Below are 56,757 nucleotides of genomic sequence, written 5' to 3' on the forward strand. Positions count from 1 at the left end.
TACCAGACCGTGATCAGTTGTTCACCGCGTCAGGATCGTACCGTGCGCGTTATCGCCGCCGATTACGACAACCAGCAGGATGAATTCTCACTCGACACCCCCATTGTGACCCACCCTTCACAGCAGTGGTCAGACTATGTGCGTGGCGTGGTGAAACATCTGCAAAAGCGTGACAACAGCTTTGGCGGCGCGGATCTGGTGATCAGCGGTAACGTGCCGCAGGGCGCGGGCCTGAGCTCGTCCGCCTCGCTGGAAGTGGCGGTCGGCACCGTGTTTCAGCAGTTGTACCACCTGCCGCTGGACGGCACGCAAATCGCCCTGAACGGCCAGGAAGCGGAAAACCAGTTTGTCGGCTGTAACTGCGGCATTATGGACCAGCTTATCTCGGCGCTGGGTAAAAAAGGCAGCGCGCTGCTGATCGACTGCCGCTCGCTGGGCAGCAGGGCGGTCTCCATGCCGGAGGGCGTTTCCATCGTCATCATTAACAGTAACTTCAAACGCACCCTGGTAGGCAGCGAGTACAACACCCGTCGCGAGCAGTGCGAAACCGGCGCGCGTTTCTTCCAGCAAAAAGCGCTGCGTGATGTGAATATCGATCAGTTCAACGCCGTCGCGCACGAACTGGATCCGGTGGTTGCCCGCCGCGTCCGCCATGTGCTGACCGAGAATGCGCGTACCGTGGAAGCCGCCAGCGCGCTGGAAAAAGGCGACCTGCAGCGTATGGGCGTCCTGATGGCGGAATCCCATGCCTCCATGCGTGATGATTTCGAAATCACCGTACCGCACATCGACACTCTGGTGGAGATCGTGAAAAACACCATCGGCGATAAAGGCGGCGTGCGCATGACCGGCGGCGGATTTGGCGGCTGCGTGGTCGCGCTGGTGCCGGAAGCGCTGGTGCCTGCGGTGAAAGAGGCCGTTGCGGCACAGTACGAAGCTAAAACCGGCATTAAAGAAACCGTCTATGTCTGTAAGCCTTTGGCGGGCGCGGGACTGGCTTAAAAACACGCAGCGAAAGGATTCGTATCTTTTGATACGTACAAGCGTATTCAGGGAGATATGCACTCATCACCTTTGCAGCCTTTCGGGAAATGTTCCCGGAAGGCATTCCTCAGACGGCGTCGGCCCCCGCGTCACACTCAGAGCAGGCGTTAATCCAGACTATTTTGAATTACTCAGCCATTCATCCACGGTGAGTGAAAACAGAAGGCTTGGCGGCGCATCGCTAACATCATAAATGTCTTTGATATAGCGTAGCCCTGCTTTCTCGAGCACCTTGCGCGACGCCAGATGGTTTTGTCTTACGACAGCGGAAATCTCGGTAAACGCGATATTTTCAAATCCATATCTCAGCGCATAGGTTGCAAATTCTGTGGCCAGACCCTTTCCCCATGCGTCAGTCGAGAATCGATAGCCAAGGTTATTAATCATAATATCGTCGTAACTTCGAATGCTCAGCCCGCCAAAACCAATGATTGTTTCAGGACGATCGCGCAGTAATATTGCCCAGTTTCCGAACCCGTGGGTGTGCCAATGGTCGAGCCAGCGAATGAGCACCGCTTTTGCATAGTCAATGTCCGGGTATGGCCCGGCGGGGTTAAATGTGTTCGTCGCTGGATCACCATAAATCCTGAACAGATCGGCGACGTCTGATGCCAGGACAGGACGAAGGGATAAGCGGGATGTTTCAACGTGCACATTAGACTCCTGAGATGTCATTGCAAGTACCCTGACTTAGGGATCTCTGATTTAAGCACACTTTTGCTTTGACGTTATCGCATTGATGCGGACTGGATATGTTCGCAATTCGCGCATAGCAGACCAGACCGCGCTTCGGCCTGTCTGCTTCGTGCCAGGACTTACCCGGCGTATCTGTGGCGCTGCAATCTTATGAGCGCTCACTCTGTTGTTCGGGGCGGTTATTGACGGAATGTCGGGACGAACAGCAGACGATACCGGAGACAATCAGAACCAGGGTGACGATGTGGTAGGTGTGTAGTTCATTGCCCAGAAATACGACGCCCATAATACCGCCGGAGACAGGGATAAGATGGGTGTAAATCTCACTTCGGGTAGTACCAATCAGCGATACGCCTTTATTCCAGAACACATATGACAGCCATGACGGGAAGATAATCAGATAAAGGATACCGATGATAACAGAGGGTGACACACTATAAATAACGCCCCGATACGCCTCTGCAAACGCGGCATGGAGAATAAACATCGGTACGAGTATTAAAGTCCCCAATAGGGAACTGAAAGCGACAAAGGATGTATTTGTTACCGTGGTGTCTTTAAAACGCAGAAATGCGCAGTAAAACGCCCAGCTCAACGCGGAAATAATGGTCAGCACATCTCCCAGACCAAAAGTCTGCATCCGCCCGTTACCGCTGGCACTGGAAAATGCGAGGTACAGCACCCCCACCGTACTGGCCACGACACCCGCAATATTGCGCGCTGAAATGTATTCACGGAAAAGAAAATGGTTAATAAGTAGAACGAGGCAGGGTGTGCTGGAAATATAGATAGCTGCGTTAAGGGAGGTTGTGTACTGAAGGCCTATGTATAAACTGAGCGGGAAACAGACCTGCCCCAGGAAAGAGAGGAGAATGTTTATGCGAATATGCTTTCGCATCGAGGCGAAATCGACGCAGAATCGCTTCCAGTAAAACGAAAGCATCAGCAGGGTTGTCCCTCCCCAGCGGATCAGACTCAGTCCGTAGGGGTCAACGTACTGAACCAGTATATGCCCCACAACATAGTTTCCACCCCAAAAAATGGCGGCCAGCGCCAGCAGTAAGTAAGCCACACATCCACTCCTGTTCAGCATAATCAAAAACCCGGAGCTCCCTCCGGGCCGGTATCATCATCAGAGTTGCATCAATTTCTGCATCAGTTGATCGTAATAGCGCTCCGCGGTCCGCAGCCTCAGTAAACTGCCGAGATAGAACTCCCGGCGGGTCTCAGGGTACTTCCCGGCAATCACATCAATGACGTTATAAAGCCAGTCATCCCCGTGTTTGATATCAATGGTGATATGTTCCGTATAATATTTCACATCGCGATCGATAAGGCCCAGACGCAGACATCCATTTACCAGTTTTTCATACTGGGGCGGATCCAGCACCTCCGTCATAGCCATTACCCCAAGCAGTTTGTAATAGTGGCTGCGGTTAACAGAACCGATCATGAAGGCATTGTGTCCGGCCAGTGCTTCTGCCCCGTACATGTCGATATAATGGTTTTCTGGCAGTTTTATGTCCTGCCGCGCCAGCACATCCTTATAGAGATTGACGTGCGTAAACACATTGTCACCATGCCCTATTTCATCCCACAGGTTTTCACTGATAGTACCGCGGGTTTCCGGCTGGGAGCCAATCAGCGTATAGGCAACCAGATCAAAGAAAATCAGATTAAGTGCGCTGTCGCTTTTGAAGAAATAATAGAGTTGCTCCGTTGAAGCATCCTTTTCCAGAAACTCAAAAAGGGGGTGATGCGAAGCATTATGTGCATGCCACACCGTTTTTAAAAAATCACCATAACGCGGGGCTGAATTCACCTCTTCGGGTAGAGAAAGTTGCCCGAACTCATGTTCCAGCCATTCATTCTCGATGATTTTTTTAATTTCCAGCAACGCCGGGTCGTACTGCCGGGATGCAGGGGCAGAGAGCGGATGAGCCAGAACACTCTGGTAAATAATAAAAAGGGCATGCTGGGCAATTTTCTGATCCGCAACTGCGCCCTGATGATAGGCCCGGTGCGTTATGTCACGCAGTTTTTCGCTATCTGGTGTTTTATTCGTTTCACCATTGATATAGCTGAGCAGGCTCTGCGTGAAACCATACATATCTTCTTTAAAAGCCGGTTCGATCCTACGGATATTAAACATGCTGATTTCCTTTGTTATTAGGCGCACTAATTTTGTGGTTATCAACAAGGTAAATTTTGTGATGCAGATCACATTAAAAAAGCATATATTTTAACAATAAAAGCCTTTTAGGTTGCCGCTTACCTGGTATTGTTTTTCATGAAACATTCAGCGAATAATAATATTCTTGTCACCAGATGGCAGAGCCATTGTTTTATGATGCTTATAATTTATCGCTAAAGACAGAATAAAATAACCGCGTAAAGCTCGAAGGGAATTTCGCAATTTGATGAGCCAAATTTTGATTGTAATTAATGGAAAAATAACAACATCAGCACTACGTCATTCAATTCCGATCGTAAAAGAACGACTATGCTAAATAGACAGATGATTTCCAGCACATCACTTTATGCTGGCCGCTTCGCGCCAAAACGGATATAAAATTTCTGCTGTACAGAATGAAGCAGAAGCCTGCTTTAGCGGCCATCAGCAAATTTCTGTCATCTGCGAAAGTGACTGTTCTATCACCTGAAACGAACCATGTTCTTCAATTTGTTCAGACAATTCAGAGCCGCGCGCATTATCCCTTAACTGGCATTTCCCGGACACGGCCTGAGTTCATGTGGCGCAGGCTCTGTCCTTTAAGTTCCAGAGCCTTATATAGCCTCTTAACACGCTTTCTAATATATCATTGAGACATGCTGTTAAGCTTTTCTTTTAATTTCACCACATGATCATAGTACTCAGTACCTTGCTTAACCTGTTGAAGGTTCCTGTCCAGCATCTGACTGAAAGAACGGCCTTGCTTATTTACTGGATTAGGGTTCGCACCATGCTCAAGTAAGAAATAGACCTTATCAAAATCAGTGCGGAAAAAAGCGTCAACAAGTGGCGTCTCACCCAGGGTATCCCGCGTATTTATATCGGCTCCCCGTTCAATCAAAAGCGCAAGCGTGGCTGTATTTTTTGCACTTAGCGCTGAAAAGATAAGAGGAACATTGAGTAATTTATCCCGGGAATTAGGATCAAGTCCGCCGTCGAGAAGCGCTTTAAGCCATATATCTTTATCACCCATTGCCATCATTTGAGCCGGTGTGCCGCGTGCATTCGGTTGTGCTTGTTGGGGATCCGCACCTGCGCGTACAAGTTCCGTGACAATATCTAACCTTTTTTGAGAATTGCCGTTATACATAACCTCATTCAGAGCAAAAAGCAGCAGTGTAAAATGCTCGTTTCCCGGTGTGTTCAGATCGGTTGTTTTTGACAGACGGATAACAGATTCACTATCTGCCGCCTGGATAGCCTTAGCCAGAACAAGCTTAGGACCGGTGAAATATTTTTCAGGTTCTATCTTTTTCATATCATTGCACGCCGATAACAGCACACACAGAAAAGAAAGCATAATTACGGATACACGTTTTTTCATGCTAACCCCTACTATGCTCATAACAGACCTGACAATTCTCCAGTCTGTCTGCCTCAAGCGAATAAAAAATTTCCTTTTATAAACCTTGTCTGCGTTTCCACTCATCGACCACATCGCCCAGATTTTTGGGGATATCATTGCGGATCCAGGCCATGAAATCACGGTCGAAACGGAAGTTTTCCCCGCACTGTTCCATCATGAAACGACGAACGTTTTGCGTGTTTTTGTAGTGTTTATCTATGGCTGTGGAACGGGTGAGCAATGCGCTATGCCAGTCAATTTTCAACGTCCCAACTCCCGGATTGTCTATTAATTAAAGAGTGGCAGCTTAGCTTTTGGGTTACCATTATGCGTCAGAAACTGCGCAATGGCCTCAACCACCCCGGCCGCCAGGGGAAGCGATGCGTTTGTATAAGCCGCATTATTCTCTTCCCTGTCATCAGAATTCACCGCTTTAAGAACATGGTTTACATCCGGTAAAAGAACAAGGGTTGCTTTCGGGTTGGCAGCCTTAAGCTGTCGGGCATCATATTCCGTTACCTGAAGATCGCGTTGCCCCTGTAATATCAGTACAGGTTTAGTAATACGCGTGATCAAATGAACTGGATTAAAGGAAAAAATGTCTATAAGAAACCCCTGCACTGCCGGATAAAATAAATGTTGCACAGCAGGATGCCTGTTCTGAACATTAACATGTCTACCCTGCTCCAGTTCGTTAATAACAAAAAACGCATCGTCCAGCAGAATTGCATTTTGCGGATTGGCTTTAAGCTGTTCTCTTAATACATCCCCCAGCGGGCGCGAAGGTGTTGCGACCAGCATTAAACCATAGACATCAGGTTCCTGCGCCGCCGCCAATGCCACGATCCCCCCTTCACTGTGCCCGAGAAGCCAGATACAGGGGTTTTCCAGACGCTGTTGCAATACCGTTATCCAGGAACGTACGTCTTCTACATAATCACTGATTGTCACGGCATTGGCGTCCGTTATCGCCGCTGAACTGGCAAACATTCCACGCTTATCCATCCGCAACGTTGCGATACCTTTCAATGCCAGATTTTCCGCCAGAAGCCGATACGTTGACGCATTAACCCCAAGCGGATTATTACCATCGCGGTCAGTCGGCCCTGAACCGGGAATAATCAGAATGATATGTTCTGGCTTCGAACAGGGGCTAAGCAAGGTGCCTTTGAGAGAGCCTTGCGGACCGGGTGCTTCCAGCAATGTTTCATATATGGTGTTATGCATAACCAGGTGAGCCATATAAAGTAAGGGGGTAAAAATGCTAACGGCATTTTTTGTAATGCTTTGAATATAGGAATTAAAATGCAGACAATCCATATAGTTTTACTTTTATATTTGTGGTGATGCAAGATAATCACAAAACAATGTAACCAGAGGAAAAGAGACGTTCTGTTTGAGATACCTGATGAGTTTCTTTTCTTTCACAATCAAGGAGATTAAACTCATTTCACCTTAATCCGAGCACTCAGGTATTTCGTCTTGAATCGCATTGTTAAGCTGGCGTGCCCTGCGCTCTTATTTTCGCTATTTACGCTCTCCGGCTGCTCATTATCCCCGGCGATTCCGGTTTTAGGCGCAGCATTTCCCGGCTGGTTCTTCTGCTTATTAGGCGCCGCGCTGTTACTTATTCCCTGCCATATCCTGATTGTGCGTCAAGGATGGCAATCGCGATTTTCTCCGCTGGTCTTCAGCTATCTGGCGCTGATGTTCCTGTTCGCCACGATTCTGTGGTTCCTGTTCTTCGTAAACTAGACCCCTATGACCAAATCCCGCTCAAGCGTTATCCGCAAAAAATGGCCCCTGCTGGCACTCGTTCTCGCCGCTATCGTGGCGCTGATTATGGTTATCTGGCAGCTACAAACCTCGCCGGAAACCAACGATGCCTACGTTTATGCCGACACCATCGACGTGGTTCCGGAAGTGAGCGGGCGGATCGTCGAAATGCCGATTCGCGACAATCAGCGGGTGAAAAAAGGCGATCTGCTGTTCCGCATCGACCCGCGTCCCTACCAGGCGATGCTTGATGATGCCAAAGCGCGGCTAACCACGCTTGATGCGCAGATTATGCTGACCCAGCGCACCATCAAAGCGCAGGAGTACAACGCGCAGTCGGTCAACGCCGCCGTTGAACGCGCTAAAGCGCTGGTTAAGCAGACCACCTCTTCACGCATACGCCTTGAGCCGCTGGTACCGCAGGGGTTTGCCTCACAAGAAGATCTGGATCAGGCGCGAACGGCCGAAAAAGCGGCGCGCGCCGAACTGGAGGCCACCCTGCTGCAGGCGAAACAGGCTTCCGCGGCCGTGACCGGCGTTGATGCCATGGTGGCGCAGCGCGCGGGGATCCTGGCGCAAATTGCGCTGGCCGAGCTGCATCTCGAATTTACCGAAGTGCGCGCGCCGTTTAACGGCGTGGTGGTGGCGCTGAAGACGACGATCGGCCAGTACGCCTCGGCCCTTAAGCCGGTCTTTACCCTGCTGGATGACGACCACTGGTACGTGGTGGCAAACTTCCGCGAAACCGACTTGCAGAGTGTTCGGCCCGGCGTTCCGGCCAGAATCACCGTAATGACCAACCATGGCCGTACCTTCGAGGGCGTAGTCGACTCGGTCGGCACCGGCGTTCTGCCCGACGGCGGCAGCGTCATTGAAGGCCTGCCGGTCATTCAGAAGAGCATCAATTGGGTCCATGTCTCCCAGCGCTTCCCGGTTAAAATCGCCGTCAAAGATCCCGACCCGAACCTGTTTCGCATGGGCGCTTCCGCCAGCGCCGTTCTCCAGCCGCAATAAGGAGACGGCATGCAAAGCTTGTGGCCGTTTCTGACCCGGGAACTCCGCGATGCGCCGGGGCGGGCGAACTATACCCTGCGCCTGACGCTCAGTTGTGCGGTGCTGATTGTGCTGTTTATGACGCTGCATATTCCCTTCCTCGCCGTAGCGCTGATCGTGGTGTTTTACGTCAGCCAGCCTAACGTCCTGATGATTAAGCTGGTCAGCGTGGTTTTCGTGGTGACCGTCAGCGTCGCCCTGGGCGGCGTACTGCTGATTATCAAGTGGACGTATGACTATCCGCTGATTCGCCTGGTTGCCTCGGTGATCCTGTTCTTCTGTGCGATTTACCTGATGCGGGTCCTCGGCAAGCTGGGGCTGGCATTTTTCGTGGTGGCGCTGGCAGTCATCTACGCCCAGACCTTCCCGTCGATGACCAGCCAGAGCGAAATTCTGGTACGCCTGCTGCTGTGGCTATGGGTGGCGATTAACACCGCCATTCTGGTGACGCTGCTGGTCAACGCCTGTTTCCAACAGGCGTTCCCCGGCTATCAGTTTAAAGCCCGGCTGGTGGTCATGCTGCGCCAGACGGCGCGGATTCTTAGCCAACCGGATAGCGAGGCGACGCAACCCTCCTTTAAAGAGATCGCCGGCCAGTTTAACCAGTTGCAGTCCCTGTACCAGCAAGCCGCCCGCGCCACGCCGGAGATTGCCGCCAGCCCGCAGGCCTGGCAATCGCGGATGGCCGCCGCGCTGCGCTGCTACCATTTGACGGCACTGTTACAGCCGGGCCGCGACCATTCCGATGCGCGCCAGCGGATAGCCCGCGAGCTGAACGCGCTGGCGGATAATCTGCCCAGCCCCACGGCGGCGGATATGGAGCCGTTGATGGTCCCGCGCGATAGCGATAACAGCGCCATTTTGCAGGAGATCGCCGGGGTGCTGGCGCGGCTGGCGCGCGGCGAAACCATCGCGTTACCGCAGGGTGAAGTGGAAAAAGCGCCGCTGCTGCTGCCGGACGCGTGGTCCAATCCGGTCTATCTGCACTTTGCCCTGAAAACGCTGCTGGCGACGCTGCTGTGCTACGTTTTCTATACCGCCGCCGACTGGCAGGGCATCCACACCATTATGCTGAGCTGCGTCATTGTCGCCCAACCGGGTCTGGGCGCTACCATGCAGAAAACGTGGCTGCGCATCGGCGGCGCGCTGCTGGCGACGCTGATTGCGCTGCTCCTGATCGTCTTTGTGCAGCCCTGGACCGACTCGCTGAGCGGCCTGCTGGCGATGACCCTGCCGGTGTTCGCGCTGGCCGCGTGGATTGCGGCAGGCTCAGAGCGCATCGCCTACGCCGGGATCCAGATAGGTTTCACCTTTGCGTTGGCGTTCCTGAGTTGGTTTGGCCCGCTCAGCAACCTTACCGAACTGCGCGACCGGGTTATCGGTATCCTGCTCGGCGTGCTGGTCTCCTCGATTGTACATCTCTATTTATGGCCGGATAGCGAAGCCCCGCAGCTCAAAGCGCGTCTGGCGCAGCTTTATCGCCAGCTGGCGCAGACCCTCTCCTCAAGCGACGATGAGGTTCAACTGGTGCAGCTATTTGCCGCGCTGACCGAGAGCGAAACCTTAATCAACCGGGTAGCCGCCGAGCCGCTGGGAACCTACGCCCACCCGTGGCCGGAAGCCAAAAACTGGCCGGTGCGGGCGACGTTCCATCAGGCGGAAGAGATCCTGCGCCTCAGCGAAGGCTATCGTCTGTACGCCGCGCCGGGGGATACTTTTTTACCCCGCTGCGCCCGGCGGCTTGAAGGCTACGCTGCCGGTATCGACGCGCAGCAAACTGCAATAGAACGCCCTCAGGCGCTTCTCACGGACCCGACGAATCCATTTGGCGCGCCGCTGGTCAATGCGCTGGCCGCCCTGCCGGCGTGGCCATTTGCGTCTTCTGATATTCCGCGACAGGCAATGCAATCATGATTAAAACCTCCACTCTCCCGCGCGCCGCGCGCTCCCCGGTGTTTGCCTTCGCCCTGACGCTGTTAACCGGGTGCGCATTAATTCAGGACGATCCCGGCCAGGTTCCGCTGGTCAATCCGCAGCAGGCCGAGCTGGCGCAGGTGATCCATCTGGCGAATAGCGGCTGGCCGACGGCGCGCTGGTGGGAAGGCTATCAGGATCCGCAGCTAAATATGCTGGTCAATCGCGCGCTGCAGAACTCCCCCACCATGCAGGCGGCGCGGCTGCGTATTTCGCAATCGCAGTCCACGGTCGAGCTTGCGCAGTCGGCAATGGGCGTGCAGGCCACCGCCGTAGCGGCGCAAAACCGTCTGCGGGTCACCAATAAACAGTTCACCTGGCCCTACTCCTTCTCCCTGCCGGTGGATAAAAACGGCCCCTGGTACACTCTGAATACGGTTGGCGTCGGGGCGACGCTGAATATCGATTTATGGGGCGCCGACCGCGCCCGCGTTGCCGCCGCGATTGGCGAAAAGAACGCCCGCCAGGCGGAGACCGCCGGCATCGAGCTGGATCTTGCCAGCAGCGTGGCCCAGCTCTATTTCGCGATGCAGGCAACTTTCCAGAAAATCGCATTACTTAATCAGCTGGAGGCCATCGCCAGGCTCTCGGTGCAGGCGCATGAGCATCGTACCGCGCGCGGCGTGGAGGATAGCGTCGATGTCGCCAACGCCCAGGCGGAGCTGCTGGCGGCGCAGCAGCAGGTGATTACGGCGCAGGGGACGCTGACGCAGTATCGGGAAACGCTGCGGGCGCTGATCGGCGCCGATGCGCATAGCATGCCGGAGATTCATCCCGTGCCGCTGCCGGCGCTGCAGGAGACGCTCCCGGATTCGCTTTCGTTTGAACTGCTGGCCCGTCGCCCGGATCTGCAGGCACTGCGCGGCTACGTCAGCGCTTCGATGAACCAGGTGGACGCGGCAAAAGCGGCGTTTTACCCGCACTTCGATATCAAAGCCTTCTGGGGCTACAACGCGCTGAGCGTTGGCGATCTGTTTAAGTCCTCATTCCAGCAGATCAACCTGCTGCCGGGGCTCTATTTGCCGCTGTTTGACGGCGGGCGCTTAAACGCCGGCCTGAAATCGACGCGTACGGCGAGCAATATTTTGATTAAGCAGTACAACCAGGCGGTGCTGGACGCGGTGCGCGACGTGGCGATTAGCTCCAGCCAGTTGAACGATTTGAACCAGCAGGCCGCGCTGCAGCAGCAGAAGGTCGAGGCGGCGATGATGACTACCCGCAGCGCCAGCGCGCACCATCAGCGCGGACTGGTCAGCTACTATGCGGCGCAGGAGGCGCGTCGTCCGGCCATCGCGCAGCAGCTTTTGCTGCTGGATATCGAGGCCCAGCGGCTCAGCACCGATATCACCTTGATTAAAGCCCTGGGCGGCGATTACCGCGGCCCACAGTCTGCCAGACAGTGAAAAATGGAAACAGAGACGTTCAGCGCGTGTTTTTATGAGCAGGAATTGCCGATTTTTTGGAACCAATGCGCTCATGGCGGTAAATTTGATAAATCATAAAACTAAGAATAAAGGGAAAACCATGCTGATAGAGCAAGCGCCACAGCTTGAAACAGAGCGTCTGATTTTAAAGCAATATATGCTCGAAGATTTCCCGGCGCTATTTTAAGGACTAAATATGCAAATTGAACTCAGTTTTCTTGAAAAAATCGTCAATACAAAGAAGATGCCCTGGCCATCTGACACAGGACACAATCGGCGCTGTGTCCAAAACGAGAATGTTCTACCGTGCTTGCTTTCTCAGGCAAAAGTGGTGTGTAACTTTATCCATATCACATAAAGCAACAAAGCCGGCTCGTTCATAAAAAGTGAATGCCGATGATGGTGCGTTGGTGTTGATAAAATCAAACCAGAGGCCAGCATCTTTAAGTATTTCACTGAGCAAACCGCTGCCAATATGATTTCTTCTCCATGCCGTGTCTACATAGAGATGCCGCAGACGTCCGGTGCCAGTTATTTCCGTAAAGGGATCGATGTTAAGTCCGCACACGCCAACAATTAAATCATCAGCATAAGCCCCAAGCAGTTTTTCTCCGGGCCTGTCAAAGCGGTTCTGTCCGTTTAACCAATTTTCTTCCAGTCGGTGTAGCATGTTAAATCCTTCAGCCATGCTCTTTAATTTTAACTCCGTAAACCCTGGGCTTGCCGGGGTAATGTTTGTGAATTGGATATTCATGAGCCGTTCCAATGATTTCGGTTTGCATAGCTTGGGCAGAATTGACAGCGCGTCCAGGGGAAATCTGCCGTGCCCGGATGTCCCCTGGACGCCAAGAGCGGCCCTAAGGGCATTAAATGAGTATGGATATTTTAAAAAATTCGGGTAACCGACAGGTTGCCCCGGAAACGAAGCTAAAGCGGCGCAACGTTCTCCACTACATGCTGGAAAACGTAGGGATCGGAAAGTAGTTCAAATTCTTCGTCACTCGGGTACGTCACCGCTACGTGATAGCTTTCTCCGGCAAATGCCTTAACCGACTGCAGATCCTGCCAGTAAGTCGCCAGGAAAAAATGCTCCCATTCCCCCTGGGTTTCTCTACGCACAAAAGCGCCTCTGTTCCCAGATATGCTCTTTGAATGTTTTACACCGGTATTCTCAAGGTGTTTCGCAAAAGCTTCAGCATGTTTTAGCGGAACACAACCGTGCCAGGTCCTTACAATCATTAGTGTTTCCTCTTTTCGTGGTAAGAATGTAACCATACCATCGAAAGTCACTTTATGGCGTATTTTCCAATGAGTATGCCTCGTCACTCAAAAGCTCATTATTGGGATAAGCCAGCTTCCCTCTTCTTGTATGTCCGCTCCTCGCTCAAAAAAAGGACGACCAGTTCCGTGACAGGAGCAGAAGTAATAATTTTGCCCATGTCGCCACAGGCTTTTTCACCGGATAATGTAAGAACTCAATAGAGCTTCTGCTCGATATGGTTTCCTGCATCAACCACTCGCCAGATTTTCCATTCGCCATCTTCCTTCCGGGTCCAGACCTGCAAATGCTTATATTTATTATCCTGTATACCCAACCAAACATCCACTCTCTGGCTGCTGCCATCCACAACGCCAGGAGTTGTACGTAAGCGATGGATCCATTCAGTTGCATAATCCTGCGTATAGGTAAAATAATCAGCTTCAAGAAATTCTTGTTCGGGAATCTTGTAGATAGCATCAAGGCGGGCAAGGAGCTTTTTTGATACCCATTTTGTCATTTTTTGTTTATGGGAAGAATTATCTGGTGAGATATTAGTAAAATCGCCCAGATAAAATTGATAGAATTCTGTGACGCTCTTCTGAGCACTAACGGGTGCACTTGCACTGGCAAAAGGCAAGTAAAAAGCCAGAATAAAGGTGAGTATCAGGCGCATCAATTCTTCCTGTAGATAACGTAAGGTGGGTGATTCCTCCGGTAACCATTACCGGGATATAAATCCTTTTGTTTAAAATCGGAATACCACGTTTTCCCATCAAACATGGCCATATGGCCAGCCTGAAGGCGGCTTCCGGGATATGGCTGAATAACAACAACATCGCCCTTTTCAGGATTTGAAGATGAGGGTAAAGCAGTGAATCCGGCCTTGAGCAGTGAATTGCCATAATCTTTTGCGAATTCTGTATTTAGAATATTTATTCCTCCGGCCGCAATAGCCAGGCGCGTATAAACTGCACACTTACTCTTTGAAGTCGGCCCAGCGTGTTTTACAAGGTAATCTACTGCTGCATCTTTATTCCATCCCATAAAAATCCCTCTGAAAACAATAATGACCAATATAATGTAAGATGCTGCAATGCTACATCAGGATAAAAAGCAACAAATAAGAGTTATCTTATTTCCCCTCGTTTACCATCAATATCGTGCTGTGTAGTGGTCTACAAAAATCAGGCTGAGCCAGATAAGTATCATGATGATCGGGATAAGAACTGTCTGGTCATCGCTGCGTAATTTTCATACAGTTTGCAGAAGAATTTTCAGCATCATAAAAAACGGGAGCCCATCGGCACTTCTCATAGTCCGCTCCAGGCTGTGAGTTCAACTGATGGATGCAACACATTGGTTAAAACGCTCTGCGGCTTATTCATCTTCCTCCTATACAAATGGCACGAACGGAAAGATGTCACTCCCCCTCCTCCTGTATATCTTCATCCACACAGAGTCATTAAAAATGGGAGGCATGGAGATGCTCAGAGGAAAAAGAGCGGTTATTACCGGTGGAGGTGGAGGATTTGGCCAGGCGCTGTGCGTGTGGCTGGCCCGAGAGGGTGTCGAAGTGGATTTTTGCGCGCGGCGGGCTGAGGATATTCAAAAAACCTGCAGCATCATCACTGCAGAAAGCGGCATTGCAAAAGGGTATATCTGTGATTTAGCCCGGCCTGAATCCGTTTCTCAGTTTTCTTCACAGCTTTTAACCTCAGACAAGCCCATAGACATTTTAATTCTCAATGCCGCTCAGTGGTTGTCAGGGAGCTTAGACGATCAGCCTGACACAGAAATTATTAATACCGTCAGTTCAGGTCTGACAGGTTCGATCCTGTTGACTCAGGCGTTGCTGCCTGGGTTAAGACGTTCAGACAGTGCTGATATCATCTCAATAATATCTTCATGTGGCGTCCCGAATTTTACGGACTCAATTGCGCATCCCGCTTTTTTCGCCAGCAAACACGGTCTCAGCGGGTTTACAACTAAACTGTCACAGCAGTTGTCAGAAGAAAATATCCGTGTTACCGGGCTGTATCCGCCGGATTTCGAACTTACAGGTTTAGAGACGTCTGTCGATGGTCAATCCAGGATGGGGGAACGTCTGATGAATGGACGATCGGTCTGGGAAACGATTCGTTTCGTGCTGACTCAACCGCGCAGTTGCCATATCAGTAGCATCTACTTTCAAGGTCCAACTCGCGAGGACCTGAGTGGCAGGTCAAACGCCTGAGGCTCAGCTTTTCCCATGACAGCCTTGCCTAATCACGCAGCGAAAAGCTCATTAATAATGATGAATAAAAGTTGTAGCTCAACCCCTGTCACAGGGTTGAGCCACTGCTTATTTATGCGTCGTGCTGAGTCACCGTTTCGGGTTGTTGCAGCAGCGACCGTACCGTCTGATGGCGGTGCCAGTACCAGGCCAGCACTTGCTTGAATCTCTCAATCTCTTTCTTCAGGCCCGGCAGAGGAATTTTGCTGCGTTTTTTGCCGTGGGCGTTCGGCTGCACATGTTGTACGTGCAGGGTATCCCGGCCAAAGTTTCTGAGGACGTTGATATTTTTAACATTATCCCAGTCCAGCAGTTCAGCCGTTTTCGGCAACACAATGCCCTGCCAGGTGATTTCAACCTGCGAACCGTCTTTCAGCGTAAAGGGAACATTCGGGAAATACTTAAGGACCAGCGCGGTCTCTTCCTCTCCCGTGGGCTGATAGCGCCAGGCCAGGCTCTCTTCATGCGTAGACGAGAAATCACGCTCATATTTCTGCCAAAGCTGCTGTTCGATGTTGTCGGCAACGGGCATTAAATCAACCCAACTCTCCGTCGGGAGTTCCGCTGCCACCGCAGCATAGGCGGTTTCTTCGACGGAAAAACCAACGTTACGCATCCTCTCAGTCAGCGGTGGGTGTGAATCAAAGGGATGCGGCACATTATGTTCACGCATGGCACTGATAAAACCGGGCGAATTAACATGTGCAGGCAAACCGGCGGCGATGGTTTTGCGGATCCCCAGTTCACTCTCATGCAGCGCGTTATTGGCAAACAGATCCCTCTCAACTTCATAGCGATAACTCGCATACGCTGAAATTTTGATCAGGGATTCGATGATCGCGGCAGGTGAAATGAGCGCGGAGGCATTGCTATCGGCAACGAACTCACGTTCACGGCTGTTGCGTTGCCATGCCAGTTCAAACAGCATGCGATACAAATACAGCGGATAGTAGACAATGAGCGTGGCCACATTCTCGCTCATCAGGGCAATATAGAGATCGAAACGGTGGAGCTTCGGCCCCAGTAACGCGCCCGATGCCGTGTCGCCTTCATGCAGGTGAGTCAGTTCATGAACCATGACGCCATCAGCCTGCGCAAGCGTCAGTTGGCGCAACAGCGGAATACTGACATAGAGTTTGCGGCCCTTTAGCAGATGGTCATTAACGCGCAGCGGTGCTTCTGTTACGTAGAAATTGGTGTCGATACCAGCAATAACATGGTCCGGCGGGGTTGTTCCTACTCTGGCAGCCAGCGCATCAATCCGTGACCACAGTGCAGGGGCGGCTTCGCGGCTCACGACTTCGCCTTCGATATTCTCCTCAGGCGGGAGCTTTTTAAAGATGCCTTTGATGATGTAGTAGATACCCGCCAGCACCATCAATCCGACTAATATAACCAGTTTTGGATAGTAGGTTTGCGTGAAGAAGGCGGTTCCCCAGAAAGAGAGCCAGACCAGCATAGCCCCTTGAACAATCACTTCAAGTGAACCTGCTAACATCAGGAATGGCCGTGCCAGCATCAGGCTTAACAACTGGCACTTACGGTTTCTAAAGGCCAGCGCGCTGAATAGCACGATCATCAGCAGTACAAAACAGCCGGCAATCAACGTCCAGGATGCAACGTTGTCCATCATGTAGAACTGCCAGAGTTCAGAACCCGGTGCGCAGACCGCCTTTTTATAGTTGAGCAGATCTTCGCTAACCGGGCCGCAAACGCTTGAAGGTGGATTCTCTTGCAGGAACCCGGCAAGTTTCCCGGCATCCTGGTGTTGTTTTTGTGCATCCTCAATAAAGAATTGCGTGTATTCCTGATTGAGTGATCTATTCCCGTACTCAGCAAAACCTAATGTGATCGCTGGTATAAGAAACAGGGTTAACAGTAACCAAAAGAGTACTTTTGTATAACCCATTTTCAATTCCGTTATGCTTTTCAACGTTATTAACTCATCCACTGTTTGTAATGGGGAAAAACTGCTTTCGCGGAAACTACCGGAAGGAGTTTACTGTACAAGTTAAAGAGGAAAGTGCCCTCTTGCTATGCTTACACTATTTTACAAATGGTAGATTCTGATTGTAAACCTACCTTTGTTAGTAATGGAAACGGCAAAGTTATTTTCAGCAGCAATTTAAGTTTGGGATGGGAACAATGGTTGCTGTATTAAATTAAGGCCTCTGAAAAAATCAGGAAAATATCTTGTTTAATCGTGACATTGCTGAGTAAGCGCAGGGATAATTCATGCGATAAACTATATTAACTCCAATAAAAACAACAAGTAATAAATCCCCCTTGATCAACGGCGCCTACTCGTGTGCAATAGGATAATTCGTAATTTGCATTATTATTTTTCATATCAATAAGGATAAGGAGACTCTGCCTTTATGTTCCCACCCATTATTTGTGTGGTTTTGCCCGCATTATCGGGCATAAAAAAGGAATTCGAAATGGAATATGCTATCCCGCCTTGCTGCCTGCTTACTTAGCTTCTACGCTGTAACCCCTGCATTTTCAAAAAAAGGAAATAACACCATGAGGAGCTCACAATGAAGTTAAAGAATATATCTAACCTGTCAGCCGCAATATTCTTTACCGTAACGCTGGGTTGTACAGTTAATTTGGCATCAGCCGCCGAAGTGCAGACGACGGAACAAAAGGCCGCTACGACTGAAACAATCTCTCTTCTGGATGGAAAGCAGGAATTCCAATTACAGGGCTATGAGGTTCAGCCTGTTCCTGGCGGTGCGCCTGGGAAAATGTATGTCAATAAACAGGCTAAACGTGTGCTCATTATTGGCGAAGAAGACATCCCGTTGGCGGCCCGTGCTGCCAGTGAGGATGATTTTCTCACGGGCCTGAAATCCATAAAAGATCAGCAGAAGCAATCCTCTCCCTCTTATAAGGTTGTCAGTGAAAAAACGGAGAACGTGAAGGGATTGAAGGTTTATCACATTGAGGCCACCAGCAATATGGACGGTACTGACGTGTTTCAGGCAACCTTAATTGCTGTCGCCAACAAAAAATTCACCATTATTCAGGTCATTTCGAACCAGAAAGATAAGCCGGGTCACATCGCAGCGGTAAACAATATTCTCGGCAAATGATTTGACAGGCGCGCCCGGGAAGGCCCGGGGGCGTCAGTTCCCCTCCCCCTCTTCCCGGAGGAACAAGGTAACCGAACGTGCACACTCGCAGGCTTTAGCGCATCACCTCGACATCCCCCAACTTTATCACTCACACTTAATCCAAAGACGTAGTCTGCGCGGGCATTGTGCTTTACACTGCGCGCTGCAAAAATTGAGTAGATAAACGATTAATCAGGCGGTAATGGCGATGAACGGAACAATCACAACGTGGTTTAAAGATAAAGGTTTTGGATTTATCAAAGATGAAAACGGCGAAAACCGGTACTTTCATGTGATTAAGGTCGCCAACCCTGATCTTATCAAGAAAGATGCCGCAGTGACCTTCGAACCGACCACCAACAACAAAGGCTTGTCCGCGTATGCGGTCAAAGTTATCCCGGAAAGCAAGTACATTTATATTGCAGGTGAGCGCCTGAAACTCGCCTCGATCAAGTCTTTCGTGGTGTTCAGCGAAGAAGTGCCAGTTGAAACCGGGATCGATAAAGAAAATGCGGTGCTGTCGGTGGGGCTTCTGATGAACAACATCAAGCCGAAATCCGCGCAGAAACCAGGCGAAATGCGCTCGGTAAAAAAACTGGCGATCACCACCTTCCAGGGCACGACATTAATCTTCTCGGAAGATGAAATTGACGTTGAAGCCACGGTAAAAATGCTCAAAGTCTGACATCATCAGGCTGACCCTGTGCCGACCTTGTGCGCGGTCCATTCGCCGCCTGTTGGCACGATTTTCTGCCCTCCTGGATGTTGCCGTATTAATCCGGCAATTTTCCCTCGGGCAGTAAAATAAGACTGCTATTATCTAAACCACATCGGCAGCATCAACTGGCTCAGACCTTAGGGAAAGACTTATGAACAACGAAATACCGCTTAAATTTTATGACATCGTGGATGAGTATTCGTCGGAAAGCGAGAAGCCGGTGAGCGAGTCAGAGCGCGATCCCCTGGCACACTATTTCCAGTTGCTGATCACCCGCTTAATGAATAACGAAGAGATCAGCGAAGAAGCGCAGCAAGAGATGGCCCGCGAAGCCGGTATCAGTGAAAAGCGTATCGATGACGTCGCGAATTTCCTCAATCAATGGGGCAACGAGTAACGCCCCATCAGTCTGTATCGGGAAGGCGGCAGCCTGTGGTGACTGTCCCCCTTCTCGCTTAGCGCCTGCCTGGCGCACTCATGCCAGGCGGATATGACCTCACAGCGTCAACGTCCCTTCCATCGTGATCACACTGCTGCCGCCCACCCGCACAACCGGTGTGCCCTGCGAGGCGTCATACTCTGCCAACAGCAGGCTGGCACGCCCCATATCCACACCCTGCCTTACGCGCAAAGAGAGCGTCGTCTTAGCATTAAGCGACGCCAGCAGCGCCGTCACTGCAGCCGTCGCACTGCCTGTCGCCGGGTCTTCGGTCATCCGCGGCGTAAACATCCGCGCCTGCAAATCACAGTCCTCTTCCTGTGTTGTGTCCAGGGTATAGGCATAAATGGAGACTGCGCCGTCCAGTGGCAGAACAGCCCGGAAACCTTGTAAATTTGGTACGCAGCGGCGTAGCGCGTCGCGGGAGGCGAGCGCCACAATCAGAAATGGCAGCCCCACCGAGGCCACCAGCGGCTGATGCACAGCCGTGCTGATGCAGTCTGCCTCCAGCGACAGACAGGCGGCGACCTGCTCCGGGCGCACTTCAGAACGGCAGGATAACGGCTCCGGCACCCGTAGTTCGGCCCCGCTCACCACGCCGTTGTTTTTGAGCAGACGAACGGGTACCAGACCCGCCGCTTCTTCAAACTGCAATATCTCAGGCAGTGTCTCGCCGTTCGCCGCCGCGTAGCTTGCCAGCACAAAGGCAGTGCCGACATTGGGATGCCCGGCGAAAGGAATTTCCCGCGTGGGGGTAAAAATGCGCACATGCGCCGTGTTTGCCCTGTCGGCGGGCGGCAGTACAAACGTCGTTTCGCTGTAGCCGAACTCGGCGGCAATCTGTTGCATTTGCCCGGTGCTCATCCCCTGTGCATCTAAAACGACGGCGACGGGGTTGCCAACAAACGGGGTATCCGTAAAAACATCTGCGATGACATAACGTCTTTTCATTCTCTGCCCTGAATTCAATGAGGTACTTAACCACGAGTATCACAATTTAGCGGTCAGCACACCTGCCAGTTTCATTAGCATAAAAAATATCATGTATAGTAGACTCAATCGCTGCCTCTTTTTAAAAAAGGAATCAGATATGAAAAACGAGACGAGAAAACCCTTAATCCGTATTTACCATGGTCTGCACTGAAAATGAGCATTTCTCAATTATAAAATATTTCAGGGGATCGCATGCATACATTAGTGAGTTCATCTGTTTCTTTTTTTGAATCTTACATTCAAAAACTACCCCGCTGTAATCATACAAGACGGCAATATTTCTTACTTTTTCTGACCGGTATTATCTGTTTGACAGGCGGTGCGACATGGAGCACGGCATATCTATTTGCTGGCAAACCGTATATCTCCGCATTATGTTTATCTGTTATTCTTGTTGGGTTTTATGCCATTAAGATGGCATTAAGTGGGATCACACAGAAAAACACGCTTATATTTTCTCACATGATATTGATTGTATGCATTTTGATCCCTTTGACAGATTATCCGCTTGACGCCATACCCCGCTCATCCCACTCTTACCTGTTGGTATACGCAGTTGGCGGGGCTTTATTTCTCAGGCATGAGCGGTTCTATGTAAAAACAGTGATGCCCTTTATTGCCTTTGCATTCTATTTGATCTACGCGGTGTCAGATATCTCCTTCACCAGCGAGTTACTTCATCCTCCCGAACACATCATGACCACAGGTGTTTTCATAAACTATTTTACTTCTGTTGCGCTTATTTTTGGGATATTAATCATCTTCCGGGGTGATTACACTAACGAGAAGTATCTCACCTATGCGTTATCGAAAGCGATAAAAACAAACCAACTTTCTGTCTACTATCAGCCACAAATCAATCGCCAGGGAAAAGTGGTTTCAGCAGAAGCCTTACTGCGCTGGAAACATCCCGTCAGAGGGTTTATACCACCAGATTATTTCATCCCGATTGCTGAGGCATCCGGATTAATTTTACCAATCGGCTATTGGATTTTAGAGCGCGTGAGCAATGATATCCACGCGATAAAAGATAAGATAAAAGACATTACTGTTTCTGTAAACATAAGCCCCATACAGTTGATGGATGCTGAATTCCCCGACACATTAGGCAGCATTCTCAATAAAAACAAGCTTAGCTTCAAAAGTATTAAATTTGAAATCACAGAAGGTGCTTTTATTTATGATAAGAAGTACATATTAAATGTCATGAATGATATCGCCCGCAAAGGCGCGTTATGGTCACTTGACGACTTAGGCTCTGGTTACTCTTCATTAAATATCTTAAATGAAATGCCATTCAGTGAAGTAAAAATCGATAAGCATTTATTAAAAGGTATTGACCATAGTTTAAAAAATAGAGTGATTATAGAAAAAATCATCGAGATTGCAAACGATGTTGGTATGAACATCGTCGTCGAGGGTATTGAAACACAAACCATGGCTGACACCGTTTTTAAAATGGGGTGCGATCTGCAACAAGGCTACCTTTATGCAAAGCCGATGCCTTTAGATGAGTTCTTATTATTTTGTGAGCAAAGTAATACACACGTTGCCAGCGATAATCCGGATGTCGCTGATGTTTATTTTCCACCACATCTGGCTGATAATAATGATCAGGCGTGACAGATAATGGCGGCGGTAGCCGCTTCGCCTGACAGAAGCGTTTTATAAGGTAATTTCAGAAAAGAGAGGGAAAAGCACGAAACGCAGGCCAATGCGCTATCAGATCGACTGCGATTAGTGAAGAATCGCTTATGTCCATTGCGTCATCTTTTTATCTGCTGGAACCATACCATCACTTAATCATGATCGCCTCTTTTTAAATTCCCTTAGCAATTCGGCGGTTAAAAGCCAACTTCCTCCTTTTCAATACAGATTGCGAATAATAGCACAAATCGTTCAATAAATTTGTTGCATTAAATTTATGCAACATTCCATCGATCAATCGAATTAACTCCAATAGACATAAACTATCAATAATTTAATTTTTTTAGTTTTTAACGATCAATAGCTAAGCATAATCAGCTTTATGCCGATGTGTATTAAATGCCCTCTGCAGGAGCAGAGAGGCATAACTTCAAATTTAACAAGGAAAGAATAATGAAAAAAGTTAAGACCAACAGTCAAACACAAGGTTTAAGTATCAAAAATAAAATATTACTGGCGTTTAGTGTGATATTGCTTTTGATGGTTTTTATTTCAGCAAACTCTCTATTCAGGCTTAATGAAGCTAAAGATAAAATATCCAAGATCGTAACGGAAGACTATCCGACGACTGCCCTTGGCAATAATGTCATAAGAGAGGTCAATAACGCGACAACGTTATTACTTAACGCAATTATAGAGAAAGAACCAGAGAGAAAAGATCAGCTTTTGCAGGCATTGAATGCTAAAAGTAAAGACGTAACGGCGTTATATGAACAGCTAAAGGAAAAAGCAGACGATGAACCCTCACAATTATTATTAAATAAGATATCTGAATTTCGCTCAGCTTACATTCAGTCACGCGCTTTAGTGATAAAAAATCTTAAAACCGATCCTGAGGCCGCCGTCAGTGAGTACACCACTCACACCCGCGCTTATGAAAGTCAGTATCAGGGGAAAATAATGGAATTTATCGATTTGCAACGTAATGAAATGCAGACATCCTATACGGGTTTTCTCGGTGACTATGCCGTGAGCAAGGCGACCATGATCGTTGTTTCACTGATCTGTTTGGCCCTTGGTATCATCATGGCTATTCTGATTTCACGTGCTATTGTCCGCCCTATCAATCATGCTGTAAGCGCAGCAACCCGTATTGCAGAGGGCGATCTGGGTACCGATATTGTCATCACCTCTAAAGATGAAACGGGAATTCTGACAGGGGCTATTGCCCATATGCAGCAAGAATTACGAAAAATCGTGACGGAAATTCGCAGTGGTGCGGAAAATATCGCGACGGGTGCCTCTCAAATCATGGCTGGCACGCGGGATTTGTCAGCGCGAACGGAGGAACAAGCCAGCTCTGTAGAACAAACCGCCGCGTCAATGGAGCAAATTTCCGTAACGGTGAAAAATACCGGCAGTAATACGGCGAATGCTTCCCTCCTTTCAGAAAATGCCAGCATCACGGCCAAAGATAATGAAAAGTTAATGTCATCTCTCACCCACGAGATCCACAATATCACTAATTCAGCGGACAAAATGTCTGACATTATTAGTCTGATCGACTCTATTGCTTTCCAGACCAATATTCTGGCACTTAACGCAGCGGTCGAAGCCGCCCGCGCAGGTGAACACGGAAAAGGATTTGCGGTCGTTGCCCAGGAAGTTCGCGTTCTCGCGCAAAAAACCGCAAATTCATCAAAAGATATTCGTTCTCTGATTGAAAATTCCATGCAGCAAAGTTCCCGCGGCCTGGATATGGTGCGCCAGGTGAGCGGCAAAATGGATGGTCTGGTGCAAAACGTCGATAGCGTCTCAAATATACTTAAAGAGATCGAACAGGCGAGCCTGGAACAAAGCGAAGGGGTGCACCAAATTAATATCGCCATCGGTCAGATTGATACCACGACCCAGCAAAATGCGGCCCTGGTTGAAGAGTCTGTGGCAGCATCAGAAATGCTTAATGAACAGGCCAGAGTGCTTAAAGATCTGGTCAGTGTATTTAAAATGGCCTGAATGCCCGTATAACATCTGTTATTTATAGTTAATGACCAGACAATCCGGTAATACATTAACATGGTTACCGGATTGTCTTATTTATCGCGAAGGAAACGTGACAGTTGAGCCAGCGCACTGTCAGACGACATCGCGACCTCAGCCCCTTGCTTGCCACTCTTTTTTAAGCAGCGCATAGACAAACGTAGAGTCGTACCGTTCTTCGCCCTGTTCATCTGTGAACGAGACAAACTCCTTAAAGCAGCCTTCCTGTCGCATATGCAGACGGGCACAGAGTTTTTGCGACGGCAGATTATAGTCTTCCACATAGGCATACAGGCGTCGGGCCTCTTTATGTGTAAACAGATAAGTAAACAGCGCGCTCACCGACGCGGTGGCAAATCCCTGCCCTTCATACTGCGGGTTGAAGTGCCAGCCTACACTCCATGTATGCGGATCGGGCTCGCCGCTGTTATCGGCAAAAAGATGTCCCACAAGCGCGTCACTTTCTTTAAGACAGACGGCGAACTGGCTCTCATCGCTGGCGCGTTTGGCCACCTCTTCTTCGGCTTCTGCCAGGGAACGCATTTTCTCATCATAAAAACAGGGCACACGCGGCGATGCCATATACGCAAAAAACGCCGCCGCGTCTTTACGGTGAAAACGCCGAATAATAAGCCCTGGCTTGGTCGTTAAAATCATTTCACTCCCCTGTTCATTATTTTCCCTTTCGCGCCGACTCAATAAGATTGTCGCTCTTCGCGGGTTCCATAAAAAAAGCGGCGCAGAGTCCAGATAAACAGCGCCAGTAACGCAATTGCCCCCAGCACCGCAAAGGCCACGCTGTAGGAGTATTTTGCCGCAATGGTACCCGCAAGGCCCGGACTGAATGCCGCACCAGCCCCCTGCAACAGCATGACAAAGCTCTGCCCGGCGTTGGTATGGCCGCTGCCTTCCAGCAACTTGACGATGTAGCCCGGAACCGCCACACCCAGAAGGCCTGCCGCCACGCCATCCATAATCTGCACCGGTATCATAAAGAGCGGGTCGGCTGAGGTGCAGGCCAGCGCCGCACGCAGCGGCAGCACTATTAATGCCGCCGCAATCAGTAGCGGGTAGCCATATTTTTCCGCTCTGGCCGCCGCGAATAAGGCTACGGGGATCATCACCAGTTGTGAAATGACAACCGTCGCCGCCGCATACACACCCGCGCTTATCTCCCCGCCCGGCGCCGATGCCACGCGCATACTGAGCATCGGCAACAGCGCGGCGTTAGCCAGATGAAAAAGCAGCAGCGTGACCCCGAGGGTGATGACCGCAGGGTGCGTGATAATAACGGACAATTTGGGAAGCGCCGCAGGATCCGCGCTGCCGCTTAATCCACGAGCGACGCGGTTATCTATATCCTCATGGCGAATAGCAAACACCGCCATCGTGGCGCAAATCGCCATACCGGTCATCAAAATGAACACGGCATCTGTGCCAAAGTAGAAGACCAGCACACCCGCCAGTATTGCGGCGCTCATATTTCCGCCGTGGTTAAACGCCTCGTTTCTGCCCATTTGATGGTTAAAGCCGGATGAGCCGGTTAACCCAAGCGTGATGCCAGTCAGCAAAGGGGCAATAAAAGCCGCAGACACGCCCGTGACGAGCTGAGAAAAGCCGACGATATAGAGTGTCGGGAATACCCAGAGCAGCAGCGTCGCGGCGGTGATAAGCAGACCGCAGGTAATAAGAATTGCCCGCTTATGCCGTGACGCATCAGCAACCAGCCCGGAGGGCATCGTGGCAAGCAGCCCTGCCAGACCACCAAGCGTCATCATCCAGCCAATGCTGTCGGTTTGCCAGTGATGTTCAGTGAGGAAGATCCCTAAAAAAGGGCCAAGACCGTCCCTGACATCCGCCATGAAAAAATTCACTAAACACAGTGCCTGTAGCGATCGTAAAGACATGCAACCTCTTCTTACGTGGCAATCCAGCGATGGTCTCGCATTCACAGAACGGGAATATGTGCCGTTGTTTGCACGCGGCCCTTCACGCATTCCATTTTAAAATCAGCAGGTTAAAAACCTGCGTGTCGCGTAATACTCACAAGAAGAGAGAGTAGCGATTTTTCAAGTCAGTAGCATGATACATAAATGTAACAATTGATTCCGCTGGGCTTTTTATGTCAGCGTCTGGTTTAGGGCGCGTAACGTCGCGGGCGCGGGCGCACCTGTTACATCCGCGACAATTATCGTTATAATCACGCAAATTCTTTACCAGGTTAGAAACGACGATGACAAAACTCACCTTACAAGAGCAGATGCTGAAAGCAGGCTTAGTGACCAGCAAGAAGATGGCCAAAGTCCAGAGAACGGCCAAGAAATCACGCGTTCAGGCTCGTGAGGCAAGAGAGGCGGTAGAAGAGAATAAAAAAGCCCAGATCGAGCGCGATAAGCAACTGAGCGAGCAACAAAAGCAGGCGGCATTATCAAAAGAGTATAAAGCGCAGGTGAAGCAGCTTATTGAGATGAACCGGATTGTGATTGCCAAAGGCAATATCGATTTCAACTTCACCGACAATAACCTTATCAAAAAGGTCGTTGTGGATAAGGCAACGCAGACACAACTGATCAATGGCCGTCTCGCCATCGCGCGTCTGGTGACCAACAGCAACGGCGACAGCGAATACGCGATCATCCCCGCCGTCGTTGCGGATAAAATTGCCCAGCGCGATGAGAGTTACATTGTCTTAAACAGCGCGCTAAGCGAAGACGTGCAGGACGAAGACGATCCGTACGCCGATTTCAAAATTCCTGATGATTTGATGTGGTAATCCGCAACGTTTAGTACCGCTTTCCCACCGCACTTATGTAGCGCGCCGGGCATCCTCCCGGCGCCTCATCCGGATCTTTCCTGTTCAGAACGGGCTGGCGTGGCAGGCGTTTATCGGCGCTGCGCTGACCGGATGCACAAAATGCAGTTCGCTGGCGTGCAACATCAGTCGTGGTGTTCGCGCCGTGCCCGGTAGCGTCAGGCCACCATATAGATCGCAGCCCAGAATCGGATGACCCAGGTGCTGGCAGTGAATGCGCAACTGATGGGTGCGCCCGGTCTCCGGGATGAGTGCAACCCGCGTCAGAGGCAGTAACGCCCCGTCTTCCCCTTGCTGATAAAAACGTTCCACGACCCGATAGCGGGAGCGTGCCGGTTTGCCGTGTGCAGCGCAAATCGACATCAGCGGAAAGAGCGCCGGATCTTTGCCGATCGGTGCGTCGATCACTCCGTCGTCATCGGCCAGATGCCCACACAGCAACGCGGTGTAGACCTTGCTTACCGTGCGCTGGCAGAACTGGTGGCAAATCGCGGCATTTATCGCTTTGTTGCGTGCCACCACCATCAACCCGGAGGTGCCGAAATCCAGGCGGTGGACCAGGGTACAGCCGGGGAATATGTTAACCAGCCGGTGATGCACCGAGTCGAGGTTTTGCGGGTTTTTCCCGGAGAGGCTGAGCAGCCCGGCGGGTTTATTGATGAGCACCAGATGTTCGTCCTGCCAGAGGATCTCTATCTCGTCATGGCACGGCGGGGCAATAAAGGTATCGATAATCTCAGACATCAGGCTGCCCGGCAAAAAAGTGAGAGCGGATGATAGCGAATTCTCCGCCGCCTGGCGAATTCGGGCTTTACTGCACCTGTTCGCGCCACAGGGCGATCTCTTCATCAAGCCAGGCGATGAAAAGCGAGATTTCCCGCGCTTTCTCTGCCTGTGGAGAGGTCACCAGCCAGTAGTGCCAGGGATACGGCGCTGTGAACGCCGTTATCTGTACCAGCTCACCCCGCGCGATAGCGTCCCGGACCAGAGAACGGCGTTCCAGCGCAATACCACGTCCCAGCCGCACGGCTTCAAGGACCAGGTTCGAATCGTTGATGCGCAATCCCGCGGGCACAATCTCTTTTTCCAGCCCGGCATTCAGACACCAGCTTTTCCACGACTCCGTCGAAAAGATAATGGCACTCTTCGCCACCTCTTGCGGTGTGGCGGGTAAGTTGCCCTTGTTGTAGCCAGGTGCCGCAACGACAATCAGCTCATCAGAAAAAAGAAAGCGGCTCTCCATGCCTTCCCAGTCGCCCTGCCCCATACGGATAGCAATATCGATGCCCTCCTGTTGCAGGCTGGTGACCGTCAGGCTGGCCTGCAAACGTAATGAAATCAGGGGATATTTTTCGCGAAAGCGCATCAGGCGCGGCAGCAACCAGTGATTGCCAAAAGACGGCACCGTCGCCAGCGTCAGTTCCATCGTGCGCGGCTTTACCTGTACCAGCCGGGTGGCCTCCGAGATGTGGTTCAACGCCTCGCGTATCTGTAGCGCATAGAGCCGCCCCTCTTCGTTAATCTGCACCCCGCGCCCGTGACGGATAAACAGTTTTACGCCAACCAGCGCCTCAAGGATTTTGATTTGCTGGCTGATGGCGGAATGGGTCACGTTCATCTCTTTTGCTGCCAGCGTCACGCTACCCAGGCGTGCAACCGCCTCAAAGCTTCGCAGGCTGGCGATAGGGGGGAAATCCGACATAGTGCTTTCCTCAAACACAGGGGCCACCAGGTTAACGTTACTACCCAACTGGCGTTATTACAGCGGCCACTGATAACCCAGCATGGTGTTATGCCCGTTAATTTTAACGCCGTCTACAGGCTGAGCGATAACCGCGCAAGATGTTAGAAACACTAACACATAAGGTTAGAAACCCGTGATATTCGCCCACGACGATTTACGGTAAGGTCTCTCTGTTTTCGTTACCGGGGCAGGTGTCGCGGTCAATCACTTAATGGCTATTGCTATGTAGGGGCAGGAGTTACGATGAAACTCATTGGCATGATGGACTCGCCTTACGTCAGGCGTGTTGCGGTATCCCTGGAGCTCTATGGCATCGAATTTGAAAGTATGCCGCTGTCAGTTTTTCGCTCATTTGAGGCGTTCGCCCACATTAACCCGGTCGTCAAAGCGCCAACACTGCTGCTGGATAACGGCGTGCAGTTAATGGACTCATCTCTTATTTTGCATTATTTCGAGGCCCAGGCAGGCGCAGACCAGAAATTACTCCCTGCGGAGCCTGGCGCGCTGGCACAGGATCTTCGTCTGCTGGGGGTGGCGCTTGCCGCCTGTGAAAAAGCGGTGCAAAACATTTACGAGCACAATCTCAGACCGGAAGAAAAGCAGCATCAGCCGTGGGTCGCGCGCGTGACCCAGCAATTGTTAGCCGCCTGCCGGGAGTGGGACACGCTGCTGGCAGGCCGCGCTGCCGCCCGGCGCCCCGATCAAGTTACCGTCACCAGCACGGTGGTGTGGACCTTTATTCAATCGATGATCCCGAATATGGTGCTGGCCGACGAGTTTAAAAACATTGCATCACTTGCCCGTTCCTGTGAGGCGTTACCCGCCTTTAAAAAATATCCCTTATGCTAAAACGGGGCGGGTGAATGACATGATTCATTAACCCGCATCCGCCCGTTAAAACGCAGTGATTTTTCTTCGTTTTTTTATGCCGTTATCTATACTCCAGATACCCTGCTCTTATCCGTTAAGGTTTCTTGTGTTAGCAACTATCCTCATCGCGCTTGTCGCCGCGATCCATGTCTACATTCTGGTTCTCGAAATGTTTTTGTGGGATACCAAAACCGGCCGCAAGGCGTTTAACCTGAGCGCCGATTTTGCCCGCGACACCCGCGTGCTGGCCGCCAATCAGGGGCTGTATAACGGCTTTTTAGCCGCCGGTTTACTGTGGGGGTTATGGCTGGGCGATGCCGGGTTTCAGGTCAAGCTTTTCTTCCTGGCATGCGTGTTGATCGCCGGGGTGTTTGGCGCGGCAACCGCCAGCAAGAAAATCCTCTATGTTCAGGCGCTACCGGCGCTTATCGCGATGGTAGCGCTATTGATGCAATAAATGACGAACGAGGGCGGAGATTAATCGTTCCGGGTCTTCTTGTGTTCCAGGTTTCGCGTTTCAAGAAAGCGGACAATCACGACGAAAAAGACGGGAACAAAGAAAACAGCGAGTAACGTTGCACTGATCATCCCGCCAAACACCCCTGTCCCAATGGCATGTTGCGTGCTATCACTTGCCCCTTTGGCAAGCATCAGGGGCACCACGCCCAGTGTGAACGCTAAAGAGGTCATGAGTATCGGGCGCAAACGCTGTCCGGAAGCGATGAGGGTCGCTTCGATGACGTTTTTGCCCTGGTGCATTAATTGTCTCGCAAATTCAATGATCAGAATGGCGTTCTTGGCGGAGAGCCCAATCAGGGTTATCAGACCGACTTTAAAAAAGACGTCGTTCGTCATCTGTGCGACGATGACCGCCAGCACGGCGCCGAGCAGCCCCAGCGGAACAACCAGCATAACCGCGAAGGGAACAGACCAGCTTTCATAAAGCGCGGCAAGCACCATAAATACCACTAGCATCGACAGTACAATGAGCCCCGGAAGCTGCGATGCAGAGGCCTTTTCCTGTAATGAACTGCCTGCCCACTCGCCCGCAAAACCCGACGGTAAGTTTTTTGCAAGTTCCTCCATTGCCGCCATTGCGGTGCCTGTAGATTCACCAGAGGATGCACTTCCGGTAATTCGAATGGCAGGATAACCCTGGTAGCGATTCAATTGCTGCGGCGCGACATGCCAGGCAAGCGTCACAAACGTGGACACTGGCAGCATCTCCCCCTGGCGGTTTTTAACCGATAAATGCAATAGCTGTTCAGGCTGCATACGGAACGGCGCATCAGCCTGAACAATGACCTGCTGAACCCGCCCATTATTGATGTAATCATTGACATAGTTTGACCCCGTTGCGACAGAAAGGGTTTGATTGATTTCATCAAACGAGACCCCCATGGCTTCGGCTTTTTCCCTGTCAATGTTAAGGGCAAGTGTTGATCCCTCCGGCAGGCCATCAATATAGACATCGCTCAAATACGGGTTCTTATTAGCGCGCTGGACGAGATCATCCGCTGCCTTTTTTAGCGCCTGATATCCCTTCCCTCCCCGGTCTTGCACATAATAAGTGAACCCGGATGAGGTCCCCATATCAGAAATAGCCGGAGGAAGCAGACTCATGGTTACCGCGTCGGACACACTCTCCATTCTTGATTGGATATGGTCAGCTTCATCCTGTGCGCTTGTTCCTTCACGGTGTTTCCAGTCCTTGAGTGTGGTGAAAGCCATCGCCGAGTTCTGACCAGAGCCCGAAAAACCAAAGCCGAGGATCATGATGTTGCTTTCAATCGCCGGTTGGCTGGCGATTTCCTCTTCAAATTTTTGAACCACCTTGAGCGTACGCTGCATCGTCGCGTCTGAGGGAAGCTGGATTGACGACATAAAGTAGCCTTGATCTTCATCCGGTAAAAACGACGACGGCAATGAAGAGAGCCCCAAAAAAAGCGCCATGCACAGCGCGGCATAGAGCACCATCATCCGTCCGGTCCGTTTCAGAGCAAATCCGAGGCCGGATGCGTAAAACGCAGTAAGCACATGAAACCGACCGTTGAACCACGCGGAAAACGCGCGGCCTTTGCGGGAGGCATGATGATGGGGCTTTAATATCGTTGCGCAGAGTGCTGGCGTGAGCGTCAGGGCCAGAAAGGCGGACAGTAAAATAGACACTGCCATAGAGATACAGAACTGCCGATAAATAATTCCGACAGACCCTCCGGCAAACGCCATCGGGATAAATACCGCCGTAAGCACCAGGGTAATACCAATGATTGCGGGCGTGATTTCATGCATAGCTTGCCGCGTAGCTTCCTTCGGGGAGAGCCCCTTTTCTTCCATCAGGCGTTCGACGTTCTCGACCACGACAATGGCGTCATCAACGATAATGCCGATAGCCAGCACCATACCAAACATGGTCAGAATGTTGATGGAATAACCGCTTAATAGCATCACCGTAAAGGTGCCCAGCAGCGCCACGGGTGCCACGATGGCAGGAATCAGCGTACAGCGGATTTTATGCAGGAAAAGCAGCATAACGAGGAAGACCAGAACCATCGCTTCAACGAATGTCTCCACCACCTTCATTATGGAAAGTTTAACGAAAGGTGCCGTATCAAAAGGAACCGTAAATTCCATTCCCTCAGGCAGTACACCTGACAGCTCAGCCAGCCGCGCACGGACACCGGACGCCGTGTTGATAGCATTTGCACCGGGCGAAAGCTGGATAGCGGCCGCCGTTGCGGGTACACCGTTTTCACGTATACCAAAGGTATAGCTTTGTAACCCGGATTCAACGCGGGCAATATCGGCCAGTGTCAGACGCGCTCCGGAGACCGCCGATTTAAGGGTGATATTACGAAACGCCTCAACCGAGGTAAGTTGCCCTCTGACGGTGATCGGATAGGTAACGGTCTGACCCGTGACCGCAGGCTCGTCTCCCGTTCTGCCAGGTGAAACAATCACGTTTTGCTGACTCACGGCGGTGAGTACGTCCGTAACAGAGAGCCCGTAACTGTGTAATTTCATGGGATCAAGCCAGATTCGCAGCGCTTTTTCACCGCCAAAGAGCTGGACTTTCCCCACGCCCGGCACACGTCGCAGTTCATCGGTCAAATTTCTGGCGAAATAGTCGCTTAAATCCGCTTCCTGATATTCGCCGGTGGGGGATTTTAAACCCACCATCATCAGAAACCCGGAATTAGCGGCCTCAACGTTAATACCATTTTGCCGCACAGCCTGCGGTAAACGCGGCTCCACAATCTTTATCTGGTTTTGCAGGTCCATCTGGGCGAGTTTAATGTCTGTACCTGGCCTGAACGTTACGGTGATCGAAGCCATGCCGGTGGTATCACTGGACGATTCAAAATAGAGTAAGTTATCCACCCCTGAGATCTCGCGTTCAATAAGCGAAACGACAGAGGTGTTCATGACATCCGGGCTGGCGCCGGGATAACTGAGCGAGATGATAATACCAGGCGGTGCGACCGCCGGATATTGCGCGACGGGCAGTCGGGGGATGGACAATATGCCGGTCAGCACAATGAACAGCGCGACCACCCAGGCCAAAATGGGTCTTTCAATAAAAAAATGCGGCATCAGAAATAATTCCAGTCAACTGACATAACGTTCATAAAAAAATAAAACGGCTCACTAGCCTGCTCCAGGCTACCCGGCGCAAAGTCATCTGCGAAAAATGAATGCCAATGATAAGAAGTTGATATTGACCACGTATGGCAGGTTTATGGAAAGAGTGTGGAGCCAGACATTGTTCTACTTTTATCTCTCACTCCATTATTTCATTGTGAAAAAAGTCCAAATCATCCGCATCAATAAGTACACTGGCGTACCGAAGAAAAAGATGCTCAAAAAACACCCATAATAAAATATAAAATCATCCAGACCCGGCATGATATTGAGAAGTAAATTGAACACCAGAATAGTATAAATAAAGACAACAATGACATAGAACGTTATGACGGCTAGCTCCTTTAATGCCCCCGGTTTCTTCTGGATGATAAAAAAGAAAAAAGCGATAACGACACACGCAAACGCAAGGGGCAATGAGATGACCGCTACATCCGTTTTTTCTTCAATAGCGTGCGCGACAAACAACCACGGAAAGAGTAATATGCATGACACCAGAAAAAATAAAAAAGAGTCCCAAATTACCTTTTGAAAAATACGTTCAATGTCTTTCATACTGTTTTCCCTGACACAATCTGGCACGCATAAATTACGCATAAAGCGCTGGCTTTAGACGTTATAAATCTTGAAATGAATAGCAATCGGCGTCTGGCCGGGTTTCTCCAGATGAAAATGATTGCATCAGATTGTTGATTGTTTATTTCGGGATTGTGTAGCCAGTATGGAGAGGCCCTCACATGCTCTAGATCTTTCGGAAAAAGACATGAAAATGAAACTTTTTCGAACCGTGGTTGTCAGATTGTTCTTAGCAGGGAGTAATATCAGACATGCAAACTTTACGCATATTGTATTCAATAACCTTTAAACAATTACGACATAAGATCTTTTAAGATAGAGTAATTTCTATCATCGGTACTGATGGAAGATAAAATGAACAACGATAACCTGATCATTGTCGCTGAAGACGACGATGAAATTGCCGACATACTAATAAGCTATTTGCAACGCGCGGGTATGAAAACCTTCCGGGCCAGGGATGGTGAGCAGGCAATTAATTTTACTCGCCTGCACAAACCAGACCTCATCTTACTTGATATCCATCTGCCTGTTTATGACGGATGGAATGTTCTTACAACCTTGCGCAAAGAGAGTAACGTACCGGTTATCATGGTGACGGCACTTGATCAGGATATCGATAAACTGATGGGGCTGCGGCTCGGGGCTGACGATTATGTGATAAAACCGTTTAACCCTTCGGAGGTTATTGCACGGGTTGAAGCTGTACTACGCAGAACCAAAGTAAACACAGAGGTTGCAAATACAAGGCCGATAAGAACGCCTTGCCTGACCATTTATCCTGATGATTTTTATGTTGAGATAACCGTCACGGATGAGGTCGTCACGCCGGTGTTGACGACGACGGAATTTAAACTTCTCACCTATCTGGCGCGAAATCCGCGTAAGGTATGCTCACGCGAAGAGTTACTTGATGCCTGCCTGCCAGAAGGTGATTCACTGGACAGAACCGTGGACAGCCACATGAGTAAGCTGCGCAAAAAGCTTGAGAATGCGGGGCTCAAAGGGATCCCGGAGAGTATCAGAGGGCTGGGTTACCGCCTGGGTGAGAATAAATGAAAAAAGACCCTATTCTTAGTCGTCAAATATTGACCTATATGCTGTCGCTCACCTTCATCATTATTGCTATCGCCATCCTGGGCTCTTATTTATTTTATAGTTTCTTAATTTACTATCTGCCGGGGGGTGCCCTGACAGGAAATGAAGATGAGATGACCCTGGTGGACTGGCTGTGGATCATGATTGCTTCGCTGACCAGTCTGGTCGTTTCTCTCTTCTTTACGGTGAAACTCTCTTCAAGAATTTTGACGCCGCTAAATGCGGTAGCGTATAGCCTGAAACAGATTTCACAGGGCAATCTTGACGCAAGGGCAACCTGTACGAGCTCTCAGTTGGGAGAGATGAATAATCTGGTCAATGATTTCAACGAAATGGCAGAAAAACTGCAGACACTGGATATTCAACGCAACTTATGGAATTCGGCCATCGCTCATGAACTTAGAACCCCGGTGACTATTCTGCGAGGACGGCTGCAAGGACTGGTTGACGGTGTGTTCGAGCCCGCGCCCGTACTGTTCCAAAACCTGCTTAAGCAAACCGAAGGCCTGGCGCATTTAATCGAAGATCTGCGGGTTGTTAGTTCTTACGGCGGAGCCGGATATACGCTAACCCTCAGTGAGACCGATCTTGAGGTAACGATTAGCAGTGTGCTGGATAACTTTTCGCCGGAATTTCAGCGCGAAGAGTTTACTATCGCAACCGAACTTGAGCACCAGCGCTGTTTCTGTGACCCTATGCGCATTATGCAATGCCTGACCGTGCTTTTTGATAATGCCTTAAAATACTCATCATCACGATCGCTACGGGTAAAAAATGGCATTGTCGGGAAAGAGAACGTCATCCTCGTTGAAGACAGCGGCCCTGGCATTCCTGAGGAACTCCACAGTCTCTTATTTCAGCCTTTTCAACGTGGAGAATATGCAAGAAAGAGTCACCCTGAGGGGTGTGGCTTAGGATTATCGGTGGTCAGAGCGATCATGCTCGCCCACGGCGGGAATGCAACTTACACCCTGACACCAGAAAATCACTCAATTTTTACACTGTCGTGGCCGGTGAGCCAGGACCAAAAATAACCGCGCAGGCTCAATTGAGCCTGTTTTTACACAGCGTCAGATCCCACATCTCCCCTAATTTTACGTTCCAGCTTGCAGGTGTGATCTTTAGCTTCCCGCGCCTGGGGCTTAATGTTATTTCACTAAAATAGATTTCATCCCCTTGCAGCATCAAATCGACACGACCATAGTCAATCTCTCCTGCCAGTTCCTGAGCCGCAATAATAGCGTTATAGAATAATGTTGGCTCCTCAACGACATCAGGTGTGTTTGGGTATTCCATCTGGAAAGGTTGTAGCTTCCATGATCTGTCATAAACATTAATGTACTCATTGCCGTTTTCATCGGTAAAATCGGCTTCAACAAAACAAGCCACACCATGAAAGCAGTGTATTCTTAACATTTCAGGCGTCTGTTTTTTCACTGCCCCAGAAAAAATATCGATATACTCTTCGCAGAGAATAACCGGTGTTATAGATTTGTACTGCCATTCTCTGGTGGTGTAATACATGTTTTTATTGAGGGCTAGTTTTAATTTATTTAATGCTTTCGCAGGCTCAAATCTGCCTTTATCGGTACAAATTACCGCACTTCCACTGTCATGATTGCATTTTAACACAAAGCGTTCGGGTAACTGGCTAAAGTCAATATCTTCCACACTGTGATAGACGCCAATCAAGGGGATGGTTTTAACCCGTTTGGTTCTGGCATGGACATATTCTCTAACGGCGAGTTTATCCGCCAGTAATGTATAAAGAGGGTTGCGATCAAATACCAGGCGATGACAAATTTTCTCACTCAATGTCACCGGCTTCATCAGGTTTGACGGGCGTTCGGAAAGTTTGTTGAGCGCGGCTGTATGAAAGTAAAGATCCGTAGTAACAAACACCCTGCTTTTTCGGATTAAATATTCAGCGTATTTGAGAATGTAATTAAGTTTATTCATGGTTCCTCCTGGGCACAGTCGATATTGTGTCGGAGGATGATTGATTTATATTGTTCAGTTAATGGAGAGAGTATGGAGCACGCGGGGATAAATCATACTTGTCTATTTAAATGCCAAAACCTGCGGGTTTTCTGAGGTCAAACGCAATGCCTTACAACAGCGACCACCGCAGCGCAGTGGTCGCCATGACATTATAAAGATTTACCCTCTTGCGCCTTATTTTCGGCCGCTTCAACGTCACGATACCAGCGCGGGTGATGCTTCTTCGCCCAGCGGCGGCTGACTTTGCCTTCAATCATGCCTTTAATCGAGCCTTTCACCCAGAACGCCATATACATATGGATCAGAATGGCGTGAATCAGCACAATCGCGGCCGTCGCGTGGATTAATAAACTCCAGCGCACAAAGGTGATGGAGAAATAATGGGCAAAATAGGGTCGCCAGATAATAACGCCGGTGATCAGCAGCACAAAAATCAGGCTCATGATGCTCCAGAACATCATCTTCTGCCCGGCGTTATATTTCCCGACATCCGCCACTTTATGCTCGTTACCTTTCAGTACCTCAATAATCCCTTTAAGCCACGGGATATCCTGCTTATCAGGAATGTTGTGATGCACAAAACGGACAAACATAAACATCAGCAGAACGAAAATCAGTACGCCGAAGAAGGGATGCAAAATGCGCCCTACCTGCGGCGTCCCGAAGGTTTCGGTTAACCATTGCAGGGTGGGGAAAAAGAGCGCGATGCCGGAAAGTGACACCAGAAAGAAACTGATCACCACCGTCCAGTGACAGGCGCGGTCAATAAACTTTGTGCGCAGGATCATTTTGCTTTTACTCATGTCCCTTCTCCTCTTCGTCGTCATCCGTCTCTTTGTTCGGCCCTATTCCCACATAGTGGTAAATCAGCCCGGCAAAGGTGGCGATAAACCCGGCAGCGGAGAGCGGCTTGAGAACGCCTTTCCATAAATTGACCGGTGTGGAAATCTGCGGGTCGTTTGGCAGGTTGTGATACAGCGCAGGCTGGTCCGCATGATGCAGAACATACATCACGTGCGTGCCACCCACGCCTTGCGGGTTATAGACGCCCGCGTGGTCGTATCCGCGCTTTTTAAGCTGCTCCACGCGGCTTTCGGCCACGTTCAGCATCTCTTGTTTGGTGCCAAACTGAATCGCCCCGGTCGGGCACGTTTTCACGCACGCCGGTTCCTGGCCGACGCTGACCCGGTCAACGCAAAGTGTGCATTTATAGACACGGTTATCGTCCGGGTTCAGCCGTGGGATGTTAAACGGACAGCCAGCAATGCAGTAGCCGCAGCCAATACAGTGCTCGGACTGAAAATCCACAATCCCGTTGGCGTACTGAACGATCGCCCCGGCAGACGGGCAGGCCTTAAGACAGCCAGGATCCGCGCAGTGCATACAGCCATCTTTGCGAATAAGCCATTCCAGTTTGTCGTTCTGCGTGGTTTCGCTAAAACGCATTACCGTCCAGGACTTCGCGCTCAGGTCGGTTGGGTTGTCATACACGCCGTTGCAGTAGCCCACCTCGTCGCGAATATCGTTCCATTCAGAACAGGCGACCTGGCAGCCTTTACAACCAATACAGACGCTGACATCGATAAGTTTTGCCACTTCCGCGCGGAAGTCCCGCGCCTGAGGCGGCGGCGTCAGCCCGTTGGTTGCGGAGCGCTTGATAACATCTTGTGATTGCATAGCCATAGGTTCCCTCCTTTACACGCGCTCAATGTTAACCAAAAACGCCTTGTACTCCGGCGTTTGCGAGTTGGCATCACCGACCGATGGCGTCAGCGTGTTGGCAAGGAAGCCTTTGCGCGTTGCCCCTTCAAAACCCCAGTGACAGGGTATGCCGATCGTATCCACTGGCTTACCGTCTATGGTCAGCGTCTGCAGACGTTTCGTCACCACCGCTTTCGCTTTGATAAAGCCGCGTTTCGAACTCACTTTCACCGTATCGCCTGCCGCAATGCCTTTTTTCTGTGCCAGCGCTTCACCAATTTCGATGAACTGATCGGGCTGAGCGATGGCGTTGAGACGCGCGTGTTTGGTCCAGTGGCGGAACAGTTCGGTAATGGAATAGGTGGTCGCGACATACGGGAAGGCGTCCGCTTTGCCCATATTGGCGATATCATCATGGAAAATACGCGCCACCGGGCTGGAAACCACCGCCGGATGCAGCGGGTTAGTACCAATCGGCGACTCAATCGGTTCGTAATGTTCCGGGAACGGCCCGTCGTTCATTTTGTCCAGGGAGAACAGGCGCGCCACCCCTTCCGGGTTCATGATAAACGGCCCGACATGACTGCCCGGTGCGGCCTGGCTGTAATCCGCCACGTCCATCCCGCTCCACTTTTTGCCATCCCAGTGCAGCAATGCACGTTTGGCGTCCCACGGTTTCCCTGCCGGGTCGGCAGAGGCGCGGTTATAGAGGATACGGCGGTTCGCCGGCCACGACCACGCCCAGCCCGGCGTACAGCCAAGGCCATACGGATCGCTATTATCGCGGTTGGCCATCTGGTTGCCCTGCTCTGTCCAGCACCCGCAATACACCCAACAAAAGCTGCTGGTGGTGCCGTCATCACGAAGCTGGGCAAAGCTGCTGAGCTGCTGGCCTTTTTTGGCAATCAGTTGCCCCTTGTCGTCATAAAGATCGGCCAGCGCCATTCCGTTCGCTTCACGGGCAATCTCTTCCGGATGCGGATCGTACGGGTCTTTATAATTCCAGTTGATGTTCATCAGCGGTGCCGGGTTTGCCCCCCCTTCCTGCTGATAAAGCTCACGCAGGCGCATAAACAAACGCCCGAGGATCTTGCCGTCGTGCAACGCTTCGCCTGGTGGCTCCGCCGCCGCCCAGTGCCACTGTAGCCAGCGCCCGGAGTTGGCAATCGAACCATTTTCTTCGGCAAAACAGGATGACGGCAGACGGAAGATTTCCGTTTGGATATCCGCAGGATTGACGTCATTCATCTCCCCGTGGTGCTGCCAGAAATTCGACGATTCCGTTACCAGCGGGTCAATCACTACCATGTATTTCAGCTTTGAGAGCGCGCGGGAGGATTTGTTTTTATCCGGAAACGCCGCCAGCGGGTTAAAGCCCTGCACGATGTAACCGTTAATCTTCCCTTCCAGCATCAGCTCGGCCTGGGTCATCACGTCATAGAGGCGATCCCACTTCGGCAGCCAGTCATAACCCCAGTTATTCTCTGCCGTCGCATGCTCGCCCCAGAAACTTTTCATCATGCTGATAAAGAATTTCGGTGTGTTTTGCCAGTAGTTCACTTCGTTCACCCCCAGCGCAGGCGGGGTGATTTGCGAAATATAGGTCTGATAATCCGGCTGTTTTTCCGACGGCAGCGGCATGTAGCCGGGAAGATTGGTCGACAGCAGGCCAAGGTCGGTATAACCCTGAATGTTGGAGTGGCCGCGTAGCGCGTTGACGCCGCCGCCCGCCATACCGATATTCCCGAGCAGCAGTTGTAGCATGGCTGCGGCGCGGATGATTTGCGCCCCGGCGCTGTGGTGTGTCCAGCCCAGCGCATAGAGGATGGTCGCGGTGCGATCCGGCACGCTGGTGCTGGCAAGGATCTCGCAAATGCGGTTGAAATCGGCCAGTGAGGTGCCGCACAGGCGGTTGACCATTTCCGGCGTGTAGCGTTCGACGTGTTTTTTCAGCAGGTTCCAGACGCAGCGCGGATGGCTTAACGTCTCGTCACGCAGCGCGTTGCCCTTTTCATCCAACTGATAGAACCAGCTCGATTTATCGTACTGGCGTTTTTTCGCGTCATAGCCGCTGAACACCCCATCTTCAAACTGATAGTCGTCGCGGATAAGCAGGCTGGCGTTGGTGTAATGGCGCACGTAGTCGTGTTGAATACGATCGTTTTCCAGCAGATAACGGATGACGCCCAACAGGAACGCGGTGTCCGATCCCGCACGGATGGGCGCATAGAGATCGGCCACGGCGGCACTGCGGTTAAAGCGCGGATCGACCACCACCACGGTGGCGTCATTTTTCGTTTGTGCTTCAACGACCCACTTAAAGCCCACCGGGTGAGCCTCAGCGGCGTTGCCGCCCATGATCAGCACCACGTTGGCATTTTTAATATCCACCCAGTTGTTGGTCATCGCACCACGGCCAAAGGTGGGTGCCAGCGCAGAGACGGTCGGCCCGTGGCACAGACGCGCCTGGCAATCGATAGCGACCATCCCCAGGCTGCGGGTAAATTTGCCGTCGAGAATGCCGGTCTCATTACTGGCCGCCGAGGAGCAGAGCATGCCGGTGGTGGTCCAGCGGTTGACGGTCTGCCCCTGCGCATTTTTTTCGATAAAGTTCGCGTCACGGTCATCTTTCATTAACCGCGCAATGCGGTTAATGGCCTCATCCCAACTGATACGCACCCATTTATCCGAACCTGGCGCACGGTATTCAGGGTATTTCAGGCGCGTTTCACTGTGAATATAGTCCAGCACGCCTGCCCCTTTCGGACACAATGAACCCCGACTTACCGGGTGATCCGGATCGCCTTCAATATGGTAAATGCTTTCTTTAACGTTTTTGGCCGTATCGCCAAGGCTGTACATCAGCATGCCGCAACCGACTGAGCAGTAGGTACAGTTATTACGCGTCTCTTTTGCTTTTAAGAGTTTGTATTGACGTGTTTCCGCATGAACGGAAAAAGATGATAAAAATCCGAGAGATGCAACAGTGGTTCCTGCCATACCGCCCGCGCAGATTCGAAAGAACTGCCTCCGGCTGAGCTCCATGTATCCTCCAGCTTAAACTTAAGACATGAAAAGGGACGGAGATTATAGGGTCAATCGAAGCGGGAAACCATTACTCTTATGTGGTTATTGATACAGGTCAATTTTTTGATTGTATAGAAGAAAAGGGAAACTGATCGCAACGGGTTATTTGCGTGGTTAAACGCCTGTTTCGCCTTATCGCTTTTTAAAAAGATCGATGCAGGAAGCGGCTGTCCCCGGCAAAGAAACGCGTCGCCGGGTGGCATCAGCGACCTGCGTTGCGCAGCACGGCAAGCAGCGTCTGCGTTGGCCGGGAAGCGGCTCAGTAACTTTTTTACAGATAAGTGTTGACGAGGTAGAACGATCGTTCTACCTTTATCACATGAACAAGACGCCAGGCACTACCCGAGAAAAAATCCTGACTACCGCTGAACAGTTGATCTATCAGAACGGTATCCACGCCACTGGCATGGACCTTCTGGTTAAGACCTCAGGCGTAGCAAGGAAAAGCATTTATCGCTATTTCGCGACCAAGGATGACGTGGCAGCCGCCGCGTTGAATGCACGTGATGAACGCTGGATGCAGTGGTTCAGAACAGAATCTGATAAAGGCGATACGCCTCAGGCTCGCATTCTGAATATGTTCAGCGTGCTCAAGAGCTGGTTTGAGTCAGACGGTTTTCGCGGTTGCGCATTTATCAACACGGCCGGCGAAGTGGGTGACCCTGACGATCCCGTCCGCCAGATAGCAAAACGGCATAAACAAAAATTGCTCGATTACACGCTCGAACTCACTACGCAATTAAACATTGAACAACCGGCCGCGCTGGCCAGACAACTGCTGATTCTGATGGAAGGCGCCATCACCCTCGCCTATGTGATGGGGGATAACAGCGCCGCCGACAATGCAAGGGATGTTGCGAAACTTTTGCTGGAGCAGGCCCCTGCATAAGGCCTGAGTAACAAAAACGCTTTCTTTTGAAATATCCACATTTGCAGGAGACGTAAGCATGCCCGATATTCAACCTCGCCCGCCCCTTCCTCCTTTCACGCGCGAATCGGCGATTGAAAAAGTGCGCCTCGCAGAAGATGGCTGGAACAGCCGCGATGCCGAAAAAGTAGCGCTGGCCTACTCGCTGGATACACAATGGCGTAACCGCGCTGAATTTGCCAATAATCGTGAAGAGGCCAAAGAATTTCTCAGCCGCAAATGGAAAAAAGAGCTGGAGTATCGCCTGATTAAGGAGTTATGGGCGTTTACTGACAACCGTATCGCCGTGCGGTACGCCTATGAATGGCATGATGATTCGGGTAACTGGTTCCGCTCTTACGGCAACGAAAACTGGGAATTTGAAGCCGATGGCCTGATGCGCCGCCGTTTCGCCTGTATCAACGATATGCCGATTAAAGAGAGTGAGCGCAAATTCCACTGGCCGTTGGGACGTCGCCCGGACGATCACCCAGGTCTTTCGGAGCTGGGGCTGTAAAGTTATCGCTTATCTTATGTGAAGACCCCGGTCAGGGTTTTAACCGGGGCTTTTCTCAATTCAACATGAACGGTAAATGTTCATAAACGTCATGAGACCCGTCCAGTGAAGTGAATTATCTTATCGCGTTATGGGTAGCCCCATGATTGACGTTTGCCCGGCAACGTTGCCGACCCGCCAACTGTTTTCAACGGTTCACTGATACTGTTTCTCTTTCCAGAGAATTAACGCGCGCTAAAACAGAGCTTGCCCGGCAAGATGACCTATTCCCATCGACAAAACCATGGCCATGGTGCTCCAGAAGGTAATCCTGATGATGGCCCTGACCGGATTGGCTTTGCTCACCGCCGAGGATATATAACCCAGGACAGCAAGTGATAACAGGGTCGAAAGAATAATAAAGAACGAAACCAGCGCTGCGGGAGCGAGCCAGGCAACGATGAGGGGCAACGCCGCACCGGCAGAAAAGCTCCCAGCCGAAAAAAGGGCCGCCTGCAAAGGCCGCGCAGAGTTCGTAGCTGTCAGCCCAAGTTCTTCCCTGGCATGGGCATCAAGCGCATCTTTCTTCATAAGCTGCTCTGCAACCTGCCTGGCAATGGCGGGCTCCAGCCCCCGGTGCATATACAGGGAAGTCAGCTCCTGTACCTCTCCCTGATAATCTGTTTCCAGTTCCTTTTTTTCCTGGGCGAGCGCCGCGTTTTCTGTATCAGACTGAGATGAGACGGAAACATACTCCCCGGTTGCCATCGACATTGCCCCAGCCACCAGCCCGGCAACACCCGCCAGTAAAATCGCTGAAGGCTCAGGCTTTGCAGACGCCACCCCAAGCACAAGACTGGCAGTGGAAACAATGCCGTCATTCGCTCCCAGTACAGCAGCCCTCAACCATCCCACGCTTTCAATGCTGTGTCGTTCAAGATGCATGTTTCTGTTTTCCAGTAAATGTGCAGGTTAATAACACCAGTATTGCTCATATATAAAAATGCGCATTCCACGATTGTGGCTATTCAATCTTAAGATTGTATTAACGCTGAATAATAGCTATCCGTTAATCCGCAGGTTATATTATTCAGGATGTTGTTGGTGAAATGATAATAGATATCATAGTCGTTCAGTGATTATACAAAAAACGTTATTTTTAATTGTTCTTTTAATTAAAAAGATGCTGGCTGGTTTATTTTCAGGAGTGCAAGCTTTATTGGCACATTCGAAGAGATTGCCGCCATGGTGACTTATCTTGCCGATCCGTAAGGGATATCACCGGCGGCGTTTTTACTAGCGCGGGCGGGCTGAACCTTTAATTTTTGCTTTTACACCGTAAAAGTCCGGCTTGCGAATGGTCTTAATCGGCTCGAATACAAGCCGATTAAGCCAGGGTTACACTGTTGGAACGGTACCACCATCTATCACATATTCCGTGCCGGTGATGGCGGCGGCATACGATGACGCCAGAAAAGCAATAAGATTCGCCACTTCAAGGGGTTTTGATGGGCGCCCCAGCGGGATCCCACCGAGTGCCTTCATGATTATCTGCTTTCCGCCTTCGTAATCGGTTCCCGCCTGCTGCGCCAGTCGCTCCGCCATTGCCACCGAGGCTTCTGTTTCAATCCAGCCGGGGGCAACGCGAACCACGCGAATGCCTTTTGGCGACACCTCTTTCGACAGGCTTTTGCTGTACGCCGAGAGCGCCGCTTTGGCCGCCGCGTAGCCGGTTGTCGATTCCGGTAACGGCAGCTCACGCTGGATAGAGGTGACGTGGATAATGACCCCACTCCCCTGTGCCAGCATCCCTGGTAACAGTGCCCGATCCAGGCGTACCGCTGGCAGCAGATTAAGGTTGAGTTCCTGCTGCCACTCCTCTTCGCCCAGCGCCGCAAACCCGCCGCCGGGTGACGTAGAGCCCCCCGCCACATGAATGATGACGTCGACACCCCCCAGGTGTACTTGCACAGCTTGCGCCACGCAGGCACAGCCTTCTACCGTGGTGAGATCTGCCGCCACGAAGGCATCGGCAACAGATTCCGTCGGTACATGGCGCGCGGTGATTAACACTGTGGCACCCAACTGTTTTAATAGCCCGACGACTGCTTTGCCGACGCCTTTGGTGCCTGCGGTCACCAGCACGCGTTTGCCCTGGAAATCAAGATCTAAGGCCATCATACAATCTCCACTGTATTGATTTTGTCACCCACCAGCCCGAAGGCATGCCTGAGCGTTACCGGGCTGCCGGGAAAATTGCCGACAACCTTCGAAGTGACGATGACCCGCTCGCCTTCGCTATGCATTTCAAGCGGCTCAACGCTGTAGTCAAACGCGGCCTGCGCGGCACGTTGCCATGCCGCGATCGCCGTGTGCCCGTGATGGGTTTTACCTTCATCTTTTACAATAGCGTCGGTGGTAAAACAGTGCTGAACGCTGGCGATATCGCCGCCATTACTTATCGCAAAATAGGTCGCAATAGCATGCGGTAATAGTAAAGACATGGCTCCTGACTCCGGTTATTTACAGTGCGGGTATATTCAACATAGACTGTGAAATAAACAAGTACGCACGAAAAAGTGAGCTACTGAATTATGAGTAAGTTATATACGCCGGAAACTGCCGCAAGCGGCGTGGAACAGGTTCTGCGCCTTCTCGAAGGCCGCTGGAAATTAATTATTCTTTTTCATTTGTTCGATGGAAAAGTACAGCGCTATTCAGATTTTGAAAAACTGATCCCCGCTATTTCGCAGAAGATGCTCGCCCAGCAGTTGCGACAACTGGAGTCCGATGGTCTCGTCTCGCGCACGGTGTATCCGCAGGTGCCGCCAAAGGTAGAATATCGACTCACCGAGTGGGGCCAGGCGCTTTGCCCGGCACTCGATGCAATGCTCAAATGGGCTGAAAAACGCGAGGACTGCTGAGCGGTGAAGCCTTTGATAACGCGATAAAGCGGTATGCCAGCACCCTTGCGTTGTTTCTTTTTTGATTGTTCCTGTGAATTAATTCTCCGGGAGAACAAGCGAATTGAGAACGTGATCCTGCCACTTACCGTTTATTTTGAGATAAGAACTGGCATATCCCTCTTTAATAAACCCAAGTCGTTTCAGGGTATTTGCGCTGCGTAGATTATCAGGAAGGTGATTCGCCATAATACGATGCAAACCATAATGTTTATGGATATGGTGAATCGCCTCGCTGAGCACTTCCTGCATCAGGCCTTTACCCTGATAAGCGAGATCAATTGAAAACCCAAGGTAACACGCCTGAAAAACGCCATAGACAAAGTTAGTAAAGTTGACGTTGCCAATTATTTTCTTCTCGCCTTGCATCGTAAAGACGATTGACAGATTTTTCTTTTCTTCGAATTCATTACAGGAGGCTTTTATCCTGGAGATAATGTTTTCTATGGAAAAGTACGCTTCATCGCGTAAAGGTTCAAATTGCGAAAAATAGTCTCTGTTGTCCACGATATAACGCTGAAAGCTTTCAGCTAAATCTTCTGTTAATAACCAGGCATTAGTTCGTTGTGTTGAGAATAATTTCACTTTCCGTCTTCCGGGAAATTAATGGGGGAAGTGAGTGTATTGCTTAATTTCCTCTATTTCAAACATTTCAAATATTCACACCATGAATATAAAGTCCTCCCCCGCGTATTCTTATTTTATTATTCTTAGCGACCACGTTACGTGAGCCCCTGTCCGGGCTCTTACATAATGCCGATATCCATGGCCGTACGCTGGGTTTCGCAAGAGGCGCAAAAGCCACAGAGCACCGCGGTCCTTCTGTCAAAAACGGCTGCTATAAACGCGGACACAACAAAAAATTTGTACCATAGGGGCCTGCGGACAACGAGGTGAAAAGGCATAAGAAGCTGCTAAAATTTACAACGAGGATATATCTTCATAATGTGGAGACAATACCTTCCATTGATCACTTGAATATGTGTTAAAAGTAAATGATTCTCAGTATTGCTTAGCAGCGAAACAATTAAGGCCTACTTAATGGATAATCAGGAACAGATTTATGCAGAGATTAAAAAGGCTCTGCGTGACGCACCACCTCGCGCTAAATCGGCTGAAATGCACCTGCAACTTATTAAATATGCTGATGAGTTGAAGCATGTCCCTAGCGACGTGGTGTGTGACCGAATTGGCGTCAATCAATCATTCAGAACAGTGGTCAGTAAAATGATTAAAATTGTCAATCGCCTGAAAGCAGCTGGGCTGGATGTTTCGAAAATTTGAGGGACTTTAGCCGTGACGTCTCTGATGGCGTGAAAACAAAACCCAATCAGCTTGCTTTTAATTGTAATAAAAGCGTCTCTTTTCGCCGTTAGCACTGACCCCGTGTGCACTCCCGGAAGATGCACACGCGCGCTTCTCACCACTGAATACCGGCTTTTCACACTTAAACTACAACCCGGTGTAAGTGGGTTCTACTCCCCACGCCTCGCCATACGCTGGCACTCATCTTGCATTACTTTTTTACCCGTACGGAAACAATGAAGGCAGAAAAGATGATTGACTACCATGTCGCGATTCGCGGTGCGCTGTTTGATATTGCCCAGGTCTGCGATAACGCAGACGATATCGCCCTTAATGCGCGTTTTATTGAGGACGGGCTGCTGTTTATTCGCGACGGAAAGATCCAGGCGCGAATGACCTGGCAGGAGGGAGAACAACATCTGGATGCGCAAAAAGGCTACACCGACAGGCGCGGTAAGCTGCTGATGCCTGGCTTTATCGATGCCCATGTGCATTACCCACAAACGGAGATGATTGGCGCGTTTGGCGAACAACTGCTGGAGTGGCTGACCACCTACACTTTCCCGGTAGAGAGCCAGTTTGCCGATGAGGCTTACGCGGCAGAGATTGCCCGTTTCTTTATTGGTCAGTTGCTAAGCCACGGTACCACCACGGCAATGGTGTTCTGCACGCTGCATCCGGAGTCGGTCAATGCCCTGTTTAGCGAAGCGTTGCGCCTCAACATGCGCCTGATCGCCGGTAAAGTGATGATGGATCGCCATGCACCCGATTACCTGAGTGAAACCGCCGAAGAGAGTTACCGGCAAACACGTGAGTTGATCCAGCGCTGGCAACACCAGGGGCGACTGGGCTACGCCCTTACGCCACGCTTTGCGCCGACCTCGACACCCGAGCTGCTTGATGCGGTGCGCCGTTTGCGCGAGGAATTTCCGCAGACCTGGCTACAGACGCATTTAAGTGAAAACCCTAATGAGGTGGCGTGGGTGAACGATCTCTGGCCAGAGCATGCGCGCTATCTTGATGTTTACCATCATTATGGGCTGACCGGCGAGGGCAGCGTATTTGCGCATGGCATCCATTTGCATGATGAGGAGTGGCAGTGTCTGCATGATACCGGCTCCGCGGTGGCGTTCTGCCCGACCTCGAATCTGTTTCTCGGCAGCGGGTTGTTCCGCCTGCCCGCCAGTTGGCAGTACAAGGTACGTATGGGCATTGGCACGGATGTAGGCGCAGGCACCACGTTCAGCATGTTACGTACGCTGGGTGAGGCCTATAAAGTGGGCCAGTTGCAAAGCTATCGTCTGCGCGCCAGCGAAGCGTTTTACCACGCCACCCTTGGCGGCGCTCATGCCTTGCGTCTGGACGATAGAATTGGCAATTTCGCCGTCGGGAAAGAGGCCGATTTTGTGGTTATCGACCCGGCAGTCACGCCGTTGCAGCGCCTGCGTAACGAGCGCAGCAAGGATATTTATGAGCAATTGTTTGTGCTGATGACCCTCGGCGATGAGCGCAATATCAGCGAGACGTGGATTAATGGCCAGTGTGCATGGGGAAATGAGGACGCGCAGTGATACCTTTCCCGGTTAGCGGCGCAAGCGCCTTACCCGGGCTACCCTACCGAACGTAGCCCCGGTAAGCGGTAGCGCCACCGGGGGGAGTCAGCCGCACGTCAAAACGCAGCCAAAATTAGCTCCCGCGATAGGTTGACCAGCCGCCGGGAGCAATTAAAAACGGCAGATGGAAATGTTCCTCTGCCCCTTGCGCAACCACAAAATCAATTTGCGCGCAGGGAAACAGCGTCACCACATCCTGCTTCGCAAACCACTCCCCCGTCTGCGCCACCAGCCGGTAACGCCCCGGCGTCAGCGGCACGGGAAACGCACCAATTCGCCCATTCCCGTCGGTGATTCCCTGTGCCAGCACGTGCTCATCACGCGCCAGAAACACCGTCACACCGGGTGCCGGTTTGCCGGTAGAAATATCAAGAATATGTGTACTGAGGCTGCTCATTCGCCAATCGCTCCTGCCAGTCGTAATAAGGTAATTTCCCGTAACTGCTCCAGCGCCACCGCCGTCTCTTCGGCATCACTGTGGGTCAGCCGTTGCCTGAGCGCTTCTAAGATCTCTTCTGCGCTGCGCCCTTTGGCGCGAATCAAAAAGACCCGGCCAAAACGCGCTTCATAATCTGCATTTCCCAACCGTAACGCCTCGGCCAGTTGCCTATCATCTGCGTTCACCGCCGACTGCTCCTGGCGCGATAACACGGCATGCGCCTGCTGCCCGCCAGGTTTTTCGCCAATACGCGGATGCGCGCTCAGCGCCTGTTCAAGCTCGGCGCCTCCCCAGGATTGCGTCAGCGCCTTCGCGGTATGGTGCAACGCGGCAAGACTGGCAAACGGACGCGCGGCAACCAGCGCCGCCGCCCAGCCAGGAAGCGCAACGCAAGGCTGTAACAGCGCCATCGCGGCATCAGCTTCCAGTTGATTAAAGTGATTCAGCGCGATCATCGTGACTCCTTGTCTTCGCAGCGGTAGCGGGTTTTTCTTCCGGAATAATCAGATTCAGCACAATAGCCACCAGACCACCGCAGGTTGCCGCCGAGCCAAACAGATTACCGATAATCGCCGGGAAATGGGCGAGAAAAGCGGGTACGGCTTCGACGCCCATACCGAAACCAAACGCCAGCCCGACAATCAGCATGTCGCGGCGGGTTAACGGGTTCTGGGTAATGATGCGGATCCCGGCCGCCACCACGCAACCAAACATCACCATGGTCGCGCCGCCCAGTACCGGCAGTGGGATCTGGCGCAGAATTTCACCAAACGGCGGAAACAGCCCAAGCAGAATCAGTACCACGCCGATATAGCGCCCGACAAAGCGGCTGGCGACGCCGGTCATCTGGATGACGCCATTGTTTTGCGCAAAGGTCGTATTCGGGAAAGCGCAAAGCATCGCCGCGATCATACAACTGATGCCATCGGCGAGGATGCCGCCTTTCAGCCGGGAGCGAAAGGCGCTGTCATCAATTGGCTGGTGAGAGATAAGACAGTTGGCGGTGAGATCGCCTACGGCCTCAAGAATACACACCAGTGACACCAGCGCCACGGGCAGAAAAATGGCGCCATTGAACTGAAAACCAAACGGGAACAGCGCAGGCAAACGAAACCAGGTATCACCCAGGCCATTGAAATGAAACTTACCGGCAAGCGCCGCCGCAATACAGCCTACAGCAATGCCGACCACCACAGACGAGAGACGCAACCAGCGGTTCTTCGCACAGCTCAGTAATACAATCACCGCCAGCGTGCCTGCGCCAAGGGCGATATTGCTCATGCTGCCAAAATCTTTCGCCTGTAGACCGCCGCACCAATTATTCACGCTGACTTTAATCAGGCTGATACCTATCAGGGCAATCACGCTACCGGTAATGATAGGTGTGAAGATGCGTTTGAGCGGCTCAATAAAACGGCTGACGATAATTGGCACCAGCGCGGCAACGACATTCACACCAAACAGCATCGCCATCACATCCTGGGCGGTGCCACCCTGCCCTTTGACCCACATCCCACCAGCGATAGCCACGCCGAGAAACGCAAAGCTGGTGCCCTGCATGCAGATCATCCCGGCCCCAATGCCACATACGCGGTTGGATTGTAAAAACGTGCCAATACCCGAGGCCAGCAACGACATGCTGATGAGATAAGGCATCCACTCGCCCAGCCCCAGCGTCGCGCCAATGATGAGCGGCGGCGTGATGATCCCGACTAACCCGGCCAGCACATGCTGTAACGCACTGAAAAATGCGGGCAGCGGCGGGATCCGCTGTTCAAGCCCGTACAATAAACCGTTGTTTTTTTCATCAGACATGGTCTTGCATCCTGTTATTTATGAGCGTCAACGGCCTGATGCACAAAGCAGGCCAGAGTCAACGATCCCTGCCATCACTGTGAAACTTTAGATTCCTGACATTCAGTAAAGAAATTTTTGATTCACAAAAAGGCAACACCAATGCAAATACGCACAACAATAGTGCAACACAACAGTGCATTGCACGCTTTACCCTGTGGTTACGCGTCTGCACATTCTGGTACGCAAATTGCTGAACCTCTGATACGCAGATAAAAGGAGATCAGAATGAAAGCACTGGTGATTGGCGCAGGTATTGGCGGGCTGAGCGCTGCCGTAGCGTTAAAAAATGCAGGCATCGCGTGTGACGTCTTTGAGGCGGTAAAAGAGATCAAACCCGTCGGTGCGGCGATTTCCATCTGGCCCAACGGCGTGAAATGCATGCGTCATCTGGGTATGGGCGAGATGATGGAGACTTACGGCGGCCCAATGCGCTTTATGGCCTATAAAGATTACCGCCAGGGCGAAACCCTGACGCAATTTAGCCTGGCACCGCTGGTTGAGCGGGTTGGTGGTCGCCCGTGCCCGGTATCGCGCGCAGAGTTGCAGCGCGAAATGCTCAATTACTGGGGACGCGATAAGGTGCAGTTTGGCAAGCGTGTAAGCAACGTGGAAGAGAACGCCGACGGCGTTACCGCGTGGTTTACCGATGGCACTACAGCGCACGGTGATTTCCTGATTGCCGCCGACGGCAGCCATTCGGCGCTGCGTCCTTACGTGTTGGGCTACACGCCGCAACGCCGCTATGCGGGTTACGTCAACTGGAACGGCCTGGTGAAGATCGACGAGGCGATTGCCCCGGCCGAGCAGTGGACCACATTTGTCGGCGAAGGCAAACGGGTGTCGCTGATGCCGGTTTCTGATGGACGTTTTTATTTTTTCTTCGATGTGCCGTTGCCTGCCGGGCTTGCCGAAGACCGCACCACGCTGCGTGACGATTTAACACGCTATTTTAGCGGCTGGGCGCCGCCGGTTCAGCGGCTGATCGCCGCACTTGATCCGCAGACCACCAACCGCATTGAGATCCATGATATCGAGCCGTTCGATAAACTGGTGCGGGGCAAAGTGGCATTGCTGGGCGATGCCGGGCACAGCACGACGCCGGATATCGGCCAGGGCGGCTGCGCGGCAATGGAGGATGCGGTGGTGCTGGGGGAGATTTTCCGTACGCAGACCAATATTGAAAGCGCGCTGCGAGAGTATGAAGCGCAGCGCTGTGACCGGGTGCGCGATCTGGTGCTCAAAGCGCGTAAACGCTGCGATGTTACACACGGTAAGGATATGGCGCTGACGCAGGCCTGGTATCAGGAACTCAAGGAAGAGAGCGGTGAGCGCATTATCAACGGGCTGTGCGACACCATTCAGGGCGGGCCATTGGGGTAATCTGCTCGCAGACAGCGATACCCCGTAGCCCCGGTAAGCGGCAGCGCCACCGGGGATCAGACCAACGGCGGGTGCAGAATCTGCATCTCCTCCATCACGGCGGTCAGCTTCTGGATGACCATCTGCGCCGGACGGGAAAGCTGGCGCGAGGGGGCAGTGCACAGCGCCAGAGTCAGCGGACGCAACAGCTTGTTACGCAGCGGGACAAACGCCAGTTGCCCGCTCTTCACCTCATCCAGCACATCCAGCAGGCTCAGCACCGTCACGCCGCCCCCCTTTAACACCAGCGATTTGATAAGCCGGATATCGTTACAGTTGATGGTGTTTGCCGGGGCCAGATCGTAGTGGCGATAGAGCATACCGACACGATCATGCACAATCAGGGGCGCGCCGGGCAGAATATGTCGCGCCTCGCTCAGCTCGCCCAACGACAGTGCCGATGCCTGGGCCATTTCATGATCCGGGCGCATCACCACCCCCATCTCCAGCTCGGCGAATGCCAGCACGTTTAACCCTGTCTGCCCCTCCGGATCGAGGATCAAGCCAAAATCAAGATCCGCCTGCCGCACTTTCTGGCTGACGGTATGGCTATCCGCGACCTGTAACACCAGCTCCAGCCAGGGTTGCCCGCTAATAATATCGGCCAGCGCACTGGCAAAGCTCCCCTCGGCCAGCGCCTGCACCATCCCCACGCTAACCGTGCCGCGCTTAAGCCCCTGCAACTCATCAAATTTCTGCCGGGTAAGCTGAAACTCTTTTTGCCAGCGCAGCAGATTGTCGTAGAGCAATTCTCCCGCGGTGGTCATCCGTAAGCCTTCCGGTAGCCGTTCAAACAGCGGCGTACCAAACGTCTCCTCTGCCTGCAGGATCTGTCGGTTAATGGCTGAGGGAGAGATATGCAATTTTTCGGCGGCACGGCGCAGGCTACCGCTGCGGGCAACTTCGGCGAAGTAGAGGGCGAAACGCGAAAATGGACTCATGCAGCACCTGTACACTTTTTTGCAACGGGGGAGTGAATTAATGGTGATGGATGTGCACACCCTAATATGACAACAATAAAGTTACAACAATTAAACAATTGCTTTTCCGTGAGCAGAAAGGATGACCATGAATACAGCACTCCCCACCCCACCCGTCCGTTGCACCTTCGAACCGGAGGATTGGTTACGTCTGGCAAAATGCTGGCATCCGGTCGCCCGCGCCTGTGATATTGGCGCCGCGCCGGTCAAAGCCACGCTGCTGGATGAACAACTGGTGATTTACCGCGTGAAAGGTCAGGTGGTGGTCGCCCGCGATGTCTGCCCACATCGTGGCGTGCCATTAACGCTCGGTTTTCACGACGACGAAGGGATTGTCTGCCCCTACCACGGGCTTCGTTTCGGCGAAGATGGCCGCTGCAACCGCATCCCCTCCAGCCCCGGCCAGGCGGTGCCGGCGAAACTTAACCTGTTAACCTATGCGGTTGAAGAGCGCTACGGTCTCATCTGGACGTGCCTGGCGTTTGACGCGGAAAACCCCCAGCCACTGCCGACAATGCCGCACTGGGATGACGCTGGTTTTCAGCAGATCAACTGCCCAGCTTTTGAAGTGAACGGTTTCGCCGGACGGCAGGTGGAAGGGTTTCTCGATGTGGCCCACTTCGCCTGGATCCACACGGCAACCTTTGCCGATGCCAGCAACCAGGTCGTCCCCGATTATAATCCGCAGGAAACCGAGTTCGGGTTTGTCGCCGATTACTGGAGTTCGGTAGGCAATTATCCGGCAAGCTCCCAACATCAGGCGCCGGATGGCTTTCAGTGGCTGCGTCATTTCGAAATGCATCTGCCGTTTACCGCCACGCTGACGATCCATTTTCCCGGCGAGGCGCGGCTGGTGATCATGAATGCCGCATCGCCTGTCTCATCACGTGTGACCCGCATGTTCGCGCCTATCGCACGTAATTTCGATCTGCATGTCCCCGTTGAGGATGTCCATGCCTTTAACCTGCGCGTATTTGAAGAAGACCGTCTGATGGTCGAAACCCAACGCCCGGAAAGGCTGCCGCTGGATCTGACGCTGGAAGCCCATATTCCGGCAGACCGAAGTTCGATTGCCTATCGCCGTGGCCTGAAAAAAATGGGCTTTGGCGAGTTTTTCCTGGTTTGAGGTGCGCCATGAACGAGATGCTGAACGTGGTGGTTGACGGATTATGGTGTCAGGGTGACAGAAGTCTGGCCGTGCGGCTGGTTAGCGCCAGTGGCGAGCCCCTGCCCGGTTGGGAGCCCGGCGCCCATATTGATGTGCATCTGCCCTGCGGCCTGATCCGCCAATATTCCCTGACAGGTGACAACAGAGCGGGAAGTTACCTTATCTGCGTGGCGCAGGAGCGCGCATCGCGTGGCGGTTCACGCTATATCCACCAGACGCTACGCCCCGGCCAGAGGCTGCTGATTTCCGCACCGCGCAACCTGTTTGCCCTGCGCGATGATGGCCCGGTTCTGCTGTTGGCGGCGGGGATTGGCATCACTCCCCTGTATGCAATGCTGCTGCAACGGGAGGCCACAGGCCGGCCATTTGTACTGCACTATTTTGTTAAACGCCGTGAAGAGGCCGCATTTTTGCGCGAACTCTCCCGACCACTCAAACACGGTATTTGCGTGGTGCACTGTTCCGCTGAGGGGGAGAGCCCACGTCAGTGGCTGGCGACCCTGCTTCCCGCCCCCGGCGACGAACAGCGTATTTACACCTGTGGACCCGAGGGGTTTATGGCGGCGGTCAGGGACGCTGCCCTGAAAAAAGGCTGGGCGGAGACGCACATCCACAGCGAGGCCTTTGCGCCTGTTGCCTCGGAGGCGATCGCGCAAGATGCAGCGACCTTTACGATTACCCTGGCGTCCAGCGGGGAGAAATGGCCGGTACCGGCGAATAAGAGTATCGCGCAAGTGCTACAGGATAATGGCGTGGCGGTACCGCTTTCCTGCGAGATGGGGATCTGTGGTGCCTGCCTGACGCCGGTTGTCGACGGCGTTGTCGATCACCGGGATACCGTGCAATCGGCCGCAGAGAAATCCGCCGCCGCGCAACATATCGCGCTGTGCTGCTCCCGTAGCCACTCCGGGGAACTGGTGATTGACTTATAGTCACCCGCAGAGGGGTTATCATAAACACAGTCACTATTGTTCCCTATCTCGCTGACTAAACCAGCCCGTTTGTTAGCGTGTCTGGCTGAGGATAAGCCGATCGAACAAACGATCGCCGAGCCAGACACGCATACGGATGAGCATCTTTGCAAACTTACCGACGGCATAGCGGGTACGTGGGTTGTCGCTGTTCACGGCACGGGAGACCACATCTGCAATGACCTGTGGGTCACTGCCTGTCCCCTGCCCGTAGGTTTTTTTAATTGATGAAGCCACCTTCTGTACCAGATGTCCGTACGGGCCGCTGGCCGAACGTTTGACAATACTGTTGCTCGCGGCATCACCGAAACCTGTCTCTATGACGCCGGGTTCGATGATCACGACGTTTATGCCGAATTCTGCGACTTCCAGCCGCAAACAGTCCGACCATCCTTCCAGTGCATGTTTGGTTGCGTGATACCAGGCCCCCAGCACGCTGTACATCTTTCCTCCCATGGAACTGATGTTAACAATATGCCCGGCGCGTCTGGCCCGCATGGCGGGGAGCAGGAGTTGCGTGAGCCGCGCGGCACCGAAAAGATTAACCTCAAACTGATAGCGTGCTTCGTCCATACCGATCTCTTCTACCGGGCCGTAGAGACCAAAACCGGCGTTGTTGACCAGCACATCGACACCGCCAGTCTGATCCAGAATGGTATTCACGCCGGATACGATGTCCTCATCGCGGGAAATATCCATCCGTAGCGGTTGTGCGCCGAGCCGGACAAGGTCAGCCATTTTTTCGATACTGCGGGCAACCACGTAGACCTGATAGCCATCCTGAATAAGACGACGAGCAATGGCCTTTCCCATGCCTGACGATGCGCCGGTGACCAGCGCGGTTTTCTTTTTTTGAGTAAACATAGGCACCTCGTTGAGTGAACTGTCTCCAGTTTGCCTGAGCAGATGCCTGATTGTTCTTGCCTGACGCGCCAGAGTACTTGCTAAGCGCGCCATCTGACGGTGAGAACCGCTTTGTGCCGAAGGGAAATGTTCAGTTTAATTAAGACGCAGAGAGCCCCTGACTGTTTCTGGCGTCTGACCAGTCCAGGCCATAAAGGCGCGGTAGAAGGA

56 protein-coding genes (1 of these 56 only partly in view) are annotated in these 56,757 nt (G+C 51.7%); 24 read left to right on the forward strand and 32 right to left on the reverse strand.

What is annotated here, in order from left to right:
* Positions 1-1,002: galactokinase (gene galK, locus ABIB59_RS00005; protein WP_354033552.1), on the forward strand; the 1,002-nt coding region annotated here is incomplete at its 5' end.
* Positions 1,003-1,161: 159 nt separating this feature from the next.
* Here galK and ABIB59_RS00010 read toward each other — a convergent pair.
* The 6 genes from ABIB59_RS00010 to ABIB59_RS00035 form a co-directional block, all read right to left on the reverse strand.
* On the reverse strand, positions 1,162-1,698 hold the full coding sequence (locus ABIB59_RS00010; RefSeq protein WP_354033554.1) for a GNAT family N-acetyltransferase: 537 nt from the start codon (positions 1,696-1,698) through the stop codon (positions 1,162-1,164).
* Positions 1,699-1,888: 190 nt separating this feature from the next.
* The gene (locus ABIB59_RS00015) at positions 1,889-2,812 is read right to left on the reverse strand and encodes a DMT family transporter (protein WP_071195267.1); all 924 of its coding nucleotides are present in this window, start codon (positions 2,810-2,812) and stop codon (positions 1,889-1,891) included.
* A gap of 60 nt (positions 2,813-2,872) precedes the next feature.
* Complete coding sequence (locus ABIB59_RS00020; protein ID WP_071195268.1) at positions 2,873-3,892, reverse strand: iron-containing redox enzyme family protein; 1,020 nt, start codon at positions 3,890-3,892, stop codon at positions 2,873-2,875.
* A gap of 667 nt (positions 3,893-4,559) precedes the next feature.
* The gene (locus tag ABIB59_RS00025) at positions 4,560-5,297 is read right to left on the reverse strand and encodes an ankyrin repeat domain-containing protein (protein WP_354033557.1); all 738 of its coding nucleotides are present in this window, start codon (positions 5,295-5,297) and stop codon (positions 4,560-4,562) included.
* A 76-nt stretch (positions 5,298-5,373) separates the two neighbouring features.
* Complete coding sequence (locus tag ABIB59_RS00030; protein WP_108701167.1) at positions 5,374-5,583, reverse strand: DUF6434 domain-containing protein; 210 nt, start codon at positions 5,581-5,583, stop codon at positions 5,374-5,376.
* Between the two features lie 23 nt (positions 5,584-5,606).
* Positions 5,607-6,545 (reverse strand): alpha/beta hydrolase, encoded by a 939-nt coding sequence (locus tag ABIB59_RS00035; protein ID WP_354033559.1) that lies wholly within the window; start codon positions 6,543-6,545, stop codon positions 5,607-5,609.
* A 255-nt stretch (positions 6,546-6,800) separates the two neighbouring features.
* On the opposite strand from ABIB59_RS00035, the gene ABIB59_RS00040 reads away from it, so the two are divergent.
* From ABIB59_RS00040 to ABIB59_RS00055, 4 genes are read left to right on the forward strand one after another with little or no spacing between them, the layout of a single operon-like run.
* Positions 6,801-7,073, forward strand: coding sequence for a YtcA family lipoprotein (locus ABIB59_RS00040; protein WP_041851459.1), 273 nt, complete (start codon positions 6,801-6,803; stop codon positions 7,071-7,073).
* A 6-nt stretch (positions 7,074-7,079) separates the two neighbouring features.
* Positions 7,080-8,108, forward strand: a complete 1,029-nt coding sequence (gene mdtN, locus ABIB59_RS00045; protein ID WP_354033562.1) for a multidrug transporter subunit MdtN — start codon at positions 7,080-7,082, stop codon at positions 8,106-8,108.
* A 9-nt stretch (positions 8,109-8,117) separates the two neighbouring features.
* Positions 8,118-10,061: an FUSC family protein gene (locus tag ABIB59_RS00050; protein ID WP_354033564.1), complete on the forward strand. Its 1,944-nt coding sequence runs from the start codon at positions 8,118-8,120 to the stop codon at positions 10,059-10,061.
* Entirely contained in the window at positions 10,058-11,524 is a 1,467-nt protein-coding gene (locus ABIB59_RS00055) for an MdtP family multidrug efflux transporter outer membrane subunit (RefSeq protein WP_354033566.1), read from the forward strand. The genes ABIB59_RS00050 and ABIB59_RS00055 overlap by 4 nt, the downstream gene beginning before the upstream one ends.
* Before the next feature lie 322 nt (positions 11,525-11,846).
* On the opposite strand, the gene ABIB59_RS00060 is transcribed toward ABIB59_RS00055, so the two are convergent.
* The 4 genes from ABIB59_RS00060 to ABIB59_RS00075 all read right to left on the reverse strand — a co-directional run bounded on the left by ABIB59_RS00060 (position 11,847) and on the right by ABIB59_RS00075 (position 13,850).
* Positions 11,847-12,299, reverse strand: coding sequence for a GNAT family N-acetyltransferase (locus ABIB59_RS00060; protein WP_354033568.1), 453 nt, complete (start codon positions 12,297-12,299; stop codon positions 11,847-11,849).
* A gap of 173 nt (positions 12,300-12,472) precedes the next feature.
* Positions 12,473-12,784, reverse strand: a complete 312-nt coding sequence (locus ABIB59_RS00065; protein ID WP_079497884.1) for a hypothetical protein — start codon at positions 12,782-12,784, stop codon at positions 12,473-12,475.
* A gap of 236 nt (positions 12,785-13,020) precedes the next feature.
* Positions 13,021-13,479, reverse strand: coding sequence for a DUF3828 domain-containing protein (locus ABIB59_RS00070; protein ID WP_041851464.1), 459 nt, complete (start codon positions 13,477-13,479; stop codon positions 13,021-13,023).
* A complete protein-coding gene (locus ABIB59_RS00075) occupies positions 13,479-13,850 on the reverse strand; it encodes a hypothetical protein (RefSeq protein ID WP_041851465.1) in 372 nt (123 codons plus the stop codon). The genes ABIB59_RS00070 and ABIB59_RS00075 overlap by 1 nt, the downstream gene beginning before the upstream one ends.
* Positions 13,851-14,289: 439 nt before the next feature.
* On the opposite strand from ABIB59_RS00075, the gene ABIB59_RS00080 reads away from it, so the two are divergent.
* Positions 14,290-15,039: an SDR family oxidoreductase gene (locus ABIB59_RS00080; RefSeq protein WP_354034129.1), complete on the forward strand. Its 750-nt coding sequence runs from the start codon at positions 14,290-14,292 to the stop codon at positions 15,037-15,039.
* Between the two features lie 112 nt (positions 15,040-15,151).
* Here ABIB59_RS00080 and ABIB59_RS00085 read toward each other — a convergent pair whose 3' ends face one another.
* Positions 15,152-16,987, reverse strand: coding sequence for a M48 family metallopeptidase (locus ABIB59_RS00085; protein ID WP_354033571.1), 1,836 nt, complete (start codon positions 16,985-16,987; stop codon positions 15,152-15,154).
* Positions 16,988-17,618: 631 nt separating this feature from the next.
* Here ABIB59_RS00085 and ABIB59_RS00090 point away from each other — a divergent pair.
* From ABIB59_RS00090 to ABIB59_RS00100, 3 genes are all read left to right on the forward strand, one after another.
* Entirely contained in the window at positions 17,619-18,176 is a 558-nt protein-coding gene (locus ABIB59_RS00090) for a DcrB/PsbP domain-containing protein (protein WP_354033573.1), read from the forward strand.
* Between the two features lie 223 nt (positions 18,177-18,399).
* On the forward strand, positions 18,400-18,882 hold the full coding sequence (locus ABIB59_RS00095) for a cold-shock protein (RefSeq protein ID WP_041851468.1): 483 nt from the start codon (positions 18,400-18,402) through the stop codon (positions 18,880-18,882).
* Positions 18,883-19,066: 184 nt separating this feature from the next.
* The gene (locus ABIB59_RS00100; protein WP_079498014.1) at positions 19,067-19,312 is read left to right on the forward strand and encodes a YmjA family protein; all 246 of its coding nucleotides are present in this window, start codon (positions 19,067-19,069) and stop codon (positions 19,310-19,312) included.
* Positions 19,313-19,411: 99 nt separating this feature from the next.
* Here ABIB59_RS00100 and ABIB59_RS00105 read toward each other — a convergent pair whose 3' ends face one another.
* On the reverse strand, positions 19,412-20,305 hold the full coding sequence (locus tag ABIB59_RS00105) for a PhzF family phenazine biosynthesis protein (RefSeq protein ID WP_079498016.1): 894 nt from the start codon (positions 20,303-20,305) through the stop codon (positions 19,412-19,414).
* Positions 20,306-20,539: 234 nt separating this feature from the next.
* Here ABIB59_RS00105 and ABIB59_RS00110 point away from each other — a divergent pair, with 234 nt between their 5' ends.
* Together ABIB59_RS00110 and ABIB59_RS00115 are read left to right on the forward strand one after the other, a co-directional pair.
* Positions 20,540-21,970: an EAL domain-containing protein gene (locus ABIB59_RS00110; protein ID WP_354033576.1), complete on the forward strand. Its 1,431-nt coding sequence runs from the start codon at positions 20,540-20,542 to the stop codon at positions 21,968-21,970.
* 477 nt (positions 21,971-22,447) lie between these two features.
* Complete coding sequence (locus ABIB59_RS00115; RefSeq protein ID WP_041851472.1) at positions 22,448-24,010, forward strand: methyl-accepting chemotaxis protein; 1,563 nt, start codon at positions 22,448-22,450, stop codon at positions 24,008-24,010.
* A gap of 138 nt (positions 24,011-24,148) precedes the next feature.
* Here ABIB59_RS00115 and ABIB59_RS00120 read toward each other — a convergent pair whose 3' ends face one another.
* Together ABIB59_RS00120 and ABIB59_RS00125 are read right to left on the reverse strand one after the other, a co-directional pair.
* On the reverse strand, positions 24,149-24,691 hold the full coding sequence (locus ABIB59_RS00120; RefSeq protein WP_132439485.1) for a GNAT family N-acetyltransferase: 543 nt from the start codon (positions 24,689-24,691) through the stop codon (positions 24,149-24,151).
* A gap of 38 nt (positions 24,692-24,729) precedes the next feature.
* Entirely contained in the window at positions 24,730-25,941 is a 1,212-nt protein-coding gene (locus ABIB59_RS00125; RefSeq protein WP_354033577.1) for an MFS transporter, read from the reverse strand.
* Positions 25,942-26,267: 326 nt separating this feature from the next.
* On the opposite strand from ABIB59_RS00125, the gene ABIB59_RS00130 reads away from it, so the two are divergent.
* Positions 26,268-26,807: a DUF2058 domain-containing protein gene (locus ABIB59_RS00130; protein WP_071195286.1), complete on the forward strand. Its 540-nt coding sequence runs from the start codon at positions 26,268-26,270 to the stop codon at positions 26,805-26,807.
* A gap of 84 nt (positions 26,808-26,891) precedes the next feature.
* On the opposite strand, the gene ABIB59_RS00135 is transcribed toward ABIB59_RS00130, so the two are convergent.
* Both ABIB59_RS00135 and ABIB59_RS00140 read right to left on the reverse strand, forming a co-directional pair.
* Positions 26,892-27,590 (reverse strand): RluA family pseudouridine synthase, encoded by a 699-nt coding sequence (locus ABIB59_RS00135; protein WP_354033578.1) that lies wholly within the window; start codon positions 27,588-27,590, stop codon positions 26,892-26,894.
* Between the two features lie 67 nt (positions 27,591-27,657).
* A complete protein-coding gene (locus tag ABIB59_RS00140; protein ID WP_354033579.1) occupies positions 27,658-28,548 on the reverse strand; it encodes a LysR substrate-binding domain-containing protein in 891 nt (296 codons plus the stop codon).
* Positions 28,549-28,833: 285 nt separating this feature from the next.
* On the opposite strand from ABIB59_RS00140, the gene ABIB59_RS00145 reads away from it, so the two are divergent.
* Both ABIB59_RS00145 and ABIB59_RS00150 read left to right on the forward strand, forming a co-directional pair.
* Complete coding sequence (locus ABIB59_RS00145; protein ID WP_107223133.1) at positions 28,834-29,439, forward strand: glutathione S-transferase family protein; 606 nt, start codon at positions 28,834-28,836, stop codon at positions 29,437-29,439.
* A 127-nt stretch (positions 29,440-29,566) separates the two neighbouring features.
* Positions 29,567-29,917 (forward strand): DUF1304 domain-containing protein, encoded by a 351-nt coding sequence (locus tag ABIB59_RS00150; RefSeq protein ID WP_041851479.1) that lies wholly within the window; start codon positions 29,567-29,569, stop codon positions 29,915-29,917.
* Between the two features lie 20 nt (positions 29,918-29,937).
* Here ABIB59_RS00150 and ABIB59_RS00155 read toward each other — a convergent pair whose 3' ends face one another.
* On the reverse strand, positions 29,938-33,054 hold the full coding sequence (locus tag ABIB59_RS00155; protein WP_354033582.1) for a multidrug efflux RND transporter permease subunit: 3,117 nt from the start codon (positions 33,052-33,054) through the stop codon (positions 29,938-29,940).
* 195 nt (positions 33,055-33,249) lie between these two features.
* Entirely contained in the window at positions 33,250-33,657 is a 408-nt protein-coding gene (crrC, locus tag ABIB59_RS00160; protein WP_041851481.1) for a colistin resistant protein CrrC, read from the reverse strand.
* Between the two features lie 375 nt (positions 33,658-34,032).
* Between crrC and ABIB59_RS00165 the strand changes: the two genes are divergently transcribed.
* The gene (locus tag ABIB59_RS00165) at positions 34,033-34,737 is read left to right on the forward strand and encodes a response regulator (RefSeq protein ID WP_041851482.1); all 705 of its coding nucleotides are present in this window, start codon (positions 34,033-34,035) and stop codon (positions 34,735-34,737) included.
* Positions 34,734-35,810, forward strand: coding sequence for an ATP-binding protein (locus ABIB59_RS00170; protein ID WP_354033585.1), 1,077 nt, complete (start codon positions 34,734-34,736; stop codon positions 35,808-35,810). Before ABIB59_RS00165 ends, ABIB59_RS00170 begins: the two co-directional genes overlap by 4 nt.
* 10 nt (positions 35,811-35,820) lie before the next feature.
* On the opposite strand, the gene ABIB59_RS00175 is transcribed toward ABIB59_RS00170, so the two are convergent.
* From ABIB59_RS00175 to fdnG, 4 genes are all read right to left on the reverse strand, one after another.
* Positions 35,821-36,735 carry an ATP-grasp fold amidoligase family protein gene (locus tag ABIB59_RS00175; RefSeq protein WP_354033587.1) on the reverse strand — a complete coding sequence of 305 codons (915 nt, stop codon included), beginning with the start codon at positions 36,733-36,735 and terminating at the stop codon, positions 35,821-35,823.
* A gap of 191 nt (positions 36,736-36,926) precedes the next feature.
* Entirely contained in the window at positions 36,927-37,580 is a 654-nt protein-coding gene (fdnI, locus tag ABIB59_RS00180; RefSeq protein WP_041851485.1) for a formate dehydrogenase-N subunit gamma, read from the reverse strand.
* On the reverse strand, positions 37,573-38,460 hold the full coding sequence (fdxH, locus tag ABIB59_RS00185; RefSeq protein ID WP_354033589.1) for a formate dehydrogenase subunit beta: 888 nt from the start codon (positions 38,458-38,460) through the stop codon (positions 37,573-37,575). The genes fdnI and fdxH overlap by 8 nt, the downstream gene beginning before the upstream one ends.
* A gap of 12 nt (positions 38,461-38,472) precedes the next feature.
* Positions 38,473-41,523 (reverse strand): formate dehydrogenase-N subunit alpha, encoded by a 3,051-nt coding sequence (gene fdnG, locus ABIB59_RS00190; RefSeq protein WP_354033591.1) that lies wholly within the window; start codon positions 41,521-41,523, stop codon positions 38,473-38,475.
* 361 nt (positions 41,524-41,884) lie between these two features.
* Here fdnG and ABIB59_RS00195 point away from each other — a divergent pair, with 361 nt between their 5' ends.
* Positions 41,885-42,454 (forward strand): TetR/AcrR family transcriptional regulator, encoded by a 570-nt coding sequence (locus ABIB59_RS00195; RefSeq protein WP_071195296.1) that lies wholly within the window; start codon positions 41,885-41,887, stop codon positions 42,452-42,454.
* A 58-nt stretch (positions 42,455-42,512) separates the two neighbouring features.
* The gene (locus ABIB59_RS00200) at positions 42,513-42,989 is read left to right on the forward strand and encodes a nuclear transport factor 2 family protein (protein WP_125124461.1); all 477 of its coding nucleotides are present in this window, start codon (positions 42,513-42,515) and stop codon (positions 42,987-42,989) included.
* A gap of 234 nt (positions 42,990-43,223) precedes the next feature.
* Here ABIB59_RS00200 and ABIB59_RS00205 read toward each other — a convergent pair whose 3' ends face one another.
* The 3 genes from ABIB59_RS00205 to ABIB59_RS00215 all read right to left on the reverse strand — a co-directional run bounded on the left by ABIB59_RS00205 (position 43,224) and on the right by ABIB59_RS00215 (position 45,472).
* The gene (locus ABIB59_RS00205; RefSeq protein WP_354033593.1) at positions 43,224-43,913 is read right to left on the reverse strand and encodes a VIT1/CCC1 transporter family protein; all 690 of its coding nucleotides are present in this window, start codon (positions 43,911-43,913) and stop codon (positions 43,224-43,226) included.
* Positions 43,914-44,366: 453 nt separating this feature from the next.
* Positions 44,367-45,146, reverse strand: coding sequence for an SDR family oxidoreductase (locus ABIB59_RS00210; protein ID WP_354034131.1), 780 nt, complete (start codon positions 45,144-45,146; stop codon positions 44,367-44,369).
* Positions 45,146-45,472, reverse strand: a complete 327-nt coding sequence (locus ABIB59_RS00215) for a nuclear transport factor 2 family protein (RefSeq protein ID WP_354033595.1) — start codon at positions 45,470-45,472, stop codon at positions 45,146-45,148. Before ABIB59_RS00215 ends, ABIB59_RS00210 begins: the two co-directional genes overlap by 1 nt.
* A 90-nt stretch (positions 45,473-45,562) precedes the next feature.
* Between ABIB59_RS00215 and ABIB59_RS00220 the strand changes: the two genes are divergently transcribed.
* Positions 45,563-45,892, forward strand: a complete 330-nt coding sequence (locus tag ABIB59_RS00220) for a winged helix-turn-helix transcriptional regulator (RefSeq protein ID WP_041851490.1) — start codon at positions 45,563-45,565, stop codon at positions 45,890-45,892.
* A gap of 78 nt (positions 45,893-45,970) precedes the next feature.
* Here the strand turns inward: ABIB59_RS00220 and ABIB59_RS00225 are convergent, their stop codons facing one another.
* Entirely contained in the window at positions 45,971-46,516 is a 546-nt protein-coding gene (locus ABIB59_RS00225) for a GNAT family N-acetyltransferase (RefSeq protein WP_354033597.1), read from the reverse strand.
* A 456-nt stretch (positions 46,517-46,972) separates the two neighbouring features.
* Between ABIB59_RS00225 and ABIB59_RS00230 the strand changes: the two genes are divergently transcribed.
* Positions 46,973-47,215 (forward strand): HTH-like domain-containing protein, encoded by a 243-nt coding sequence (locus tag ABIB59_RS00230; RefSeq protein ID WP_041851492.1) that lies wholly within the window; start codon positions 46,973-46,975, stop codon positions 47,213-47,215.
* A gap of 272 nt (positions 47,216-47,487) precedes the next feature.
* Positions 47,488-48,807: a guanine deaminase gene (gene guaD / locus ABIB59_RS00235; RefSeq protein WP_041851493.1), complete on the forward strand. Its 1,320-nt coding sequence runs from the start codon at positions 47,488-47,490 to the stop codon at positions 48,805-48,807.
* A 115-nt stretch (positions 48,808-48,922) separates the two neighbouring features.
* Here guaD and uraH read toward each other — a convergent pair whose 3' ends face one another.
* Genes uraH through ABIB59_RS00250 form a run of 3 tightly spaced genes read right to left on the reverse strand, consistent with a single transcriptional unit; the run spans position 48,923 to position 51,103 of the window.
* Positions 48,923-49,246, reverse strand: coding sequence for a hydroxyisourate hydrolase (gene uraH / locus ABIB59_RS00240; protein ID WP_041851494.1), 324 nt, complete (start codon positions 49,244-49,246; stop codon positions 48,923-48,925).
* A complete protein-coding gene (gene uraD, locus ABIB59_RS00245; protein ID WP_041851495.1) occupies positions 49,243-49,743 on the reverse strand; it encodes a 2-oxo-4-hydroxy-4-carboxy-5-ureidoimidazoline decarboxylase in 501 nt (166 codons plus the stop codon). Before uraD ends, uraH begins: the two co-directional genes overlap by 4 nt.
* Positions 49,721-51,103, reverse strand: coding sequence for a nucleobase:cation symporter-2 family protein (locus ABIB59_RS00250; RefSeq protein ID WP_354033600.1), 1,383 nt, complete (start codon positions 51,101-51,103; stop codon positions 49,721-49,723). The genes uraD and ABIB59_RS00250 overlap by 23 nt, the downstream gene beginning before the upstream one ends.
* A gap of 267 nt (positions 51,104-51,370) precedes the next feature.
* Here ABIB59_RS00250 and hpxO point away from each other — a divergent pair, with 267 nt between their 5' ends.
* Positions 51,371-52,525, forward strand: a complete 1,155-nt coding sequence (hpxO, locus tag ABIB59_RS00255; RefSeq protein ID WP_107223141.1) for an FAD-dependent urate hydroxylase HpxO — start codon at positions 51,371-51,373, stop codon at positions 52,523-52,525.
* Positions 52,526-52,581: 56 nt separating this feature from the next.
* Here hpxO and hpxR read toward each other — a convergent pair whose 3' ends face one another.
* The gene (hpxR, locus tag ABIB59_RS00260; protein WP_354033602.1) at positions 52,582-53,505 is read right to left on the reverse strand and encodes a LysR family hpxDE operon transcriptional regulator HpxR; all 924 of its coding nucleotides are present in this window, start codon (positions 53,503-53,505) and stop codon (positions 52,582-52,584) included.
* A 127-nt stretch (positions 53,506-53,632) separates the two neighbouring features.
* On the opposite strand from hpxR, the gene hpxD reads away from it, so the two are divergent.
* Both hpxD and ABIB59_RS00270 read left to right on the forward strand, forming a co-directional pair.
* Positions 53,633-54,670 (forward strand): molybdenum cofactor-independent xanthine hydroxylase subunit HpxD, encoded by a 1,038-nt coding sequence (gene hpxD / locus ABIB59_RS00265; RefSeq protein ID WP_079498043.1) that lies wholly within the window; start codon positions 53,633-53,635, stop codon positions 54,668-54,670.
* An 8-nt stretch (positions 54,671-54,678) separates the two neighbouring features.
* Entirely contained in the window at positions 54,679-55,644 is a 966-nt protein-coding gene (locus ABIB59_RS00270; RefSeq protein ID WP_317086495.1) for a PDR/VanB family oxidoreductase, read from the forward strand.
* Positions 55,645-55,716: 72 nt separating this feature from the next.
* On the opposite strand, the gene ABIB59_RS00275 is transcribed toward ABIB59_RS00270, so the two are convergent.
* Complete coding sequence (locus ABIB59_RS00275) at positions 55,717-56,547, reverse strand: oxidoreductase (protein WP_317086493.1); 831 nt, start codon at positions 56,545-56,547, stop codon at positions 55,717-55,719.
* 135 nt (positions 56,548-56,682) lie between these two features.
* Positions 56,683-56,757: the 3' end of an AraC family transcriptional regulator gene (locus ABIB59_RS00280; RefSeq protein WP_354033605.1), read on the reverse strand. 933 nt of this gene lie beyond the right edge of the window; the window shows 75 of its 1,008 coding nt (coding positions 934-1,008); its start codon lies off the right edge, out of view — the gene reads right to left on this strand; it ends in the stop codon at positions 56,683-56,685.

This window comes from Citrobacter sp. UYEF32, assembly GCF_040546205.1.
In the GTDB taxonomy this organism is placed as follows: Bacteria; Pseudomonadota; Gammaproteobacteria; order Enterobacterales; family Enterobacteriaceae; genus Phytobacter; species Phytobacter diazotrophicus.

What these genes read in the sequence shown, in the direction of transcription:
- ABIB59_RS00220 (WP_041851490.1), top strand. Translation starts at nt 45,563, where the DNA reads ATGAGTAAGTTATATACGCCGGAAACTGCCGCAAGCGGCGTGGAACAG.
- ABIB59_RS00020 (WP_071195268.1), bottom strand. Translation starts at nt 3,892, where the DNA reads ATGTTTAATATCCGTAGGATCGAACCGGCTTTTAAAGAAGATATGTAT.
- ABIB59_RS00035 (WP_354033559.1), bottom strand. Translation starts at nt 6,545, where the DNA reads ATGCATAACACCATATATGAAACATTGCTGGAAGCACCCGGTCCGCAA.
- uraH (WP_041851494.1), bottom strand. Translation starts at nt 49,246, where the DNA reads ATGAGCAGCCTCAGTACACATATTCTTGATATTTCTACCGGCAAACCG.
- ABIB59_RS00100 (WP_079498014.1), top strand. Translation starts at nt 19,067, where the DNA reads ATGAACAACGAAATACCGCTTAAATTTTATGACATCGTGGATGAGTAT.
- hpxR (WP_354033602.1), bottom strand. Translation starts at nt 53,505, where the DNA reads ATGAGTCCATTTTCGCGTTTCGCCCTCTACTTCGCCGAAGTTGCCCGC.
- fdnG (WP_354033591.1), bottom strand. Translation starts at nt 41,523, where the DNA reads ATGGAGCTCAGCCGGAGGCAGTTCTTTCGAATCTGCGCGGGCGGTATG.
- ABIB59_RS00105 (WP_079498016.1), bottom strand. Translation starts at nt 20,305, where the DNA reads ATGAAAAGACGTTATGTCATCGCAGATGTTTTTACGGATACCCCGTTT.
- ABIB59_RS00145 (WP_107223133.1), top strand. Translation starts at nt 28,834, where the DNA reads ATGAAACTCATTGGCATGATGGACTCGCCTTACGTCAGGCGTGTTGCG.
- ABIB59_RS00140 (WP_354033579.1), bottom strand. Translation starts at nt 28,548, where the DNA reads ATGTCGGATTTCCCCCCTATCGCCAGCCTGCGAAGCTTTGAGGCGGTT.
- ABIB59_RS00025 (WP_354033557.1), bottom strand. Translation starts at nt 5,297, where the DNA reads ATGAAAAAACGTGTATCCGTAATTATGCTTTCTTTTCTGTGTGTGCTG.
- ABIB59_RS00080 (WP_354034129.1), top strand. Translation starts at nt 14,290, where the DNA reads ATGCTCAGAGGAAAAAGAGCGGTTATTACCGGTGGAGGTGGAGGATTT.
- ABIB59_RS00200 (WP_125124461.1), top strand. Translation starts at nt 42,513, where the DNA reads ATGCCCGATATTCAACCTCGCCCGCCCCTTCCTCCTTTCACGCGCGAA.
- ABIB59_RS00090 (WP_354033573.1), top strand. Translation starts at nt 17,619, where the DNA reads ATGAAGTTAAAGAATATATCTAACCTGTCAGCCGCAATATTCTTTACC.
- ABIB59_RS00275 (WP_317086493.1), bottom strand. Translation starts at nt 56,547, where the DNA reads ATGTTTACTCAAAAAAAGAAAACCGCGCTGGTCACCGGCGCATCGTCA.
- ABIB59_RS00135 (WP_354033578.1), bottom strand. Translation starts at nt 27,590, where the DNA reads ATGTCTGAGATTATCGATACCTTTATTGCCCCGCCGTGCCATGACGAG.
- ABIB59_RS00155 (WP_354033582.1), bottom strand. Translation starts at nt 33,054, where the DNA reads ATGCCGCATTTTTTTATTGAAAGACCCATTTTGGCCTGGGTGGTCGCG.
- ABIB59_RS00195 (WP_071195296.1), top strand. Translation starts at nt 41,885, where the DNA reads ATGAACAAGACGCCAGGCACTACCCGAGAAAAAATCCTGACTACCGCT.
- ABIB59_RS00165 (WP_041851482.1), top strand. Translation starts at nt 34,033, where the DNA reads ATGAACAACGATAACCTGATCATTGTCGCTGAAGACGACGATGAAATT.
- ABIB59_RS00230 (WP_041851492.1), top strand. Translation starts at nt 46,973, where the DNA reads ATGGATAATCAGGAACAGATTTATGCAGAGATTAAAAAGGCTCTGCGT.
- ABIB59_RS00270 (WP_317086495.1), top strand. Translation starts at nt 54,679, where the DNA reads ATGAACGAGATGCTGAACGTGGTGGTTGACGGATTATGGTGTCAGGGT.
- fdnI (WP_041851485.1), bottom strand. Translation starts at nt 37,580, where the DNA reads ATGAGTAAAAGCAAAATGATCCTGCGCACAAAGTTTATTGACCGCGCC.
- ABIB59_RS00110 (WP_354033576.1), top strand. Translation starts at nt 20,540, where the DNA reads ATGCATACATTAGTGAGTTCATCTGTTTCTTTTTTTGAATCTTACATT.
- ABIB59_RS00205 (WP_354033593.1), bottom strand. Translation starts at nt 43,913, where the DNA reads ATGCATCTTGAACGACACAGCATTGAAAGCGTGGGATGGTTGAGGGCT.
- ABIB59_RS00215 (WP_354033595.1), bottom strand. Translation starts at nt 45,472, where the DNA reads ATGTCTTTACTATTACCGCATGCTATTGCGACCTATTTTGCGATAAGT.
- ABIB59_RS00210 (WP_354034131.1), bottom strand. Translation starts at nt 45,146, where the DNA reads ATGGCCTTAGATCTTGATTTCCAGGGCAAACGCGTGCTGGTGACCGCA.
- crrC (WP_041851481.1), bottom strand. Translation starts at nt 33,657, where the DNA reads ATGAAAGACATTGAACGTATTTTTCAAAAGGTAATTTGGGACTCTTTT.
- ABIB59_RS00085 (WP_354033571.1), bottom strand. Translation starts at nt 16,987, where the DNA reads ATGGGTTATACAAAAGTACTCTTTTGGTTACTGTTAACCCTGTTTCTT.
- ABIB59_RS00175 (WP_354033587.1), bottom strand. Translation starts at nt 36,735, where the DNA reads ATGAATAAACTTAATTACATTCTCAAATACGCTGAATATTTAATCCGA.
- ABIB59_RS00075 (WP_041851465.1), bottom strand. Translation starts at nt 13,850, where the DNA reads ATGGGATGGAATAAAGATGCAGCAGTAGATTACCTTGTAAAACACGCT.
- ABIB59_RS00065 (WP_079497884.1), bottom strand. Translation starts at nt 12,784, where the DNA reads ATGATTGTAAGGACCTGGCACGGTTGTGTTCCGCTAAAACATGCTGAA.
- ABIB59_RS00095 (WP_041851468.1), top strand. Translation starts at nt 18,400, where the DNA reads ATGGCGATGAACGGAACAATCACAACGTGGTTTAAAGATAAAGGTTTT.
- ABIB59_RS00115 (WP_041851472.1), top strand. Translation starts at nt 22,448, where the DNA reads ATGAAAAAAGTTAAGACCAACAGTCAAACACAAGGTTTAAGTATCAAA.
- ABIB59_RS00130 (WP_071195286.1), top strand. Translation starts at nt 26,268, where the DNA reads ATGACAAAACTCACCTTACAAGAGCAGATGCTGAAAGCAGGCTTAGTG.
- guaD (WP_041851493.1), top strand. Translation starts at nt 47,488, where the DNA reads ATGATTGACTACCATGTCGCGATTCGCGGTGCGCTGTTTGATATTGCC.
- ABIB59_RS00070 (WP_041851464.1), bottom strand. Translation starts at nt 13,479, where the DNA reads ATGCGCCTGATACTCACCTTTATTCTGGCTTTTTACTTGCCTTTTGCC.
- ABIB59_RS00125 (WP_354033577.1), bottom strand. Translation starts at nt 25,941, where the DNA reads ATGTCTTTACGATCGCTACAGGCACTGTGTTTAGTGAATTTTTTCATG.
- mdtN (WP_354033562.1), top strand. Translation starts at nt 7,080, where the DNA reads ATGACCAAATCCCGCTCAAGCGTTATCCGCAAAAAATGGCCCCTGCTG.
- ABIB59_RS00050 (WP_354033564.1), top strand. Translation starts at nt 8,118, where the DNA reads ATGCAAAGCTTGTGGCCGTTTCTGACCCGGGAACTCCGCGATGCGCCG.
- ABIB59_RS00250 (WP_354033600.1), bottom strand. Translation starts at nt 51,103, where the DNA reads ATGTCTGATGAAAAAAACAACGGTTTATTGTACGGGCTTGAACAGCGG.
- fdxH (WP_354033589.1), bottom strand. Translation starts at nt 38,460, where the DNA reads ATGGCTATGCAATCACAAGATGTTATCAAGCGCTCCGCAACCAACGGG.
- uraD (WP_041851495.1), bottom strand. Translation starts at nt 49,743, where the DNA reads ATGATCGCGCTGAATCACTTTAATCAACTGGAAGCTGATGCCGCGATG.
- hpxD (WP_079498043.1), top strand. Translation starts at nt 53,633, where the DNA reads ATGAATACAGCACTCCCCACCCCACCCGTCCGTTGCACCTTCGAACCG.
- hpxO (WP_107223141.1), top strand. Translation starts at nt 51,371, where the DNA reads ATGAAAGCACTGGTGATTGGCGCAGGTATTGGCGGGCTGAGCGCTGCC.
- ABIB59_RS00120 (WP_132439485.1), bottom strand. Translation starts at nt 24,691, where the DNA reads ATGATTTTAACGACCAAGCCAGGGCTTATTATTCGGCGTTTTCACCGT.
- ABIB59_RS00055 (WP_354033566.1), top strand. Translation starts at nt 10,058, where the DNA reads ATGATTAAAACCTCCACTCTCCCGCGCGCCGCGCGCTCCCCGGTGTTT.
- ABIB59_RS00170 (WP_354033585.1), top strand. Translation starts at nt 34,734, where the DNA reads ATGAAAAAAGACCCTATTCTTAGTCGTCAAATATTGACCTATATGCTG.
- ABIB59_RS00060 (WP_354033568.1), bottom strand. Translation starts at nt 12,299, where the DNA reads ATGAATATCCAATTCACAAACATTACCCCGGCAAGCCCAGGGTTTACG.